This window comes from Pseudomonas sp. Eqa60, assembly GCF_018326405.1.
Taxonomy (GTDB): Bacteria; Pseudomonadota; Gammaproteobacteria; order Pseudomonadales; family Pseudomonadaceae; genus Aquipseudomonas; species Aquipseudomonas protegens.
Genome location: NZ_AP024342.1, coordinates 3,525,836 through 3,582,588, shown reverse-complemented (window position 1 = coordinate 3,582,588; position 56,753 = coordinate 3,525,836). Strand labels below are relative to the sequence as shown.

51 protein-coding genes and 3 pseudogenes (2 of these 54 running past the window's edge) are annotated in these 56,753 nt (G+C 65.1%); 21 read left to right on the top strand and 33 right to left on the bottom strand.

Translation table 11 applies throughout. From position 1 onward, the window contains the following. Positions 1–545 carry the start of an ABC-F family ATPase gene (locus tag KI242_RS16310; RefSeq protein ID WP_011061394.1) on the bottom strand. It extends 1,042 nt beyond the left edge of the window, so the window shows 545 of its 1,587 coding nt (coding positions 1–545); the start codon lies at positions 543–545; the stop codon falls past the left edge of the window. A gap of 249 nt (positions 546–794) precedes the next feature. Next, positions 795–1,529 (bottom strand): alpha/beta hydrolase, encoded by a 735-nt coding sequence (locus tag KI242_RS16305; RefSeq protein ID WP_183000218.1) that lies wholly within the window; start codon positions 1,527–1,529, stop codon positions 795–797. A 359-nt stretch (positions 1,530–1,888) separates the two neighbouring features. Between KI242_RS16305 and lpxO the strand changes: the two genes are divergently transcribed. From lpxO to KI242_RS16290, 3 genes are all read left to right on the top strand, one after another. After that, the gene (gene lpxO / locus KI242_RS16300; RefSeq protein ID WP_077934160.1) at positions 1,889–2,788 is read left to right on the top strand and encodes a lipid A hydroxylase LpxO; all 900 of its coding nucleotides are present in this window, start codon (positions 1,889–1,891) and stop codon (positions 2,786–2,788) included. A 222-nt stretch (positions 2,789–3,010) separates the two neighbouring features. After that, entirely contained in the window at positions 3,011–3,379 is a 369-nt protein-coding gene (locus tag KI242_RS16295; RefSeq protein WP_077934159.1) for a hypothetical protein, read from the top strand. A 77-nt stretch (positions 3,380–3,456) separates the two neighbouring features. Next, positions 3,457–4,608 (top strand): PQQ-dependent sugar dehydrogenase, encoded by a 1,152-nt coding sequence (locus tag KI242_RS16290; protein WP_065364102.1) that lies wholly within the window; start codon positions 3,457–3,459, stop codon positions 4,606–4,608. 72 nt (positions 4,609–4,680) lie between these two features. Here KI242_RS16290 and KI242_RS16285 read toward each other — a convergent pair whose 3' ends face one another. After that, positions 4,681–5,787: a GNAT family N-acetyltransferase/peptidase C39 family protein gene (locus KI242_RS16285; RefSeq protein ID WP_015635683.1), complete on the bottom strand. Its 1,107-nt coding sequence runs from the start codon at positions 5,785–5,787 to the stop codon at positions 4,681–4,683. Positions 5,788–5,880: 93 nt separating this feature from the next. On the opposite strand from KI242_RS16285, the gene KI242_RS16280 reads away from it, so the two are divergent. Further along, positions 5,881–7,467 (top strand): RimK family alpha-L-glutamate ligase, encoded by a 1,587-nt coding sequence (locus tag KI242_RS16280; RefSeq protein ID WP_015635682.1) that lies wholly within the window; start codon positions 5,881–5,883, stop codon positions 7,465–7,467. Positions 7,468–7,473: 6 nt separating this feature from the next. Here the strand turns inward: KI242_RS16280 and map are convergent, their stop codons facing one another. Together map and KI242_RS16270 are read right to left on the bottom strand one after the other, a co-directional pair. Next, positions 7,474–8,238, bottom strand: coding sequence for a type I methionyl aminopeptidase (gene map, locus KI242_RS16275; RefSeq protein ID WP_011061387.1), 765 nt, complete (start codon positions 8,236–8,238; stop codon positions 7,474–7,476). After that, positions 8,235–8,435 carry a ParD-like family protein gene (locus KI242_RS16270; protein WP_011061386.1) on the bottom strand — a complete coding sequence of 67 codons (201 nt, stop codon included), beginning with the start codon at positions 8,433–8,435 and terminating at the stop codon, positions 8,235–8,237. The genes map and KI242_RS16270 overlap by 4 nt, the downstream gene beginning before the upstream one ends. A 294-nt stretch (positions 8,436–8,729) precedes the next feature. Between KI242_RS16270 and ilvA the strand changes: the two genes are divergently transcribed. Beyond that, a complete protein-coding gene (ilvA, locus tag KI242_RS16265; protein WP_212805342.1) occupies positions 8,730–9,767 on the top strand; it encodes a threonine ammonia-lyase, biosynthetic in 1,038 nt (345 codons plus the stop codon). A 62-nt stretch (positions 9,768–9,829) separates the two neighbouring features. Here the strand turns inward: ilvA and KI242_RS16260 are convergent, their stop codons facing one another. Then, positions 9,830–10,135 carry an NIPSNAP family protein gene (locus tag KI242_RS16260; protein ID WP_053151739.1) on the bottom strand — a complete coding sequence of 102 codons (306 nt, stop codon included), beginning with the start codon at positions 10,133–10,135 and terminating at the stop codon, positions 9,830–9,832. 27 nt (positions 10,136–10,162) lie between these two features. Then, on the bottom strand, positions 10,163–10,639 hold the full coding sequence (eco, locus tag KI242_RS16255; RefSeq protein ID WP_212805341.1) for a serine protease inhibitor ecotin: 477 nt from the start codon (positions 10,637–10,639) through the stop codon (positions 10,163–10,165). Between the two features lie 517 nt (positions 10,640–11,156). Between eco and KI242_RS16250 the strand changes: the two genes are divergently transcribed. After that, positions 11,157–11,420 carry a DUF1652 domain-containing protein gene (locus tag KI242_RS16250; protein ID WP_011061382.1) on the top strand — a complete coding sequence of 88 codons (264 nt, stop codon included), beginning with the start codon at positions 11,157–11,159 and terminating at the stop codon, positions 11,418–11,420. A 124-nt stretch (positions 11,421–11,544) separates the two neighbouring features. Here the strand turns inward: KI242_RS16250 and KI242_RS16245 are convergent, their stop codons facing one another. The 17 genes from KI242_RS16245 to KI242_RS16165 form a co-directional block, all read right to left on the bottom strand. Next, positions 11,545–11,802 carry a DUF2790 domain-containing protein gene (locus KI242_RS16245; RefSeq protein WP_011061381.1) on the bottom strand — a complete coding sequence of 86 codons (258 nt, stop codon included), beginning with the start codon at positions 11,800–11,802 and terminating at the stop codon, positions 11,545–11,547. Positions 11,803–11,957: 155 nt separating this feature from the next. After that, positions 11,958–12,737: a ChbG/HpnK family deacetylase gene (locus tag KI242_RS16240; protein WP_015635679.1), complete on the bottom strand. Its 780-nt coding sequence runs from the start codon at positions 12,735–12,737 to the stop codon at positions 11,958–11,960. Next, on the bottom strand, positions 12,734–13,858 hold the full coding sequence (locus KI242_RS31990) for a GNAT family N-acetyltransferase (protein ID WP_212805340.1): 1,125 nt from the start codon (positions 13,856–13,858) through the stop codon (positions 12,734–12,736). The genes KI242_RS16240 and KI242_RS31990 overlap by 4 nt, the downstream gene beginning before the upstream one ends. Next, entirely contained in the window at positions 13,855–14,559 is a 705-nt protein-coding gene (locus KI242_RS16230) for a GNAT family N-acetyltransferase (RefSeq protein WP_011061378.1), read from the bottom strand. Before KI242_RS16230 ends, KI242_RS31990 begins: the two co-directional genes overlap by 4 nt. Next, positions 14,556–16,484: a hypothetical protein gene (locus tag KI242_RS16225; RefSeq protein ID WP_212805339.1), complete on the bottom strand. Its 1,929-nt coding sequence runs from the start codon at positions 16,482–16,484 to the stop codon at positions 14,556–14,558. The genes KI242_RS16230 and KI242_RS16225 overlap by 4 nt, the downstream gene beginning before the upstream one ends. Then, positions 16,481–17,791, bottom strand: a complete 1,311-nt coding sequence (locus tag KI242_RS16220) for an oligosaccharide flippase family protein (protein ID WP_015635676.1) — start codon at positions 17,789–17,791, stop codon at positions 16,481–16,483. The genes KI242_RS16225 and KI242_RS16220 overlap by 4 nt, the downstream gene beginning before the upstream one ends. Next, positions 17,788–18,786: a polysaccharide deacetylase family protein gene (locus tag KI242_RS16215; RefSeq protein ID WP_125063364.1), complete on the bottom strand. Its 999-nt coding sequence runs from the start codon at positions 18,784–18,786 to the stop codon at positions 17,788–17,790. The genes KI242_RS16220 and KI242_RS16215 overlap by 4 nt, the downstream gene beginning before the upstream one ends. Position 18,787: 1 nt before the next feature. Continuing rightward, entirely contained in the window at positions 18,788–19,924 is a 1,137-nt protein-coding gene (locus tag KI242_RS16210) for a glycosyltransferase (RefSeq protein ID WP_212805338.1), read from the bottom strand. After that, positions 19,917–20,882 (bottom strand): glycosyltransferase family A protein, encoded by a 966-nt coding sequence (locus tag KI242_RS16205; RefSeq protein ID WP_065364096.1) that lies wholly within the window; start codon positions 20,880–20,882, stop codon positions 19,917–19,919. The genes KI242_RS16210 and KI242_RS16205 overlap by 8 nt, the downstream gene beginning before the upstream one ends. A gap of 144 nt (positions 20,883–21,026) precedes the next feature. Then, a complete protein-coding gene (locus tag KI242_RS16200) occupies positions 21,027–22,397 on the bottom strand; it encodes an O-antigen ligase family protein (protein ID WP_015635672.1) in 1,371 nt (456 codons plus the stop codon). After that, positions 22,394–23,494: a glycosyltransferase family 4 protein gene (locus KI242_RS16195; protein ID WP_015635671.1), complete on the bottom strand. Its 1,101-nt coding sequence runs from the start codon at positions 23,492–23,494 to the stop codon at positions 22,394–22,396. Before KI242_RS16195 ends, KI242_RS16200 begins: the two co-directional genes overlap by 4 nt. 11 nt (positions 23,495–23,505) lie before the next feature. Then, entirely contained in the window at positions 23,506–25,098 is a 1,593-nt protein-coding gene (locus KI242_RS16190) for an LPS biosynthesis protein (protein ID WP_041118261.1), read from the bottom strand. 11 nt (positions 25,099–25,109) lie between these two features. Continuing rightward, a complete protein-coding gene (locus KI242_RS16185; RefSeq protein WP_011061369.1) occupies positions 25,110–26,129 on the bottom strand; it encodes a polysaccharide biosynthesis/export family protein in 1,020 nt (339 codons plus the stop codon). Positions 26,130–26,151: 22 nt separating this feature from the next. Beyond that, positions 26,152–26,796 (bottom strand): CpsD/CapB family tyrosine-protein kinase, encoded by a 645-nt coding sequence (locus tag KI242_RS16180; protein WP_011061368.1) that lies wholly within the window; start codon positions 26,794–26,796, stop codon positions 26,152–26,154. 1 nt (position 26,797) lies between these two features. Further along, entirely contained in the window at positions 26,798–27,550 is a 753-nt protein-coding gene (locus KI242_RS16175) for a sugar transferase (protein ID WP_019093969.1), read from the bottom strand. Between the two features lie 57 nt (positions 27,551–27,607). Then, a complete protein-coding gene (locus KI242_RS16170) occupies positions 27,608–28,627 on the bottom strand; it encodes an NAD-dependent epimerase (protein ID WP_011061366.1) in 1,020 nt (339 codons plus the stop codon). Continuing rightward, on the bottom strand, positions 28,624–29,976 hold the full coding sequence (locus KI242_RS16165; RefSeq protein ID WP_026020068.1) for a UDP-glucose/GDP-mannose dehydrogenase family protein: 1,353 nt from the start codon (positions 29,974–29,976) through the stop codon (positions 28,624–28,626). Before KI242_RS16165 ends, KI242_RS16170 begins: the two co-directional genes overlap by 4 nt. Positions 29,977–30,619: 643 nt before the next feature. Here KI242_RS16165 and KI242_RS16160 point away from each other — a divergent pair. Continuing rightward, positions 30,620–31,921, top strand: a complete 1,302-nt coding sequence (locus KI242_RS16160; RefSeq protein ID WP_015635666.1) for an OprD family porin — start codon at positions 30,620–30,622, stop codon at positions 31,919–31,921. A gap of 90 nt (positions 31,922–32,011) precedes the next feature. Here KI242_RS16160 and KI242_RS16155 read toward each other — a convergent pair. The 7 genes and pseudogenes from KI242_RS16155 to KI242_RS16125 form a co-directional block, all read right to left on the bottom strand. Then, positions 32,012–32,949: pseudogene (locus KI242_RS16155) on the bottom strand (carbohydrate kinase). Between the two features lie 13 nt (positions 32,950–32,962). After that, positions 32,963–34,459, bottom strand: coding sequence for a xylulokinase (xylB, locus tag KI242_RS16150; RefSeq protein ID WP_015635664.1), 1,497 nt, complete (start codon positions 34,457–34,459; stop codon positions 32,963–32,965). Between the two features lie 62 nt (positions 34,460–34,521). Beyond that, positions 34,522–36,003 (bottom strand): mannitol dehydrogenase family protein, encoded by a 1,482-nt coding sequence (locus KI242_RS16145; protein WP_011061361.1) that lies wholly within the window; start codon positions 36,001–36,003, stop codon positions 34,522–34,524. Between the two features lie 16 nt (positions 36,004–36,019). Further along, positions 36,020–37,122 (bottom strand): annotated as a pseudogene (gene ugpC / locus KI242_RS16140) (sn-glycerol-3-phosphate ABC transporter ATP-binding protein UgpC). Positions 37,123–37,145: 23 nt separating this feature from the next. Then, the gene (locus KI242_RS16135) at positions 37,146–37,976 is read right to left on the bottom strand and encodes a carbohydrate ABC transporter permease (protein WP_011061359.1); all 831 of its coding nucleotides are present in this window, start codon (positions 37,974–37,976) and stop codon (positions 37,146–37,148) included. Positions 37,977–37,986: 10 nt separating this feature from the next. Then, positions 37,987–38,912, bottom strand: a pseudogene (locus tag KI242_RS16130) (sugar ABC transporter permease). Positions 38,913–39,069: 157 nt separating this feature from the next. Beyond that, the gene (locus KI242_RS16125; RefSeq protein ID WP_230493608.1) at positions 39,070–40,341 is read right to left on the bottom strand and encodes a sugar ABC transporter substrate-binding protein; all 1,272 of its coding nucleotides are present in this window, start codon (positions 40,339–40,341) and stop codon (positions 39,070–39,072) included. A gap of 385 nt (positions 40,342–40,726) precedes the next feature. Here KI242_RS16125 and KI242_RS16120 point away from each other — a divergent pair, with 385 nt between their 5' ends. The 6 genes from KI242_RS16120 (at position 40,727) to KI242_RS16095 (ending at position 47,779) form a co-directional block, all read left to right on the top strand. Continuing rightward, positions 40,727–41,749 carry an AraC family transcriptional regulator gene (locus KI242_RS16120; protein ID WP_041120647.1) on the top strand — a complete coding sequence of 341 codons (1,023 nt, stop codon included), beginning with the start codon at positions 40,727–40,729 and terminating at the stop codon, positions 41,747–41,749. Between the two features lie 452 nt (positions 41,750–42,201). After that, positions 42,202–43,866, top strand: a complete 1,665-nt coding sequence (locus tag KI242_RS16115; RefSeq protein WP_015635658.1) for an AMP-binding protein — start codon at positions 42,202–42,204, stop codon at positions 43,864–43,866. Between the two features lie 14 nt (positions 43,867–43,880). Next, a complete protein-coding gene (locus KI242_RS16110; protein ID WP_011061354.1) occupies positions 43,881–44,642 on the top strand; it encodes an SDR family NAD(P)-dependent oxidoreductase in 762 nt (253 codons plus the stop codon). A 12-nt stretch (positions 44,643–44,654) separates the two neighbouring features. Next, complete coding sequence (locus KI242_RS16105; protein ID WP_011061353.1) at positions 44,655–45,845, top strand: acetyl-CoA C-acyltransferase; 1,191 nt, start codon at positions 44,655–44,657, stop codon at positions 45,843–45,845. Positions 45,846–45,857: 12 nt separating this feature from the next. After that, complete coding sequence (locus KI242_RS16100; RefSeq protein WP_011061352.1) at positions 45,858–46,985, top strand: acyl-CoA dehydrogenase; 1,128 nt, start codon at positions 45,858–45,860, stop codon at positions 46,983–46,985. Positions 46,986–47,005: 20 nt separating this feature from the next. Then, entirely contained in the window at positions 47,006–47,779 is a 774-nt protein-coding gene (locus KI242_RS16095; RefSeq protein ID WP_053158597.1) for an enoyl-CoA hydratase, read from the top strand. 161 nt (positions 47,780–47,940) lie between these two features. Here the strand turns inward: KI242_RS16095 and KI242_RS16090 are convergent, their stop codons facing one another. Both KI242_RS16090 and KI242_RS16085 read right to left on the bottom strand, forming a co-directional pair. Then, on the bottom strand, positions 47,941–49,092 hold the full coding sequence (locus tag KI242_RS16090; protein WP_011061350.1) for an acyl-CoA dehydrogenase family protein: 1,152 nt from the start codon (positions 49,090–49,092) through the stop codon (positions 47,941–47,943). A 4-nt stretch (positions 49,093–49,096) separates the two neighbouring features. Then, a complete protein-coding gene (locus KI242_RS16085) occupies positions 49,097–50,203 on the bottom strand; it encodes an enoyl-CoA hydratase/isomerase family protein (protein ID WP_053158594.1) in 1,107 nt (368 codons plus the stop codon). 460 nt (positions 50,204–50,663) lie between these two features. On the opposite strand from KI242_RS16085, the gene KI242_RS16080 reads away from it, so the two are divergent. From KI242_RS16080 to KI242_RS16045, 8 genes are all read left to right on the top strand, one after another. Then, positions 50,664–51,443 carry a transporter substrate-binding domain-containing protein gene (locus tag KI242_RS16080; protein WP_053158591.1) on the top strand — a complete coding sequence of 260 codons (780 nt, stop codon included), beginning with the start codon at positions 50,664–50,666 and terminating at the stop codon, positions 51,441–51,443. A gap of 72 nt (positions 51,444–51,515) precedes the next feature. Beyond that, the gene (locus KI242_RS16075; RefSeq protein ID WP_011061347.1) at positions 51,516–52,241 is read left to right on the top strand and encodes an ABC transporter permease subunit; all 726 of its coding nucleotides are present in this window, start codon (positions 51,516–51,518) and stop codon (positions 52,239–52,241) included. Beyond that, entirely contained in the window at positions 52,238–52,948 is a 711-nt protein-coding gene (locus tag KI242_RS16070) for an ABC transporter permease (RefSeq protein WP_011061346.1), read from the top strand. Before KI242_RS16075 ends, KI242_RS16070 begins: the two co-directional genes overlap by 4 nt. Before the next feature lie 64 nt (positions 52,949–53,012). Continuing rightward, positions 53,013–53,774 (top strand): ATP-binding cassette domain-containing protein, encoded by a 762-nt coding sequence (locus tag KI242_RS16065; protein ID WP_053151704.1) that lies wholly within the window; start codon positions 53,013–53,015, stop codon positions 53,772–53,774. Between the two features lie 12 nt (positions 53,775–53,786). Then, positions 53,787–54,266 carry an Lrp/AsnC family transcriptional regulator gene (locus KI242_RS16060; protein WP_011061344.1) on the top strand — a complete coding sequence of 160 codons (480 nt, stop codon included), beginning with the start codon at positions 53,787–53,789 and terminating at the stop codon, positions 54,264–54,266. A gap of 257 nt (positions 54,267–54,523) precedes the next feature. Then, positions 54,524–55,462 carry an arginine deiminase-related protein gene (locus KI242_RS16055; RefSeq protein ID WP_011061343.1) on the top strand — a complete coding sequence of 313 codons (939 nt, stop codon included), beginning with the start codon at positions 54,524–54,526 and terminating at the stop codon, positions 55,460–55,462. Beyond that, positions 55,459–56,493: an arginine N-succinyltransferase gene (astA, locus tag KI242_RS16050; protein ID WP_015635649.1), complete on the top strand. Its 1,035-nt coding sequence runs from the start codon at positions 55,459–55,461 to the stop codon at positions 56,491–56,493. The genes KI242_RS16055 and astA overlap by 4 nt, the downstream gene beginning before the upstream one ends. Positions 56,494–56,552: 59 nt before the next feature. Continuing rightward, a protein-coding gene (locus tag KI242_RS16045) for a LysR family transcriptional regulator (RefSeq protein ID WP_011061341.1) crosses the window boundary here: on the top strand, positions 56,553–56,753 show its 5' end (the start). It continues 663 nt past the right edge of the window; the window shows 201 of its 864 coding nt (coding positions 1–201); the start codon lies at positions 56,553–56,555; its stop codon lies beyond the right edge, outside the window.

Below are 56,753 nucleotides of genomic sequence, written 5' to 3'. Positions count from 1 at the left end.
GGTTCATCCAGCAGCAGCACTTCCGGATCGGAGAACAGCGCCTGGGCCAGCAGAACTCGCAGTTTCCAGCCTGGCGCGACTTCGGTCATCGGGCCGAAATGCTGTTCCAGGGGAATGCCCAGGCCCAGCAGCAGCTCACCGGCGCGGGACTCGGCGGTGTAGCCGTCCATCTCGGCGAATTCGGTTTCCAGCTCGGCCACGGCCATGCCGTCTTCTTCGGTCATTTCCGGCAGCGAGTAGATGCGATCGCGCTCGGCCTTGACCTTCCACAGCTCCTCGTGGCCCATGATCACGGTGTCGATCACGGTGAATTCTTCGTAGGCGAACTGGTCCTGGCGCAGCTTGCCCAGGCGCACGTTCGGTTCCAGCATGACCTGGCCGCCGGACGGCTCGAGGTCGCCACCGAGGATTTTCATGAAGGTCGACTTGCCGCAACCGTTGGCGCCGATCAGACCGTAGCGGTTGCCGCCGTTGAACTTGACCGAAACGTTCTCGAACAGCGGCTTGGCGCCGAACTGCATGGTGATGTTAGCTGTGGAGATCAATTACTTACCTACCAATGTTTTAGCGCCGACCTTAAATCCACAGGGCGCGATCTGGAGCCTTCCAGGTCGGACCGGTATGGGTGTGGAACTGAGCCAGCGGGCGTACGTCGAGCGCAACATTCCGGCCAAGAGGCCAGGTTGCTGAGCGAAGAGTGCGGGGTGCATGTTGAAATTTGCGCGCATTGTCGCATATGTAAACGAGCAGTTGTATGACACAGGGGCAGGGATTTTAGCGCGGGCAGCCGATGCTCAACCCCTGCCGGGCATGGCAGCCGCTTCCAGCAGGTCGTTCAGGAAGTGCTGCAATTGCGCCGCTGCCGCGGCCGGCGCGGCCTGGAGCAGGCAGTGGGGCGCCTCGATCTCCACCAGCCGGGCGTCGCTGCGCAGTTGCCGGACCAGGGCCGAAGCCGATGGGGGCACCAAGCGATCCTGGCGGGCCCGCAGGTACAGCAGCGGCACCCGGCTGGCAGCCAGGGCCTGGCGTACATCCACGGCGATCACCGCCTGCAACCGGGCCTGCAGTACCTGCGGCGCCACTTGGGCGATCGCCGCCGCCAGTGCCTGACGCAGTGCCGGGGTGGAAAAGCCGCCCAGCAGCAGGGCATCCATGGGCCAGAACGGCAGGCGCTGCACCGGCAGTACCTTGAGCAGGGGCTGCAAAGGCGCAAGGCGCGGGCGCGGATTGCGCACAAAGCTGCTGCACAGCACCAAGCCCATCAGCCCTTCGGGATTGCGGGCGGCCACGCTCACCGCCACCGGGCCGGAAAAGGACTCGCCCAGCAGGATGAATCGCCGGTTCGTTGGGAGTTGCGCCATCACCCGCTCCACCAGGGCCGGGTAGCCCAGGGGCTGATCGCCGGGATAATGCAAGACCTGTACCGGCCAATGCTGGCCAAAGGCCTGGAGCAGCGGCTCGAACAGGGTGCCGGTGCCATCCATGCCCGGCAGCAGCACCAGGGTTGGCGGGAGATTGGGGTCGATCAAGTCGGGAATCCTTGCCGAAGAGGAGAGGGCAGCGGCGCGCAGGATACCTCGGCAAGGCCCGGCAACACAGTCGCTTGCGGGTCGCTACCGGCACCGAGCGGCTTTTGTTGAGCTGAATCAACAGCCGGCGCAATACCCGCATCTTTCAACGAAAGGAGCGCAGCTTTTAACAAATATGAGTTAACCATTGGTTACAAACTGTGGCTAAAATGCCAGCCGACGGCCAGATGCCGAGGGTCGAACCTGCGACGAAGAGTGTCGCCGGTTACGCTTTTTTCAACTCAGACGCTGCAATTTGCCTTTGGCCTTCCGGGCTTTCAGAGGCGCAGCATGTTCTCTTCTGACGTGTGACGATTTCCGTGAAACTCATCATTGCCGCTGTATACGTTTTATCCATTGCGTACGTACACCTGCGGGGGCGCGTGCGCCATAAACTGGGCCGCCAGCTCAGTGATCACTCGACCTTCCTGGCGCCCATCAACTGCTTCCTCTATCTGTTCTCCAAGTACCCCAACCGGCCGTACCTGGACCCGGCCGACTTCCCGGAGATGAACAAGCTGCAGGAACACTGGGAAGAGATCCGTGCCGAAGGCCAGAGCCTGCTGCAGGCCGGCGAGATCAAGCGCTCGGACCAGTACAACGATGTGGGTTTCAACTCCTTCTTCAAGACCGGCTGGAAACGCTTCTACCTGAAGTGGTACGGCGACAGCCATCCTTCGGCGATGAAGCTGTGCCCACGCACCACCGAGCTGGTGCAGAGTATCGGTTCGATCAAGGCTGCGATGTTCGCCGAGCTGCCGCCTGGTTCGCGCCTGGTTCGTCACCGCGACCCTTATGCCGGTTCCTATCGCTACCACCTGGGTCTTTCCACGCCGAACAACGAAGGCTGCTTCATCGAGGTCGACGGTGAGCGTTATCACTGGCGCGACGGCGAAGCGGTGATGTTCGACGAGACCTACATTCACTACGCGGAAAACACCACCGAGCAGAACCGCATCATTCTGTTCTGCGATGTCGAGCGGCCGATGAAGTACCGCTGGGCCGCTGCGTTCAATGGCTGGTTCAGCCGTACCGTGATGTCCGCCGCCGGCGCGCCCAACGATGCCGGCGACAAGACCGGTGGCCTGAACCGTGCCTTCAACAAGCTGTACAAGATCCGCTTGCGGGGCAAAGAACTGAAAAAGCGCAACCGCGCGCGCTACTACCTGGAAAAGTGGGCGATCTTCGCTGCACTGCTGTTGCTGTTCATCTACATCTGACGTTGCTCCCCCGCGGTGTAGGAGTGGGCTTGCCGGCGAACGCATCCTTGAGCCAGAGGCATGGCCAAAGGGCCCGTTCGCAGGCCAGCCAGCGCTTGCAGATGAAGGCACCGTGGATACCGGGTGTTACATGTTCTGAAGGATTATTTAGTTAACAAAGCCGAACCCTGGGCGTAGCGTGGAATCGAATTCGATACCTTGTCGCTCCTCAGGAGGCTTTTCATGAACGGTCTGGCTCGCGGGCTTGCCGCACTCATCGCGCTGGTCTGGACCAGCGGCGCGGCCTGGGCTGGCGCCCCTAAAGCACCTCCCACCCATCAACACCCTCTGCAATTGGCGCAGAACCTGCCCAGCAGCGGCAACAACGACCCCTACAGCAACCCCATCCGTCGCGCCAACCCCAACAGCATGCAGGGCACCCAGCCCAGCAGCCCGCCCGTGCGCGGCCCCAGCACCGCTCCGACCGGTCGCCCGCCAACCCTTGAGAACGGTGGCATCGGCAATGGCTACCCGCGTGGCGGGGTGCAGCGACCCAACCCTGATCCCCGGGTGCAAAGCCCCCGCGACAGCGATCCCGGCAACCGGCGCTGAAGCACTGTCCTGCCACCCTGGCGGCAGGTGCGAAACCTGCTACCGAGGATTTTCTCGATCGACAAAAGGAAGCGAGCATGTTGCGTAAAACCCTTATCGCCACCTTGTGCTCCAGCGTCTTGCTGGGCAGTGCCGTGCCCGCCATGGCCGCCACACCCCAGGCTTTTCCCAGTGAACAGGGCACGCTGAACCTGACTCCGGTGGCTGCCGGCCTTGACCATCCCTGGGCCCTGGCATTCCTGCCGGACCGCCAGGGCATTCTGGTGACCGAGCGCCCGGGCAACCTGCGGCTGGTCGGCGCGGACGGCAAGCTTTCGGCGCCCCTGAGCGGGGTGCCCAAGGTCTGGGCCAAGGGCCAGGGCGGCTTGCTGGATGTGGCGCTGTCGCCGGACTTCAAGCAGGACCGCATGGTGTATCTGTCCTATGCCGAAGGTGGCGGCGCGGGCGGGACTGCCGGCACCGCCGTGGGCCGTGGCCGTTTGAGCGATGACCTGAGCGGGCTCAAGGATTTCCAGGTGATCTTCCGGCAGGAACCCAAGCTGTCCACGGGCAATCACTTCGGTTCGCGGCTGGTGTTCGACCGCGACGGCTACCTGTTCGTGACCCTGGGAGAAAACAACGACCGGCCCACCGCCCAGGACCTGGACAAGCTCCAGGGCAAGATCGTGCGCCTGTACCCGGATGGTCGGGTGCCGGATGACAACCCTTTCGTCGGCCAGGCCGGGGTGCGCCCGGAGATCTGGAGCTACGGCCACCGCAACCCCCAGGGGGCGGCGCTCAACCCCTGGAGCGGCACCCTCTGGGAGAACGAACACGGGCCCAAGGGTGGCGACGAGATCAATATCATCGAGCGCGGCAAGAACTACGGCTGGCCTCTGGCGACCCACGGCATCAACTATTCCGGCCAGCCGATCCCCGAGGCCGTGGGCCAGACCGCGCCCGGCACCGTGGCGCCGCACCATGTGTGGGAGAAGTCCCCCGGCATCAGCGGCATGGCCTTCTATGACAGCGACCGCTTCAAGCCCTGGCAGCACAACGTGTTCATTGGCGCCCTGGCCAGCCAGGAGCTGATCAGGCTGCAGTTCAACGGTGATCGGGTCGAGCACGAGGAACGCCTGCTGGGCGGGCTCAAGGCGCGTATTCGTGATGTGCGCCAGGGCCCGGACGGCTACCTCTACATCCTCACCGACGAGGACCAGGGCACGCTGTACAAAGTCGGCCTGCAATAGCCCCGGGCTCCCTTGCAGGCGCCGACAGGGGCCGCGCAAGGCTTGCGGGCCTCTTCGCCGGCAAGCCGGCTCCTACGGGTGGGCGCGCGCGGGGAAGAGGATCACCGCGGCGCGCAGTTTGCTGCTGCCGAAGCTGCACATCTTGGCGAACTCGCCGTGACTCACCGGCAGGTGCTGGCAGTCCAGGGGCTGGCGGTGCTGGCTGTGGTCGACATCCGGGTCGTGGAGGTAGACGAAGTCCTGGTCGCAGTCGGTGACTATCACCCAGTGCGGCGCCTTGGAGCGGGTCAGGCGATAGCTGCTGATCAGCACCAGGGGCTGGCCGCCTTCACGCAACAGGCCGGGCAGGTCCAGCGGCCCGCCGAGCACCTGCTGCACTTCGCTGGCATCCAGTTCCTTGCAGAACTCATCGTGGACCAGGCGCATGACGTCCTTTTTATGTTCGTCGCGCACGCCGTTGAGAAACAGCGGCCCGCTGCTGTTGACCTGCAAGCGCACGGCAAAACCGCGGCGCCAAGCCGCCAGGGCCAGGCCCTGGGGGCTGCAGCCACCATGGCCCGAGGTCATGAAGACGGTGGTGGCTTCACGCCAGATCTGCAGTTCCTCCCGACGCTCCAGGGGCCGTGAAGGTTGCAGGGCGCCCATGGCCATCAGCAGGCAGGCGGGGCCGCAGGTGAAGTCGGTGGTCTGTTGGTAATAGGGCACGCGGATGCTGCGGGTCTCGCGGTGCTGGAGAATGCGTTTTTCCAGGCGCAGGGCGTCGGCGTGGTCCTGGTAATAGTCGGGGACCAGGGCGAAGCGCCGGTAGCCGTTGCGCTCGTACAAGGCGATGGCCGCAGGGTTGTCGGTGCGTACCTCCAGGCGCAGGTAGGCGCAGTCATGGGCCAGGGCACAGGCCTCCATGCGTTGCAGCAGGCGCTTGCCCAGCCCCAGGCCCCGGGCGCTTTCGGCGATGGCCAGGGAATACAGGCGCGCCAGGGAGGTGCCGCGATGAAACAGCACCAGGGCATACCCCAGCACCTGCGCCTGCTGTTCGGCCACCAGCAGCTGCCCATGGGCGCGGCTGATCATCCACTGGAAGCTGCGCGGGGTCAGCCGGTCGCTGGTGAAACATTGCTCTTCCAGCGCCACCAGCGCCGGCAAGTCCTCGAGGGTTGCAGTGCGAAAGACAAGATCCATATGACCGCCGTAAAAGTTGCGTAATGAAACGAGACTTCAAAAAAAGTTCGTGCTTAATAGAAAGGGTCAGGTTCTTCAGCGAGAGCGAACTTTATGTCAGCGGTACAAGGTCATTGGCGAGAAGTATCCGGGCAAAGTTTGCCTGCGACAATCACTTCCTCAACTAATATTGCCCGGCTGGACAAAACCTCAAGCCAGGTAATCATTATTGTCGAACGCAAGGAAGACTGGGCCTCGTACTTTCCCAGCGACGACATCCTCACGGCCCAGGAGTACCTCGAACACAGCCGCGAAAGCGCGCCCGGCAAGCGCGTCCAGGTGATCAACCTGTGCCGCAGCTACAAGTACCTGGGGCATGGCTACTATTGCTCGCTATTGGCTGAAGCCCGCGGCCACCGGGTGATTCCCTCGGTGCGCACCATCAGCGAACTGACCCGCAAGGCGCTTTACGGGTTGGCCCTGGACGATCTCGACAAGAGCCTGGAAAAGGCCCTGAGCAATCATCTTTACCGCGATACCGAAGGCTTTACGCTGACCCTCTACTTCGGTCGAACTCATATAGAGCCCTTGCAGGAATTGGCTCGGCAATTGTTTGAACTCTTCCCTTGTCCGATCCTGTTAGTTGATTTCAAGCGAACTAACAGTTGGCACATCGAAGGCGTCAAGTCGGGGGCGCTGCATAAGTTGCGCGAAGATCAGGAAGATCAGTTCGCCAACTCCCTGGACAGTTTCAGCCGCAAGGTCTGGCGGGTTCCGCGCTCCCGGCAAGTGGCCCGTTATGACTTGGCCATTCTCCATGATCCCCAGGAACTGCTGCCGCCTTCCAACCCTCGGGCGCTGGAGAGTTTCATTCGCGTGGGCAAGGGCCTGGGCATCGATGTGGAACTGATCGAGAAGAAGGACTATTCGCGGCTGGCCGAATATGACGCGCTGCTGATCCGCGAGACCACCAGCGTCGACAACCACACCTACCGTTTTGCCAAGAAGGCCGAGAGCGAAGGGCTGGTGGTGATGGACGACCCGGCGTCGATTCTGCGCTGCACCAACAAGGTCTACCTCAGCGACCTGCTCAAGGGCCATCAGCTGGGCATGCCCGCCACCGAGATTCTCTACAAGGAGCGACCGCAGGATTTCGAGCGGGTCGGCGAGCGCCTGGGTTTTCCCCTGGTGCTGAAGATCCCCGACGGCTGTTTTTCCCGCGGAGTGATCAAGGTCGAGAGCCAGCAGGCCTTGATGGAAGCCACCGCCGAGCTGTTCGAGCACTCGGTACTGCTGCTGGCCCAGGAGTTCTTCTACACCGAGTACGACTGGCGCATCGGCGTGCTCAACCGCAAACCGATCTTTGCCTGCCAGTACTTCATGTCCAAGGGCCATTGGCAGATCTACAACCACAAGGCCAAGGGCCAGGACATCAACGGCGAGTGCCGCACCCTGGCGATCCACGAAGCGCCCCGGGCGGTGGTGGATCTGGCGGTGAAGACCGCCAACCTGATCGGCGACGGCCTGTACGGCGTCGATCTCAAGCAGTCCGGCGACAAGGTGGTGGTGATCGAGGTCAACGACAACCCCAACCTCGACGCCGGCATCGAGGATGCCTACCTGCAGGACGATCTCTATGCCCTGGTGCTGGAGGAGTTTGTCCGCCGCCTGGAACTCAAGCGGCGCGGCCAGGCCTGGTAGGGGCCTTCATTGCGGTTGCAGGGTCAGCACCTCGAAGCCGTCCCGGGTCACCGCCACCGTGTGTTCCCACTGGGCCGAGAGGCCGTTGTCGCGGGTGACCACGGTCCAGCCATCCTTGAGCCCGCGGACCCGGGCGCTGCCCTGGTTGAGCATCGGCTCGATGGTGAAGACCATGCCCTCGCGCAGCTCCAGGCCGGTACCGGGACGACCGAAGTGGAGGATTTGCGGCTCTTCGTGCATCTGCCGGCCGATGCCATGGCCGCAGTATTCACGGACCACGCTGTAGCCCTTGGCTTCGGCATGGGCCTGGATGGCATGGCCGATATCGCCCAGCCGGGCGCCGGGGCGCACCACCTTGATCGCCGCCCACATGGCCTCGAACGTGGTGTCCACCAGGCGCCGGGCCTTGGGCCCGACAGTGCCGATCAGGTACATCTTGCTGGAGTCGGCGATGTAGCCGTTCTTCTCCAGGGTGATGTCGATATTGATGATGTCACCGTCCTTGAGCACGGCCTTGGGGTGGGGCATGCCGTGGCACACCACCTCGTTGATCGAGGTGTTGATGCAGTAGGGGTAGTTGTACTGGCCCTTGCTGGCCGGGCGCGCCTTGAGTTCATGGCGGATCAGGTGTTCCACCGCGGCGTCCAGCTCCAGGGTGGACAGGCCGGGGGCGACAAAACCGTCGAGATAGGTGAACACCTGGGCCAGCAGCCGCCCGGCTTCGCGCATCAGCGCCAGTTGTTCCGGGGTCTTGATCAGGGCCTGGGTCATGCGCGCCCCCTGAGCAGGTCGGGTTTGTTCAGCAACAGCTTGTTGATCAGGTCGTTGTAGGCCAGGTGAGGGTTGAGTTCGGCCAGCAGGCCGATCTTCATCCAGAACTCGGCCTGGGCATTGATCGAGCGGTCCATGGCGGCGCTGGCCACGCGGATCTGCTCGTGCAGTTCATCGGAGATCTTGACGATGCCCATGGGGGCCTCCCTTGAGGAAATATACGAATCATATATGTTTCGTATATTGAGCTTCAAGCCACGGTGCCCAATGACAGACGTCGCCGTTCAAGGAGGCCGGGAAAAAAGCGTTGACCGGACCCTGCTGGCGCGAGTAATTTCCAGCCCATGACTTTCCCTGCATATCGTTTCCAGCCAAGCATTATTACCGCCATTCCTTATTGGCGGGCTTGCTGACGACTGCACCCAACCCGCCCTGGAGGCGGGTTTTTTCTCTCTGTCTCCCGGGCTTCGTACACAGCCAGGAGATCCACCATGAGTCGCCCCAGCCGTTCTGCCAACCCCCAGCCCAGTGCCGACATGGCGTTGCTGGAGCGCTACGTGAAGATGATTCTTGCGGCGCCGGTCTACGACCTGGCGATCCGTACGCCGTTGCAGGCGGCGCCGGCGCTGTCCGAGCGGCTGGGCAATCAGATCCTGCTCAAGCGCGAAGACCTGCAACCGACCTTTTCCTTCAAGATCCGTGGCGCCTACAACCGCCTGGCGCACCTCACCCCGGAGCAGAAGCTGCGCGGAGTGGTCACCGCGTCCGCCGGCAATCATGCCCAGGGCGTGGCGCTGGCGGCGCGGGAACTGGGGATCAAGGCAAGCATCGTGATGCCCGCCAGCACCCCGGAACTCAAGGTACTGGGGGTGCGCAGCCGCGGCGCCGAGGCGATCCTGCATGGCCAGAGCTTTCCCTTCGCCCTGGAGCATGCCCTGGATCTGGCCCAACGCACCGGCAGTACCTTTGTTTCACCCTTTGATGATCCCCATGTGATTGCCGGGCAAGGCACCGTGGCCATGGAGATCCTGCGCCAGCAGCAGGGCGAACTGGACGCGATCTTCGTTCCGGTCGGCGGTGGCGGGCTGATCGCCGGGATCGCCGCCTATGTCAAATACCTACGGCCACAGATCCGCATCGTTGGTGTCGAGTCCGAACATTCCAACTGTCTGCAACAGGCTCTGGCGGCAGGGCAGCGGGTGGTGCTGCCTGAAGTGGGAACCTTTGCCGACGGCGTTGCGGTGGCGCAGATCGGTGAGCATGGTTTCCAGATCTGCCGGCATCACGTGGATCAAGTGATCAGCGTCAGCAACGACCAGCTGTGTGCGGCGATCAAGGACATCTACGACGATACCCGCTCCATCACCGAGCCCTCGGGCGCCCTGGCGGTGGCGGGCATCAAGGAATACGTGGCGCAAAGCGGCGTCCGCGGCCAGACCCTGGTGGCGATCGACTCGGGGGCCAACATCAACTTTGACAGCTTGCGCCACGTCGCCGAACGCGCCGCCCTGAGCAACGCCGCCTTGTAGGAACAGACCTGCCAGCGAAGGCGCCCTGCGCAGCGATGCAAGCTTCACCGGCAAGCCGGCTCCTACGACAGCAGAGGGCGCATGAAGCTGCGTTCGTAGCTGAGGATGAAGCGCTTTTGCACCACCGCCGCTACCAGGGCCACGCTTTCCGGGTCACTGAGGGCGCTCTGGCGGTAGGCTTCGTAGTCCGCCAGGGAAGGAAAGCTGAACAGGCAGTAGGCGATGTTGCTGGCACCTTCGCAGGGCAGGAAATAGCCGTGGTGGGTGCCGCCCAGCCGCCTCACCACCGCGATCCAGGCCTTGGAGTAGGCTTCGAACTCGGCCAGTTGGTAGGGGTCGATCACGTATTTGACATGGCAGGTAATCAAGGGCGGCACTCCGGCTGGGGGGATGGCTTATTCCTGGCGGGCGTTTTCTGTCTTGTCCGCGGCGCTCCACAGGCGGTAGCGCACTTCCACGTCCTTGGGCGCGTAGATCACGATCGGCAGCTTGCTGTTGTAGCGCAAGACGAAGCCGTCACCGGTCACCGGGACGGAATCCTCGCGGGTCTTGCCGTCGGGGCAGGCCATCCGCGTACTTATCGGGCCGCTGACCTGGTCCAGGCGGTAGTAGGGATAACCCCAGCCTTCGAGGTTCTTCTCTAGCAGTTTGCCGCCCAGGCGCTGCAGGTTGCAGTCCACGGTGAGGGTCTTGCCGGCGAGGATCTCGACCTTGTAGCGGTCTTCGTGCTGTTGCTTGGGCAGGTGGATGACCTGGCGGGTGAAGCCGTCTTCGGCCTTGGGGTAGGGTGCGGTGTCTTCGAGCTTGGCGGCAAAGGCCTGGGCGCAGAGAGCCGAAAGCAGGGTGACGCTGGCAAGGGGGAGCAGACGCATGAAGCCTCCTGGCTGATTGAAAGCGCGATACACCCGTTTGAGTGGGCGCCTTGGGGAAAGTCCGGCCCGGGCATTCTGACCGGCGCCCGAGGCGCAATGCAAACGTCCTGGGTAGCAGGGCATTTTGCAAGGCCAACTGCCTGCTTTCTTGCACTTTGCACGGCTGCTCGTACGCCGCGTGCCGATTTCGCAGGGCCCTGTGGCGCTGCCGGCCAGGCACGTTTCCTGCTGCTTTATCAATCAGGCCCGCGATTGAGCAAAACCTTGAAACAAGACCAGTTGCACGCAAATGGAGGGATAGGCCGGCGGCCAGTATGGGCTGGCAGCCAACCCAGCGAAAAACCCCGGTGCTCAGAGCGAAATCGAATTTAGCAGCCTCGGGAAAGCGGCTTAGTCTGTAGCTTGGCTCCGTCTGCAAGGATCAAGACCGGGCCCGGATCACTACCGAACACGGACGTCATTGTTGTCAGGTTGTTTGCCTATTGATTGGCCGTCTCGAACAAAGGAGAGAGTCGCCATGTTTCTATCTGCCCTTGAACTGCGAAATATCATTGAAAGCAGCTTTCTGCCCAAACGCTGCCAATGCACCCTAAGCCCCGACCTGTCGATGACCGTGAAGGTCTTCGGCGACCATCAAACCGACCGGGTCGATCTGGTGGTTACCGGCATCGATGCCTCGCAGCTCAACGGCTGTCGGGAAATCAACGAGCTGATTGCCGAATTGCGCTACGACCTGGCGCACAACCCTCGCCAGGTTGCCCCTCTGCGGCGTGCATTCTAGGCGCCTTCGGGAGTAGGGAATTCAACAGGGGGGCCGCCAGGCCGCCGCGAAACCCGGCTTGCCGATCGGCACCGGGCGTGATGAGGGGCCGCAGCGCGGCCCCGTGTGAGCGTGTTGCACAGCCTCAATTATCGGTGGTGCACGCATCCGACATCTTTCTGTAGGTGATTTCCTCGGGCTTGCCCTGGTTGTCGATGAACTTCATGTCGGCGGTGATCACTTTGCACTCCTGGGTCGCAGGTTCGGTCATCGAGATCACTTTGCCCACATGCAGCGGCATTCCATAGTGGTAGGGCACGGCGGTGGTGCTGTCTGCCTGGGCCAGGCCACTGAGGGCACTCAACAGCAGGGCGGTGGCAGTCAAACCGATACGCAGGTTCATGGCAATTCTCCGATTCAGGCTACGTCAGTTCCGCGCCAATCAGGCGTTAGAACTTGCCGCGCAGCGCTTCAGATTGTTCTGAACTAGCGCGGTCAATGACACTTTTAGCCTGACGGATTAATTGCCGATTAAATTGCATAGGGAGCTAATGTTTTTTACAGCTCGCTGTAGGCAATGCGTTGATACCCGGGCAATGCCTGTTGCAGCAGTTGCTCCAGAGACTGCTGCGCCGGCAGGTAATCGTCACCGAAATCACCCTCGGCCAGCTGGGTCGGGTGGGCCACCACTTCAATCACGCCGGTCGGGCGAAAACCTTCCAGCAGGTCCCTGGGCGTGCACACGCTCTGGGCCCCGGCCCCGCACAACCAGCGGATACGCAGGTTGAGCGCGCTCTTGAACAACCGCTTGATTGGCCCGATGTTGCCCCCCACATTGCGCGCCAGGCGCACCGGCACCCCTTGCTGCGCGGCGAAGCGAGCGACGATGGCTGCCACCGGCCACAGGTTGTGCACGTGCTGGTGGGAGTCGATATGGCTGGGCCGCACGCCCTGATCGACACAGCGCTGCCACTGGGCCTGCAACTCCTCGCGCACTGCCTCGGCCGCCGCGGCCGGCAGGCGCAGGGCCGAGCGCCGCAGGTTCAGGTCGAACTGCCCCTGAGGGTCACAGAACAACGGCTGGTGGCGCATCGCCGGGCTCAGTGGCGCGCCGTAGGTGAGGTTGAAATGCAGGCCGATGCGTCCCAGCAAACCGTGCTGCTGGGTCAGTTCACAGGCGTCGTTGAACGCCGGCATGTTGGCCATCAGGGTCGCCGAGCTGATCACCTCTCGCTTGAAGGCGCGCAGGGTCAGCTGGTTGTAGTCCAGGTCGAGACCGAAGTCGTCGGCATTGACGATGACCCGGTGGGCCCGGGCGGCAGTCAGGGGGCGGTTCATGGGCGGGATCCTTGTACGGTGTTGGCCTGGCGCCGTTCGCGCCAGGCCTTGAGGCGCGGCTTGAGCCACTGCCAGATGCGTTCGGCGGTACCGGCCAGCAGCGCTCGCGGGCGCCAGGAATAGAAGCTCCAGCGCTGGTGTTCCACCAGGCCGCTCATGCGTTCATGCAACTGATGGCTGGAGCGGCTGAGGCTCACCCGCGAGGCATCGACCCACTGCCAGCCTTCGTCCAGCCCCCAGCGGATCCACTCATCCAGCAGCAGCCGGCCGCTACCCAGGTTCTTGTATTGCGCCAGGAAGGCGATGTTGTAGTCGTACAGGCGGCCGCGCTCCAGCAGGCCGAGGCGATAGCTGATGCAACGGCCCTGGTGTTCCAGCATCACCACCCGCACACAACCTTCGGCGGCCAGGCCGCGCAGGGCGCTGGCCATCCATTGCCAGCGCAGCTCCCCGGAGAAGATCCCCAGCCCGTCTGCGCCTTTCCAACTGGCCTGTTCCACCTCGCGGAGCATTTCCAGCACCCTGTCCATGCCGTCGGCCTGGGGCGCCATGCGGATCACCCGAGCGTCGATTTCCGCGCAGCGTTTCTTCGCCCGGCGCAGCTCGTAGCGCAAGGTGCCGGTGGCTTCCTCGCGGTCGCTGTCGACAATCAGGTGTTCCGGCGCCCGGCAGCTCAGGGCCTGTTCGCTGTACCAGCTGGCCCGGCGCCAGGGCGCCAGCAGGCGCTCGGCGTCCACCAGTTCATGAAGTTGCAGCAGGTCATGGGGCAGTTGCCGGCGGATCTGCTCCAGCACCTCGGGCATGGCGCCTTGCGCCGGGTCCGCGACCAGCAGCGCCAGGCGGTCGCTCAGCGGATGCCCCAGGTGGCGTACCACCTGCAGGCGCAGGCCGGCCCGGGTTTCGCGGCCCAGGGTCAGCGGCAGGCAGAGCACCAGGCGCTGGCCGTGCCAGCCCAGGAGGATCTGCAAGTGCCGGTGATCCAGGGCCCGTTCCGCCCCCTGCAGCCAGCTCAAGCGATTGAACGGCGTGGCCTGTGGCACTTGCTGGTGCAGTTGCTCATAGGCCGCCACGGGAAAGTCCTGGGTGCAGAGGCTGGCGCACCATTGCCAACGCAGGCTCACGAACGTTCCTTGTCGATAGGGCTGGAACCGCTGGGCTGCTGTGCCAGGCGCCCGCGGCGCAGGTGGTGCAGGCGTGTCTGGTGGTAGGGCCGGCGGCGGTGGAAGTGCAGGCAGCGCAACAGGCAGTAGACATGCAGGGATTCACCCACTTCCTGGAACCCCAGGCGCATGTGCATCTTCAGCGCCGGCTCGTTGCGCACGTTGACCAGGGCCCGGGTGGCCTTGAAGCCGCGCTCGCGGTATTCGTCCCAAAGCAGCTTCTGCGCCAGGATCACCACCCCCGAGCCGCGATACGGCACCGCGCACTCTCCGGCGAACTGATACAGGCAGCCCGGCGGGATGCGCATCCAGCAGCGGTACAACTGATCGTCGTAGTAATCGCGCTCACTGATCCACACCATCATCATCACGTTGCCGTCTTCATCCAGGTGTGCGCTGCCGCGGCTGCCTTTGTCCAGCAGGCCGCGAATGGCCGGCAGTTGCGCCTTGAAGTACTTGTCGAAGGCCGGCAGCAGCTCGCGGGTGATGGGCACCTGGGGCCAGCGGCCGGGGTTGATGGGGCAGGGCACCGGCAAGGCCAGGGAGCGTTCCAGGGTCAGCAATTCCCAGTGGTAATAGAAGAAGCGTTCACGCAGCACCCGCAGGCTGCCACGCAGGCCCTTGCGGCGGATTCTGGCCAACAGGCCGGTCAAGCGACTCATAGGGTTTTCCAGGTCAAGGCAAACAGGGTTTCACCGGGCACCTGCAACTGGGCCCGGCCATTGCTGCACTGCACGGCGGCGGAGCGGCTGTGCCCGTCGGCGCCGAGCAGTTCCAGGCTCGGGCCGGCCTGGCAGATCTGCTCGGCGCCGTCCAGGTCGATGGTTTGTGCGCGCGGGGTCTTGGTCACGCCCAGCAGGCTGTGGCGCGGACCATCGCGCAGTGCCAGGGCATCCACCTCGAAGGCCGGGTTGTCCAGCGCCTGGACCTGCCCCAGCCAGTGCTGCTGGATGAATTGCTGGGCCACGGCCACCGGCTTCAGGCTGAAGCGCTGGGCGTCGTGCTGGGCCAGCATGCCCTTGGGGTACTCGGGCTCATCGGCGGCCTGGAACCAGTTGAGCATGTCCAGCAGGCCGTCCTGGGAGGCATTGGCCACCACCGACATCCACCACAGGGCGGCGTAGTGAGTGTCCTGCTGATAGGGGCTCAGGTCCGGGCCGCTGGAGATATTGGTCTGGCTCAGCAACAGCGCCTTGCGCGGCCGGCCCAGGTCATCCAGGCCCACCAGGTCGGCGGCGGCGCGCACGCTGGCGCGGTAGTGGCGGGTGGCCAGCAGGTCGCGGACCATCCACTCGTGCCAGGCCATGGCGTCGATATCGGCGCCGTGGGCCTCCAGCAACTGGCGCGCCCAGTCGATGCCGCGGCGCTGCCCGGCACCGATGCGAAACGGCCCGTCCAGCAGCCGCGAACTGACCGGCATGGCAATGCGCACACCTGCGGCCCGGGCGTCGGGGTTGGCCTTGACGTGCTCCAGCATGCGCCCGAAGTAGCTGGCGAACACGGCGTAGCTGGGGTAGTTGAGGTTGGGTTCGTCGGCGAACGCCAGGTAGTGCAGGCCCTGGTTGCCCAGGCGCACGCTGTCCGCCAGCCAGGCGTCGAGGCCGGCGAAGCTCTGGCTGTCGGCTGCCAGCACCGCACGGCGCCCGGTGCCCGCCAGCAGGGTGATGTCGCGGTCGATCTTGAACGTTTCGCGGTACAGCCGGCGAAAGCCCAGCTCGCGCTGGGGTTCCTGCTGGATCACATCGACGAAGCTGTAGAAGTTGGCCGCCCGCGGCCCCAGGGCCCGCAGCAGTTCAAAGGTCGACTGCGGCGGCTGGGCATAGGGCAGGGCGATCCCCAGGTGCGGGCTCGGGCCGCGCATCTGCGGCTTGAGGCTCAGCTCGACCCGGCCCGGTGTCCATTGCAGCGGGTGCAACTGGCGCAGGTCCTGGGCGAACAGGTTGGCGGTGCCGTCGAGCCAGAACGCCACCTTGCCCGAGCCGCCCAGGGACAGGCGCCAGACCTCGTCCTGCTGGGCCACCGGCAGCGGGATCTGGTCGAACTGACCGTACTGCGGGTGCTCCACCAGCTTCAGGCGCAGCAACTGGTGGTCACTCAGGCGCGTGGCCTGGAGCACGCTGACCCCACCGTAATACTTGCCCGCCAGTACCGCCTGCTCTCCGGCGGCCACGCGAAAATACAGCTCCACGCCACTGGGCACGTCGGCGCTGAAATGCACCTTGGCCGGTTCGAACTGGGCCCGGGTGGCGCTGTCGTGGCTGACCTTGAAGTTGCGAAAGCTGTAGCCCGGTACCTGCAGCCGGTAGTCGCCCTGGGCCGCGGGCAGTTGGACTTCCCGCTGGCCGTAGGGTTGGTCGGCGCGAATCTCCAGCTGTTGCAGCAACTGGCCGTCCGGGTGCAGCAGGTACAGCTGCTCCTGGTTGGCGTCGCTCTGCCAGGCCGGGCTCCAGCGCAGGTGCAGGGTGTCGCCGGCCTCGGCTTGCAGGTACAGGCTGCCGTCGCGGATATCGCCCCATTGCAGGGGCGCGGCGTGCAGGGCAGTGGCCGCCGAGATCAGCATCAGGGCGAGCAGGGAACAGGGTTTCATTGAAGCCTTTCCTTAGGGCGCAATAACTGGCGCACGTAGACGATGTCTCCAGGTAACAGGATCAGGGTGCGGTACCAGGCCACACCGCTGAGGTGGCAATACAGGCCGAGCATGGCCAGGCTCACCGCGAGGTAGGCGATGGACGAGGCCAGGCCGGCGCCGGCGATGCCCAGCGACGGGATCAGCAGCGCATTGAGCGCCAGGTTCAGCAGGGCGCCACCGGCCAGCAGCAGCGACAGCGTGCCGGGGCGCTGCTTGCCCAAGAGGTCCAGGCGCAGGATGCTCGCGTAGCACAGGCCGAACAGCCCGGGCAGCAAGGCCAGCAGGGCATCGTAGGCCGGGGCGTAGTCGGCGCCGAACAGGGTGACAATCAGCCACTGGCCGATCAGCGCCATGCACAGGCAGGCGCCGAGCATCACCGTGGCGGTCAGGCGCAGGGCCAGGGCGGTCAGTTGCTCGATGCCCGACCCCTGTTGCAGCAGGCGCTTCATCAGTGGCGTGGTCACCGCCTCGGGAATGATCAGCAGCAGCTCGGCGGCGGCGCTGGCCATGGCGTACCAGCCCAGGGCCGCGGGGTCGAGCAGGGCACCGATGAACAGGTAGTCCGAACGCAGCATCAATTGTTGCGACAGCACCCCGGGGTGGCTCTGGGCGCTGTAGCGCAGCAGCTTGCCCTGTTCCCCGGCCTGCCAGCGCAGGCCCAGGTCGTGGAAGCGTCGCAACCAGCACCAGCCAACCACCACCACCAGCAAGGTGCCCCCCAGCCAGCTGACCAGGGCCGCCGACAGCGGCTGGTCGCGCCAGATCCACCACAGGCCGACGAACAGCAGCAGCGGCACCAGGGATTCCAGCAGGCGCAGGGCATTGAAGGCTTCGACCCGGCCATCGGCGTTGTGCAGGGTCAGCAGGCCGCTCTTGAGCACGGTGATAGGCACCGCCAGCAACAACAGCCAGGCCAGGTCCCCCAGTTGCAGGCTCAGTTCCCACTGGCTGCCCAGGGTGTTCATCAGCGCCAGCCCGGCCAGGGTCAGCAGGCTGGCCAGCAGGCAGCCGTAGACCAGCACCTGGGTCAGTAGCAGGCCCATGGGCCGCTGGCGCGCGGCTTCATAGCCGACCGCGGTGTTCAGCCCGCCGCTGGTCAGGGCGGCAATCAGGTCCGGCAGGGTGCTGAGCAGGGCGAACAGGCCGCGATCCGCCGGGCCCAGCAATCGAGCCAGCAGCACGTTGCGCAGCAGCCGCAGGCCGATCATCGCCAGGCGCGTGCCCATGCTCAGGGCCAGGTGCCAGAGGTAGCCGCCGCGCTTCATGCCCGGGCTCCCTGCAGCAGGCGCCAGGCCAGCAAGCCGGGGCGGGCGGCGCTGGCGTGGCTGACGTCGATGCGTGGCAAGGCCAGGAGCGGGTTGCCACTGGCCTCGATCAGCCCGGGGCGGGTGCCCAGGGCGTAGCGATAACCCAGCCCGGCGACGGCGGCGCGCACCTGGGCATTGTGGTCGCCATTGGGGTAGCAATAGACCCCCAGCGGCGCCTGGCAATGGTTCTGCAACGCCTGATGGGAGCGTTGCAGATCCGCTTTCAGCGCGGCCTCGTCAAGGCCGGTGAGAATGGCATGGCTGGCGCCGTGGGGCCCAAAGCGCACCAGTGCCGAACGCTCCAGGCGCTGCACCTGGGCCCAGTCCAGGCTGTGGGGGCCGTGCTCGTTGGGGCAACTATCGGCCAGGGCCTGGAGGGTGGGCCCGGGCAGGGGCTTCAAGCGTTGCAGGTAGCGCCCCAGGAGCCGGCTGCGGGCGTCGCTGTCACCCGGCTGCAACAGTTCGGCCGCAGGTGCCAGTTGCAGCGCCTGCAACTGTTCCAGCAGCGGCCGGGCCGCGGCGCTTGCGGGCCGCAGCCAGAGCGTTTCGCCGATGGACTCCCACCAGAAGCCCTGGGCGCTGCCGATGAAGTCGGTGGAGAGGAAGATGCTCGCCGGCACCTCGTAGCGCTCCAGCAGCGGGTAGGCCACCTCGGCGTTGTCGCGCCAGCCGTCATCGAAGGTCAGGGCCAGGCGCGGCCGGTCACCGCCGGGGTATTGCAGCAGGTGATTGAGCGGCACACAGTCGAAATGCCGCCGCAGCCAGCGCAGCAGGTGCTCGAACTGGCGCTGGCCGACGCACAGTGGCGCCCGGTGTGGCCGGCGGGCGGCCTGCTCGTCGGCCAGCACCCGGTGCAGCATCAGCACCACCCCGGCTTCGCTGAGGCGGGCGCGGCCGACGCTGTGCAAGTAGGCGCTGCCCAGCAGGCGCTTGAGGTTGAGTTTGAGGTTCATGTCAGCGGTTCTGTTGTGGGTTCCACAGGGCATAGCGCTGCCCGCGGAGAAATTGCCAGAGGCCCATGCTCATGCCGGCCATTGTCACAAGCACGAAACCGGCCAGGCGAAACACCTTGGGCAGGCGCCCGCGGCGGTCCAGCAGGCCCATGATCCCGGCGCCGTAACCCAGCACCTGGGCCAGCAGGGCCAGGCTGTAGAAGGCGCCGGCATTCCACAGCAGCAGGCTGCTGACCAGCAGTGGCAGCAACAGCACCGGGGCCAGGCGGCGGATCAGCTTGTGGCTGATCAGGGCGATGGCGTAGGCACCGTGGCGCAGTGGGTTCATCAGCTCGCGGCGCTGGGCCAGGCTCTGCAGGCCGCCGACGGTGACCCGCAGGCGCCGCCGGTACTGCTTGCCGGCTTCGTCCACGCCCTGGTCCAGCACCTGGGCCTCCTCGACATAGACGATCCGCTTGCCGGCCACCGGGGCGCAGGTGCTGATGAAGAAGTCATCGTTGACCTCGGCCGGAACCCGCTGGAACAGTTCGCGGCGCAGGGCCAGCAGCGCGCCGTCGGCGGAGACCATGCAGCCGGTGCGGTTTTCCGCCTGGCGCAACCAGGCCTCGTAGTGCCGGTACAGGCTGTCTCCCAGGCTCAGGTTGTGCCCGGGGTCGGGGATGATCATGTGCCCGCCACAGGCCCCCACCTGCGGGTCGGCCAAGGGCGCCAGCAGCTTGCCCAGGGTGTCGTGGGACCACTGGTTGTCGGCGTCGGTGAACACCAGGATGTCGTTGCGCGCCAGTTCCACCGCGGCGTTCAGTGCCCCGGCCTTGCCCACCCGGGGCAGGTCCAGGACCACGATCCGTGAGTCGCGCACGCCCAGGGCCGTGGCCACGGTGTCGTCGCTGGAACCGTCGCTGGCGAGGATGATCTGCAAGTCGGTGGCCGGGTAGTCCTGCTGCAACAGGGTGCGCAGCTTGTGCTCGATGTGCGGGCCTTCGTTGTGCGCGGCGATGATCACGCTGACCGACAGCGGCGCGCCTTCCTGCACCGGCCGCGGCCTGACGAACAGGCTGAGCAGGGCCAGCAGCAGGGGGTAGCCGGCCCAGGCATAGAAAGGCAGTAGCAGGCACAGCCAGAAAAGTGTTTTAGCCACGGTCAGGTCTCTCGGCAGAACGGTTGAACAGGGCCTGCACCAGGGCCAGGGCGCCCAGGTGCAGGCGCACCCAGTGCAGCAGCCAGAGTTGCAGGACGAACAGCGGGTCGCGTTGGCGCAGGCCCTGGCGCACGGCCAGGGCCAGGGGCGCCAGCGCCCCCAGCAGCAGGCACAGGCCCGCGGCGCCGGGCAGGCCCGCGAGCAGGCACAGCAACGCCACGAGGCTGAGCAGGGCGCAGGCCAGGCACAACAGGGGAAAGCGCAACAGGCGCAGGCTGAGGCCACTGCCCTTGAGCAATTGCACGTGGCTGCCCTGGCGCCAGCGTTCCTTGCCGGCCCATTCGGCCCAGCTGGCCTCGTAGCCCCAATGCAGCACCTGGGGCTGGGGCAGGCTCAACTGGCGGGCGCCGGCAGCGTGCAGGCGCAGGCCGAAATCCTTGTCCTCGCCGGTGCGCAACTGCTCGTTGAAGCCGCCGACCCGTTCGAACCAGGCCCGCTGCAGGCACAGGTTGGGGGTGGGCATCCACGGCAGTAGCCGGGGTTGCGGATCGCCGGCCAGGCTGCGGCGCTGCCAGGCCCGGGCGAACCAGGGGGCGCTGGCGGGTGCCGCGCAGTCCAGGGCGAAGACCTCGGCACGCCGCTCGGCCTGGGCCTGCTGCCAGAGCTGCAGCCAATTGCCGGGCACTTCGATGTCGGCGTCGAGGAACGCCAGGCTATCGCCGGTGGCCACCGCCGCACCGCGGTTACGCAGGGCGCCGATGCCGATGCCCGGGCACAGCAGCACCCGCGCGCCCAGCTCCCGGGCCCGTTGCGGCCCCTGATCGGTGGAGCCGTTGTCCACCACTATCAGTTCGCAGTCCAGGGTCGCCGCCCGGGCGGCGCGCAGCACGCTGTCCAGGGTGCGGGTGATGTGACGCGCCTCGTTGTACATGGGCACGATCACGCTGATCCTTTGCATCTTTGCCTCCCTTGGCCAGATTGCGTTGTTGTCGTGGGCGCCGGGTGAGGGCGCGGTGTTGCTGTTCTGTCGGTACTGCTCCTGGGGGCCAGAAGGCCCTTCGGGCCTTGTCGCAGCCTGGGGCAGTGGCTACACGCGGCGTTGTCAGGCCGGGGCCGGGCGCGGCACGGGAGCGTCTTCTGCCTGCAGGCGCAGGACGCTGGACAGGGCCAGGAAGATCCACAGGTACTTGTGGTTCGGCGCGCTGAGAAACAGCAGGAACACCGCCATGGCCAACAGGCTCAGGCCCAGGTGGGTGGCGATATCGGCCTGTTCGCGCTGGCCCCGGGCAAGAAAGCCCTGGCGCGCCCGTTCGAAGTTGCGCAGGCCCATCAGCATCAGCGCCACGAAGCTCAGGCCGCCGGGAATGCCCAGCTCGCTGAACAGCTCCAGGTAGGTGTTGTGGGCCCGGCGGAACAGGTCCGGCTCGTTCATGTTTTCCGAGAAGCTGCTGGCAAAGCCGGTCTGCGCGTAGTGGATCGGGAAGGTCCCCAGGCCCGAGCCCAGCAGCGGGTTCTGGCGGATCATCTGGCCGCCCACCACCAGGTAGGAGGTGCGCCGGCCCAGGGAGGTGTCCGCCGAGTGCGCGCCGGACTTGAGCATGCTCAGGGACTGGATCCGCGCCACGTACTCCGCCGGCAGCACGGCAATGCCCAGGGGAATGACGATGGCCACGGCGAACATGGCGAAGCCCAGGTGCTTGGGCCGCAGGCCCTTGAGCCGGTCGCGGTAGTGCCAGACGCCGATGGCAATGGTGAACAGCACCACCAGCAGGCCCGAGCGCGAGTCGGTCTTGGTCATCCCGGCCATCAGGGTCAGGCTGATGCCGACCCAGAACAGCCGCACCGGCCAATGGGGCGAACGCAGGGCGAGGAAGATCGCCGGCGGCACCGCCATGGCGATCAGCAGGGCGAAGTAGTTGGCATCCTGCAACAGGCCGATGGCCCGGCCGCCCACCTGGTACTTGGCCGATACCAGGGCGATCACACAGGTGATGGCCACGCTCACCGCCAGCAGGCGGCAGAGCATCAGCAGGTTGACTTCCCGGGCAATCAGCAGGGTGACGAAGAACAGCACCAGGCCCACTGCCAGCTCCCGTAGGCTGTCCAGGGACACCAGCAGGTTCTCGCTGTACAGCATGCTCAGCAGCAGGCACAGCAGGAATGGCCCCAGGGCCCGCCACAGGTTGCTGCGCAGGCGGGTGTCGGGGATCTGCCGCAGCAACAGCTTGAACAGCATGATCAGGATCAGCGAGGCGCCCAGCAGCTTGGCCCCGGAGAACGCGCTGTCCTTGAACAGGCCTTCGAAGGGCACCAGGGCGCAGATCCCCAGCAGGCCCCAGCCCGGGCGCCGGTACAGCAGCGCCAGGCCGAACAGCCCAACCACCACCAGCGGCGCAAGAAACGGCCAGGGGCTGGCCAGCAGCAACAGTGCGGCCAGGCCCAGCAGCAAACCCAGGAACGGAGCGGCGATCATACTCGGGAGCTCTCTCTGGCGACGCGGTACAGCTCATCCCAGCGGCGAGCCAGGGTGGGCAAGTGATAGTGCTTGCGCTGGGTGACCTGGGCGGCCTTGGCCAGCTCCCCGGCCAGTACCGGGTCGTCCAGCAACTGGCCGATGCAGCGCCCCAGCCCGGCACTGTCCAGGGGCTTGGCCAGCAGGCCGTTGTGCCGGTGCTGCAGCACATCGGGAATCCCGCCCACGGCAAAGGCCACCACCGGGGTGCCGGCCTGCATGGCTTCGAGCAGGATCATCGGTGTGCCTTCGGTGCGTGAACTCAGTACCAGCACATTCAGGCGCTTGAGCCAGGGCTGCATGTCGTTCTGATAGCCCGGCAGCAGGATGCGCGTGGCCAACCCGGCTTCGTTGATGCGCTCGCGCAGGGCCTGGTTCTGTTCACCATCGCCCAGCAGCACGGCCTTGAGCGCAGGGCGCTGCTGGCACAGGTCGATCAGCGCATCGAGAAACAGGTCCGGGCCTTTTTCCGCGCTCAGGCGCCCGACGAAACCCACCAAGGGTTCCATTTCGTCGCGGCGTACTTCGGGCTCGCGCAGCGGCGGCCCGTCCAGGCTCGCCGGCAGTTCCAGGGCCGGCTCCGGCAGGCCGTTGGGGATCACCCGCAGCTTGCCCTCGGCGACCCCCGCCTCCAGGTGCAGCAGGGCAATGCTCTGGGCCACGCAGGCGACCCGGCGCACCCGGCGGCTGCGGCACAGGCGCAGGCTGAGCCAGGTGTAGAACTTCTGTTTCAGGCTGCGCGGGGTGAAGCCGTGCTGGGTCATGACCAGGGGCAGGCGCAGGCGCCGGGCGCAGACCCAGGCAAACACCTGGGCCTTGAAGTTGTGCGCGTTGAGCAGCCCCGGCTGTTGTCGCAGGTGCGCCAGCAGTTCCTGCAGGCAGTGGCAGTTGTGGCTCGCCACGCCGGCCTCGGCGAAACGCTGCAGCAGCGCATCGGGGGCATTGATGAACACCACCCGATGCTGCCCCGGGGTGCCCAGGCAATGATCCAGCAGCATGCGCTCGGCACCGTAGAAACCGCCGCTGTGGATCAGGTGCACGATAGGCTGCGCGGCCATGCTCAGGTCGCTCACTGTTTGGCCCAATGCCAGGCCCAGCGCCAGGTCCAGCGCGGGTACGGGTTGACCTGGGGCTGCTCGACCGCGTTGAGCACCATCAGCACCGGCAGGCCGAGGTGATCACTGACCTGGGCCGGGTGCTTGAAGCGATGGTCGAAGAACTCGTAGACATAGCCCAGGGCAATGGCCAGCAGCAGGCCGGTGAGCAGGCCCAGGGGAATGATCAGCATCGGCTTGGGGAACGCCGCTTCGCTGGGTTCGTAAGGCTGGCTCAGGACCCGCGCGTTGGACAGCTCGCCACTGATCAGGCGCTCGCCACGGCTCTCTTCGTAGCGCTGGGTGTAGGTGAAGAAGGCTTTGTGCAAGGCATCGATTTCAGTGTCCAGCTGGCGCAGTTTGCTCAGGACCTCTTGCAGGTCGCGCACCCGCGCCTTGTAGTCGTTGATCCGCGCGGTCTTCTGGGCGATCACCGACTGGGTGATCTGCAAGTCACTGCTGCGCTCGCGCACGCGGTTTTCCACCACCTTGAGGAACTGCGCCCGGGCCCGCACGATCTGCTCGCGCTGCTGCTGCATGGGCACGCTGTCGGCGCGGTAGGTGTCGGCGGTGGTGCCGTACTGGCTCACCAGGTTGGTCAGCTGTTCGCCCAGTTGCTTGATCTCGCGGTCTTCGTAGGCAACGTTGTCCACGGTGTTGGCGAAGGCGAAGGGGAAGGTGTAGTCGGTGAGGCCGGCCTTGCGCGCGGCAGCCAGGTTCTTCTGCAGGTAATCCAGGCGGCGCTGGTTCTCCAGGGCCTGGTCGCGGTAGCCGTTGAGCGATTGCTCTTCGGTGTTGATGGCGTTCAGGCGGAAGGTGATCTCTTCCTTGGGGTCGGAGGCGTGGGCCGCTTCCAGCAGGGCCTGGCGCTTGCCTTCCAGGTCATCCAGGCGCGACTGGTACTGGGCCTTCTTCTGTTCGTAGAAGGCTTCGGGCAGTTCGTTGGATTGCAGGTCCTGGCGGTTCTTCAGGTAGTTGGCCAGCAGGCGCTCGACAAAGCGCGTGCCTTCGGCGGCGTTGGGGCTGGCGTAGACGATGGAGATCACGTTGGAGCCGGGCAGGGTGCCGATCTTCAGGTCCTTGACCGCCTGGTCGGTGAAGGCATCCAGGCTGGTATCGCGCACCGGGTCCACGGCCAGGCCGAAGAAACCGCGTACCGGGTTGATCACATGGTTGCGCAGGGGGTCGATCAGGCCATTGCGGATCGGCTTGACGATCAGCCGGGTCAACAGGCCCTCGCTGCCGCCGAACTGGCCTTCGCGGCGCAACTGGTCGATGGTGTCGCGGATCAGCGTGGGTGAACGCAGGATGTTGCTCTCGGTCTCCATGTCCGCCAGCGACGGCGGGATGAACTTGTCGGAGTCCGGGGCGAGCACGGTGTTGGCGTCGGTCTGCGAGAGTTTCTTGGACTGCACGATGACTTCGGCAGTGATCTCGAAGCTCTGCTTGAGCACCAGGGGCAGCAGCAGGGCGATCACCGCGAAACCCAGGAACACCCGTTTGATCAGGCGCCGATTGACAAAGAACACGAGCAGGAACTCGTGCAGGTAGTTTTCGATCTTGGTCATCAAGAGGGAACTCAGTTGTTGTTCGTTTCTTTGTTGTCGACGCGGTAGCCGAAGCTGAACCCGACACCCTGGAACATGATCACGTCCGCCAGCTGCTTGCTCAGGGCGCCGGCCTTGGCCAGGCGGGTCTTGGGCACATAGAGCATGTCGTCGGGCTGCAGGTAGGCGAATTGCAGGGCCTTGCCGTCCAGCGCCGCGTCGGCGTCGTAGACCCGGGCTTCGACCTGGTTGCCCTTGCGCCGCATGATCACCACCGAATCCAGGCGTGCAGTGGGGCCGGCCCCCTTGGCCAGGGTCAGGGCCTCAAGCACCGAGATCGGCCGGCGGATCGGGTAGGCTCCGGGCTGGCCGACTTCGCCCATGACGAACACCTCGTTGGAGGCGGTGGTCTTGAGCAGCACATCGACGCTCACCGAACCCACCTCCTTGGCATAGCGCTGGTTGACCAGGGTCTGCAGCTCGCTGAGGCTCTTGCCCTGCAACGACAGGCTGCCCAGCAGCGGGAAACTGGCGCGGCCGTCGGAGCCCACGACGATCTCGCGGCTAAGCCCGGTGGCCGGGTTGGTCAGGCTGGTGCGCAGGTTGTCCAGCTGGGCCATGGCGTGGGAGATCGAAAAGTTGATCTGCGGCTTCTTCAGCACCTTGGCGTATTGGGTTTCCAGGACCTGGCGCGCCTGTTCGGCGGAGAGCCCGGCGACCTGGATATTGCCCACGTAGGGCATGTCGATGCTGCCGTCGGGCAGCACCAGTTTGCTGCCGCCCAGTTCCGGAGCGGTGAGGAAGGTCACATCCACCTGGTCGCCAGGCTGCACGAGGTAGCGCTGCTGGCTGGTGGTGCCGATATGGAAGATCACGTCCAGCACGTCCTGGGGCCGCAGCACCTGCTCGATGGGCACCACCTCGGTGAGCTGTGCCTGGTCGGCCGGGGCGCTGAGGATCTGCACCGGCATCTGCTGCGGCTCGCGATTGACGCAGCCGCCCAGGGCCAGCAGCAGTGACAGGCTCAGCAGGGAAAGTCTTGGCTTGTTCATGGTTACACGGTCCTTGTGCCGGTCAGAGACGGTCATAAACCCACTTGGGCATGTAGTACTTGCGGGCGTTGAACACGCTGCCGATCAACTTGGCCTCGGCCTGGATCAGGCGCTGGGCGGCGGCCTGGGCCACTTCCCAGCGGGTTTCCTCGCTGCGCACCACCAGCACCACGCCGTCGACCTGGGTGGCCAGGGTGAGGATGTCGCCGCTGCTGTAGACCGGGTCGCCGTCGATGATCACGAAGCGGTATTCCTCGGCCAGGGCCTGCAGCAGTTCGCGCAGCAGTTCCGGGGTCAGGCGCTCGCTGTACTGCTGGCGGCGGCCCAGGGGCAGGAAGTCGAAATTCACCGCGTCGCTGCTCTCGATGCACGAGGCCAGGGGCGGCGGGGTTTCGGCCAGTGCCAGGTCGAGGAAGCCGGGCCGCTCATCCAGGGCCAGGCGCCGGGTCAGGCTGCTGTCCGAGAGGCTGGTGTCCACCACCAGCACCCGGCCGCGGCTGGTGCGCGCCAGTTCGTTGGCCATGCTCAGGCTGCTGCTGGTGACGCCGCTGTTGCGGTTGGCCGCGGTCAGCAGGATGACCCGCAGTTCCTGGTCGAGTACGGTCACCGCCAGGTTGCTTTCGCTGGGGCTCTGGATCTTCAGACTGGCAAAGGTTGCTGCCGCCATTTCAACTTGCTCCGTGGCCATTGAGGACCTTGAAAGGGGTTTTGATCAGGATCTTCAGGTCGAGCCAGGGGCTCTGCTGGAAGATGTAGGTCATGTCGAGGGTCACGCGGCCGTCGAAATCCACGTCGCTGCGCCCGGATACCTGCCACAGGCCGGTGATCCCCGGGTAGATGCTCAGGCGGCCGAGGTGGTGTTCCTTGTAGGTCTGGGCATGGAACGAGGTGGGGCGCGGGCCGACGATGCGCATCTGGCCGAGCACCACGTTGATCAGGTTGGGCAGCTCGTCGAGGCTGGTACGGCGCAGGAAACCGCCGATTCCAGTGATCCGCGGGTCGCGGTCGATCTTGAAATCCACCGAGTCGGCGCCGTGCTTGTTCAGGTGGCGCACCGAATCCTTCAGGGCCTCGGCGTTGACCACCATGGTGCGGAACTTGTACATGCCGAAGCGCCGGCCGCGAAAACCGGTGCGCAACTGCACGAAGAACACCGGGCCGGGGCTGGTGAGCTTGATCAGCAAGGCCACGACCAGCAGCACCGGCGACAGCAGCACCAGCAGCACCGCGGCCAAAAGCGCCGAGGTCAGGCGCTTGCTGCGCGACAGGGTCCAGGGCCGCCCGCCGTCGCGGCCGGTGATCCAGCCGTGCTGTTGCAGGTCGATGGCGGCCTGGACCTTGCGCCGGAACGGGTCGTTGCGCCGGTCGATGTGCAGCGGGGCGGGCACCTCGGTTGCGGGCGATGAGAGAGGTCTATCCATATCCACCGGGAATACTTCCATTGCAGGGGTTGGGTAAAAACGTTCGGCTGTCGCGGCTCAGGACGCCGCGCCCGGGTAGTAGCTCAGGTACCACTGGACGAACTCGCGCAGGCCTTCCTCCAGGGGCACCTGGGGGCCGAAACCGGTGAGGTTTTCCAGGGCGCTGACATCCGCGCAGGTGTTGAGCACATCGCCGGGCTGCAGCGGCAGGTATTCCACCTGGGCCTTGTGGCCGAGGAGTTTTTCCAGGGTCGCCACGTAGTCCTTGAGCTCCACCGGGCGCTGGCCGCCGATGTTGAACAGGCGCCAGGGCGCCATGCTGGTGGACGGGTCCGGCTGTTCCCGGTCCCACAGCGGATCGCGCACTGGCGGCTTGCCCAGCAGGCGCACCAGGGATTCGACGATGTCGTCGATGTAGGTGAAGTCGCGCTGGTGCATGCCGTAGTTGAACAGTTTCAGCGGCCGGCCCTGGCTGATGGCGTCGGCGAACAGGATCGGCGACATGTCCGGCCGGCCCCAGGGGCCGTACACCGTGAAGAAGCGCAGGCCGGTGGCGGGCACGCCGAACAGGTGGCTGTAGCTGTGGGCCATCAGCTCGTTGGCTTTCTTGCTGGCCGCATACAGCGACAGCGGGTGGTCGACGTTGTCACTGACCTTGTACGGGGTCTGCTGGTTGGCCCCGTACACCGAACTGGACGAGGCGTAGATCAGGTGTTGCACCGGGTAGCGCCGGCACATCTCCAGCAGGTTGAGGAAACCGCTGAGGTTGCTGTCCAGGTAGGCCTTGGGGTTTTCCAGGGAATAGCGCACCCCGGCCTGGGCGGCGAGGTTGATCACCACCTGGGGCCGTACTTCGGCGAACAGCCGTTCCAGGCCCTCGCTGTCGGCCAGGTCCAGGCGCTGCAGGGGAAAGTGCCCTACCTGGCGTTCCACCCAGCGCACCCGGTCGCGCTTGAGCTGGGGGTCGTAGTAGTCGTTGAAATTATCCAGCCCGGTGACCTGGTGCCCATCCTTGAGCAAACGCAGTGCGGTATGGGCGCCGATGAATCCGGCGGCCCCGGTGATCAGGATATTCATGCGCGCAATGCCTCCGGTACACGGTAGGGCAGGCCGATGCTCAGGTAATGCAGGCCGGCATCCGCTGCCTGTTGCGGGTTGTAGAGGTTGCGGCCGTCGACCACCAGGCGATCCCTGAGGGTCTCGCGCAGCAGCGTGAAGTCCACCACGCGAAAGGCCTTCCATTCGGTGCAGATCACCAGCGCGTCGGCGCCTTGCAGGGTGTCGTCACGGGTGGCGCACAGTTGCAGGTCATCGCGGTAGCCGTACAGGCGCCGGCATTCGGTCATGGCTTCCGGGTCGTAGGCCTGGACCTTGGCCCCGACCTCCCACAGTGCCTGCATCAGGTAGCGGCTGGTGGCTTCGCGCATGTCGTCGGTGTTGGGCTTGAAGGCCAGGCCCCAGAGCGCGATGACCTTGCCCTGCAGGTTGTCCCCCAGGTGCGCCTTGAGCTTGCGAAACAGCACATGGCGCTGCTGCTCATTGACGTCGCGCACGGTCTTGAGCATGTGCGGTTCCAGCCCGTGGCTTTCTGCGGTGTGGATCAGCGCCCGCAGGTCCTTGGGGAAGCACGAGCCGCCGAAGCCGGCGCCGGGGTAGATGAAGTGGTAGCCGATGCGCGGGTCGGCACCGATGCCCTTGCGCACGGCATTGATGTCCACCCCCAGGCGTTCTGCCAGGTTGGCCATCTCGTTCATGAAGCTGATGCGGGTGGCGAGCATCGCGTTGGCCGCGTACTTGACCAGCTCGGCGCTGCGGTTGTCCATGAACATCAGGCGGTCATGGTTGTGGTTGAAGGGCGCGTATAGTTCGCTCAACTGCTGGCGGGGCAGGTCGTCGGCGCAACCGACGATGATCCGGTCCGGGCGCATGCAGTCGGCCACGGCCGAGCCTTCCTTGAGGAACTCCGGGTTGGAGACCACGTGCACCCGCAGTTCGGATTTGCCCAGGTCTGCCAGTTGTTCGGCGACGGTCTCGATCACCAGATCGGCGGTGCCCACCGGCACCGTGGATTTGATCACCAGGGTCTTGTCGCTGAACATCAGGCAGGCAATGTTGCGCGCCACCGCCAGGACATGGTCGAGGTCGGCGGAGCCGTCTTCGTTGGAGGGAGTGCCGACCGCGATGAAAATCACCTTGCCGTGGCCCACTGCATCGCTGGCCTGGGTGGTGAAGTGCAATCGGCCGGCCTTTTGATTCTCTTCGATCAGGGTCGCCAGGCCCGGCTCGTGAATCGGCGGAATAGAACGTTGCAGCTGGGCGATCTTGTGGCTGTCGATATCGACACAGACCACGTTATGCCCGACATCGGCCAGGGCAACTGCTTGCACCAGGCCAACATAGCCAGTACCAAAAACGCTGACTTCCAAGGGAACGACCTCGTCCATGATGAGTGTTGGGGTGAGGGTGGTTCTCACCTTCTGAAAAGGCGTATGGCACATTGCCGCTATCACGCTCTTTTTTTGACACTACCATAACGTCGAGACGTTTAATTGACGTTTTGCTGTGTTACATAAATGACAGCTGTGTTTTGTTTATTTTTCGATGCATAAAATAATGTTTAAAAACAATTAGTTAATCGTCTTCATGATGGTCATCATGGAAAGCGTCAAATAGTTGGTTTTTGTTAATAAATGACTGAAAAAACCGACGAACGGTAGTGCGGTAAGACGAAAAGCTGATGCCTTTTTGATATTACCTGCTATGGCAGCCTGGGTTCCGAAGGCGAAGCTGAGCAGTTGGACAGTTTTTTTGACGCTTTCTGCAGCTTTAAAACTGTTGAAATTGATCGGTTTTTTCAAAGATATGGCTGGCAAAGCGGGACGGGTAGCGCCGGTTATGACCAGGCGGGCGTCAGACTAAAGTCGGGTTGGGAGGGTAGGGGCTATCTGCCATCATTGCCGGTCTTCATTGATTCAATCAATTCAGCTGGCGATCACAGATTCGCTGGATGAATTTCACCTGGGTCTTTTTCTTTACCTCGCGTCACTGATTTGCTGCTGGAGCCTGTTCATGCGTCCCCCTTTCCCCTTACTCAATCCGTGCCCATTGCTGGGCCTCGGCGCTGCCGTGCTGTGCGCGGGTTTTGCCCCTCTGGCCAATGCGGCGGGTTTTTTCGAAGACAGCAGCGCCAAGCTGGAATCGCGCACGATCTACTTCAACCGGGACTTTCGCGACGGCCACACCAGCACCGACCAGGGCGCATCCAAGCGTGAAGAATCGGCCCAGGGCTTTATTCTCAACCTGCAATCGGGCTACACCGAGGGCACCGTGGGTTTCGGCCTGGACGCCCTGGGCATGCTGGGGATCAAGCTCGACTCCAGCCCCGACCGCAGCAACAGCGGCCTGCTGCCCTCCAGCGGTCACGACCCGCGGGGCTCGGCGGACCAGTACGCCAAGCTGGGGTTGACCGCCAAGGTCCGGGTCTCGCAGACGGTATTCAAGTACGGCGCCCAGTTGCCGGACCTGCCACTGCTCAAGTACAACGACGGGCGCCTGCTGCCCACCATGTTCAACGGCGCGGTGCTGACTTCCCGGGAGGTCAAGGACCTGACCCTGACCGCGGCCCGCTTGAACCGCTACACCGCGCGGGACTCCAGCGATGCCCAGGACATCCGCGTGCACTGCAAGAACAAGCGCTACGCCTGCAACACCACGGCGGATCACTTCGACACCTATGGGGTGGACTACAAGTTCAACGATCGCCTGACCGGCCAGTACCACTACGCCGAGCTGGAAGACATCTACCGTCAGCATTTTGTCGGCCTGCTGGCCAACCAGCCCCTGGGGCCCGGCGTGCTCAAAGGCGACCTGCGCCTGCTCAAGAGTGCCGACACCGGCGCCGAGCGCGCCGGCGGCATCGACAACCGCGCCCTGAGCACCATGCTCGGCTACAGCGTGGCCGGGCACGTGTTCAGTGCCGGCTGGCAGCGCATGTACGGCGACAACTCCATGCCTTACCTGGATGGCAGCAACCCGTACCTGGTGAACTACGTGCAGGTCAACGACTTCGCTGCGATCCAGGAGCGTTCCTGGCAACTGCGCTATGACTATGACTTCAAGGCCATTGGCCTCAATGGCTTGAGCTTCCTGACCCGCTACGTCAGCGGCGACCACATCAAGGTCCCGGGCAGCCTGCGCGAAGGCCGCGAATGGGAGCGCGACAGCGAGCTCAAGTACGTGGTGCAGAGCGGCGCCTTCAAGGACGTGAGCCTGCGCCTGCGCAACGCCACCTACCGCAGCAACTACCAGAAGATCGCCCGCGACATGGACGAAACCCGCCTGATCGTCAGCTACAACTTCTCGCTGCTTTGACCGACGACTCTGGTAGAAGCTGGCTGGCCAGCGAAGGCGGTAGCCGCAATTGCGCAAGGCTTGCGGGCCTCTTCGCCGGCAAGCCGGCGGCTACGGGAGTTGATGTCGGTAGGGCAGGTCCGGGCCGGTGCGGGTGCAGGTCTGGGCCGCGACGTTGACGGCGAAACGCAGCAGGGCGTCGGTCTGCTCGCGATCGAGCTGTTCAAGGCCCTGGGGGAATCCAGGCCCTGTTCGGTCAGCCAGGTGATCAGCGCAGCCTGGAAGGTATCTCCGGCGCCCACGGTGTCGGCAACCTCCACCCGGGGCGCGTCCACCGACCAGCTGCCATGCCCACGGCTGAACACCGTCGCGCCCTGGCTGCCACGGGTCAGGAACACCAGCCGGGCATTGCCTTGCAGCCAACCCCGGATCAGCATTTCGGGCGCCTGCCCGGGGTACAGCTGGGCCAGGTCTTCGTCGCTGACCTTGATCAGGTCGGCATGGCCGGCCAGTTCGGCGATGCGCTGGCGCCACAGCTGGATATCCGGCTGCGGGTTGAGCCGTACGTTGGGGTCCAGGCTGATCAGCCGCTGCCCCCGCTCACGGCGCACCAGGGCCAGCAAGGTATCGGCAATCGGCTGCACCACCAGGGCAAACGAGCCGATATGCAGCCCGCGCACCTGTGCGTCGAGCTGCGGCAGGTGCTCTTCTTGCAACTGGCGATCGGCACAGCCCTCGCCGCGAAAGCTGTAGTGGGGCGAGCCATCGGCGCCCACGGCCACCATGGCCAGGGTGGTGGGGGCGTCGAATTCCCGCAGGTAGCGGGTATCCACGCCTTCGTTTTCCAGCACCCGCCGCAGGCGCTGGCCCAGGTAGTCCCGGGACAGCCCGGCCAGCAGGGCGACATCGACGCCCAGGCGGCGCAGGCCCACTGCCACGTTGAACGGCGAGCCCCCGGCGATCGCCTGGAACGCCACTTTACTGGCCGGGGCCCCGGCCTCATCCGCGCTGAAAAAGTCGAACAGCGCTTCGCCACACACCAGATACATAGTCATTCGCTCTTCAAAGGCTTGCCAGTTGCTGTCGATAGCGCTGGTACACCGGTTCGTAGGCCGCCACGTGTTCGGCCCGGGGCTGGGTTTCGCTGCCCGGGTCGAGGCGCACGCAGCGCTCGCAGAGTTGTTGCAGGTCCAGGTCCGGATCATCCAGCCGGCCATGGCACCAGGCTGCCTGGATCGCCGCGCCCAATGCGGCGGCTTCGGCCTCGCGGGGGCAGATCACCGGGGCATGCATGATATCGGCGACCATCTGTCGCCACAGCAGACTTTTCGCACCGCCGCCGATCAGCCGGATGCTCTGGCTGTGCAGGCCCGCTGCGCGCAACAGGTCGAGGCCGTAGCGCAAACCGAAGGTGGTGCCTTCCACCACCGCGCGGCACAGGTTGGCCGGGGTCAGGTTGTCCAGGGTCATGCCGTGCAGGCTGCCCTGGGCCTGGGGCAGGGCGGGCACTCGCTCGCCGTTGAAGAACGGCAGCAGGCACAGCCCCTCGGCCCCGATGGGGGCCTGCTCCAGGCGCTGGTTGAAAGCGGCAAGGTCCAGGCCCAGCAGTTCGCGCACCAGGGTGGTGGCGTTGGTCAGGTTCATGGTGCAGATCAGCGGCAGCCAGCCACCGCTGGACGAACAGAAGGTCGCCACCGAAGGCTCGGGGCTGATCAGCGGGCGCTCGGCGTAGGCATACACGGTGCCGGAGGAGCCCAGGCTCATGGTGATGATTCCGGGCTGGATATTGCCGGTGCCGATGGCCCCCAGCATGTTGTCGCCACCGCCGCTGGCTACCCAGGCATCCGCGCTGATCCCCAGTTGCCGGGCGACCGGCGCAAGGATCCGGCCCACAGGCTGGTGCGCTTCGAGCAACGGCGGCAAGGCCCGTTCCAGGCGCCCGCTGGGGTCGATATGGGCCAGCAGGGCGCGGTCCCAGTCGCGCCTGCGCACATCGAAATAGCCGCTGCCCGAGGCATCGCCGTACTCGCTGCAGCAGCGCCCGGTCAGCCAGAAATTGAGGTAGTCGTGGGGCAGCAGGATATGCGCAATGCGCTGGAACAGCTCCGGGTGCTGCTCCCGGGTCCAGAGTAGTTTTGACACCGTGTAGCCCGGGGCAATGGCCAGCCCCAGGCGCTCCAGGGAGCCCTGGGTGCCCCCCAGCCAGTCCAGCAGGCGCTGGTTTTCGGCGCTGCTTTGGGTATCGCACCACAGCTTGGCCGGGCGCAGCACCTGGCCCTGGTCATCCAGCAGCACCAGACCGTGCTGCTGGCCGCAAACCCCGACACCGAGCACCTGCCGGCCATCCACCCCGGCCGCCTGCAAGGCCTGCCGGGTGGCGCTGGTGCAGGCTTGCAGCCACTGCGCGGGATCCTGTTCGCGGCAGCCATTGGCGCCGCTGATCAGGCTGTGGGGCGCAGCGCCCCGGCCCAGGACGGTGCCGCTCCGGCTGTCGAGGATCAGCGCCTTGGTGCCCTGGGTGCCGCAGTCGAGGCCGAGAAAAAGCGCGGGTTGAGTCATCGTCGCTCCTGGTGTGGGTGATTACTGTCGAGCTGTAGCCGCTGCCGAGCCTGAGGCAGCGGCTACACGGGCCTGGCCAACAACCGTTCCAGCGTCTTGCTCACGCCATGTTCGCGCAAGCTGTTGAAGCAGCGCTCGAAAGCATCGACAAACGCGCTGGAATGGGGAATCGCCGAGCCGAAGATTTCTTCCACCGCCAGCAAACGTTGGGTCAGCAAGGTATCGTCGGCCACCAGGGCCTGGCAGAACTCGGCCCGCGGGTCGGGAACCCGGTAGCTCAGGCCATTCTCGTCCACGCCCTTGAGGTACAGGGCCCAGGCCGCCACCACCAGGGCCGCACGCTCGGTATCACGGCCATCGGCGATCAGCCGGTTGATGGTAGGCACGGTGAACTTGGGAAACTTCGACGAACCGTCGCTGCACACCCGCTCTAGCTGGTCGGCGATCGCCTGGTTGGAGAAGCGCTGGACCAGGGTGTCCTTGTAGGCCGCCAGGTCGATGCCCGGTACCGGCGCCAGTTGCGGGGTTACGTCCAGGTCCATGTAGGCGCGCATGTAGGCGACGAACAGCGGGTCGTTCATGGTTTCGTGGACGAAGCGGTAGCCCTTGAGAAAGCCCAGGTAGGTCAGGGCCAGGTGGCTGCCGTTGAGCAGCTTGATCTTCATCTCTTCATAGGGCGTGACGTCGTCGGTGAACTGCACGCCGACCTGTTCCCAGGCCGGCCGGCCATTGCAGAACTTGTCTTCCAGGACCCACTGCACAAAGGGCTCGCAGACGACCGGCCAGGCATCGTCGATGCCGTGCTCATCGTGCAGTTGCAGGCGGTGGGCGGTGCTGGTCATGGGGGTGATGCGGTCGACCATGGCGTTGGGAAAGCTCACGTGGCGCTCGATCCAGTCATGCAGGTCGGCGTCGCGGCGGGCGGCGAAGGCCAGCAGCGCCTTGCGGGTCACCGCGCCGTTGTGGGGCAGGTTGTCACAGGACATCAGGGTAAAGGCCGGGATCCCCGCGGCCCGGCGCAGGGCCAGGGCCGCGCAGAGAAAGCCGAATACCGTGCGCGGCTGTTGCGGATGGGCCAGGTCGTGCTGGATCTGCGGCAGGTGCAGCATGAACTCGCCCGTGCTGTCGTCGATGCAGTAGCCGCCCTCGGTGATGGTCAGGGAGACGATGCGGATCTCCGGGCTGGCCAGCTTGTCGATCAGCGCCTGGGCGTCGTCCTCGGCCAGCAGCATCTGGCTGATGGCGCCGATCACCCGCACCTCGTGGCCGTCGCCATCGCCCAGCTCGTACAGGGTGTAGAGGTAGTCCTGGCCGGCCAGATCGTCCCGCGCGCGGCGGTCTTCGGAGCGCAGGCCGACCCCGCAGATGCTCCAGTCCAGGCCCTGGCCCAGGTTCATCAGGGCATCGGTGTAATAGGCCTGGTGGGCCCGGTGAAAGCCGCCGACGCCAATGTGCGCGATGCCCTGGCGGGTGGCGGTGACGGTGTAGGCGGGTACCCGTACCTGGGGCGGCAGTTGGCTGAGGTTCAAGCGTTTGAGTTTCATGCAGGGCTCTCTGGGATCAGGCGGCGGCGCGCAGGGGGCGGGACACGGCGACCCCCTGGGCATCGAATAGATGGCAGTGCTGGGGGGCAGGTGCAGGTGCAGCTGTTCGCCGTAGCGGCTCGCCAGGTCACCGCGGATACGCAGGGTCAGGGCTTCACCGCAACTGCTGCGGACATGGCAGAAAGTGTCGCTGCCCAGGCGCTCGGCCACGTCGCTGGTGACTGCCAGGCTGCCCGGGCCGGGCTCGCCCAACTCCAGATGCTCGGGGCGGATGCCCAGGGTCACCTCGCTGCCCAGGCTCAGTTGCGCACCGCTCTGTTCCAGGCGCAGGCGTGCCCCGGCATCCAGCTGGACCTCGCAGCCCTGGCCGTCGACGTGGCTGATGCGGCCCTTGAGAAAGCCCATCTTCGGCGTGCCGAGAAAGCCTGCGACAAACAGGTTGGCCGGGCGATGGTAGAGCTCCAGGGGCGAGCCCACCTGTTCCACCCGGCCACCATTGAGCACCACCACCTTGTCTGCCAGGGTCATGGCTTCCACCTGGTCGTGGGTCACGTAGATCATGGTGGCCTGCAGTTCCTTGTGCAGGCGCGCCAGTTCCAGGCGCATCTGTACCCGCAGGGCGGCATCGAGGTTGGACAGCGGTTCGTCGAACAGGAAGATCTTCGGGTTGCGCACAATGGCCCGGCCAATGGCCACGCGCTGGCGCTGGCCGCCAGACAGCTGCTTGGGCTTGCGTTCGAGCATCGGCCCCAGTTCCAGGATGCGCGCCGCCTCGTCGACCTTCTGCTGCACCAGGGCCTTGTCGACCCCCGCCAGGTCCAGGGCGAAGGACATGTTCTTGCGCACGCTCATGTGCGGGTACAGGGCGTAGGTCTGGAACACCATGGCCAGGTCGCGCTTGGCCGGGCTGACTTGGGTGATGTCGCGACCGTCCAGCTCGATGCTGCCGCCGCTGACTTCCTCCAGCCCGGCGATCAGCCGCAGCAGGGTGGACTTGCCGCAGCCCGAGGGGCCGACGAAGACCACGAACTCCTTGTCGTTCACCTCAAGGTCGATGCCCTTGATGATGTCGAAGCCTTCGAAGCCTTTTTGCAGGTTGCTGATTTTCAGGTGAGCCATGGGATGTCTCCGCAATTTCAGAGTTACTTCACCGCGCCAAAGGACAGGCCGCGCACCAACTGCTTCTGGCTGATCCAGCCGAAGATCAGGATCGGCGCGCAGGCCAGGGTCGAGACCGCCGAGAGCTTGGCCCAGAACAGCCCTTCGGGGCTGGAGTAGGAGGCGATCAGCGCGGTCAGCGGGGCGGCGTTGGAAGAGGTCAGGTTCAGCGACCAGAAGGCCTCGTTCCAGCACAGGATCAGCGACAGCAGTGCAGTGGAGGCCAGGCCACCCTTGGCGATGGGCATCAGCACCCGCAGCATTTCCTGGGCCAGTGTGGCGCCGTCCAGGCGGGCGGCTTCGAGGATGTCCCGGGGGATGTCCTTGAAGTAGGTGTAAACCATCCACACCACGATCGGCAGGTTGATCAGGGTGTAGATCACGATCAGCGCGATGCGCGTATCCAGCAGGCCGAAGCTCTTGGCCAGCAGGTAGATGGGCATCAGCACGCCCACCGGCGGCAGCATCTTGGTGGAGAGCATCCACAGCAGGGTGCGCTTGGTGTTGCGGGTTTCAAAGAAGGCCATGGAGTAGGCCGCCGGCACCGCGATCAGCAGGCACAGGGCGGTCGCGCTGAAGGAAATCACCACCGAGTTCCAGGCGAAGGCCAGGTAGTTGCTGCGCTCGTTGATGTGCAGGTAGTTCTCGAGCGTTGGCGTGAAGATGAATTGCGGCGGCGTGGCAAAGGCGTCGATCTCGCTCTTGAAGCTGGTCAGCACCATCCAGAAGATCGGGAAGAAGATCAGGATCGCGATGGCCCAGGCCAGGGTGCCCAGTAGCAGGCTTTGCAGGCGTCGGGATTGTTGCAGGGTCATGGCGGCCACCTCAGCTCTGGTCAGTCAGGTTTTTGCCGATCATCCGCACCAGGATGATCGCGGCGATGTTGGCGATGACCACGGCGATCAGCCCGCCGGCCGAAGCCATGCCGACGTCGAACTGCACCAGGGCCTGGTTGTAGATCAGGTACGCCAGGTTGGTGGAGGCGTAGCCCGGGCCACCGTTGGTGGTGGTGAAGATCTCGGCGAACACCGACAGCAGGAAGATGGTCTCGATCATCACCACCACGGCAATCGGCCGGGCCAGGTGCGGCAGGGTCAGGTGCCAGAAGATGGCGATGGGCCCGGCACCATCGAGGCGCGCGGCTTCCTTTTGTTCCTGGTCCAGGGACTGCATGGCGGTCATCAGGATCAGGATGGCGAACGGCAGCCACTGCCAGGAAACGATGACGATGATCGACAGCAGCGGGTAGTGCGCCAGCCAGTCCACCGGCTGGGCGCCGAACAGTTTCCACAGCGCGGCGAGGATCCCCGACACCGGGTGGAAGATCAGGTTCTTCCAGATCAGCGCGCCCACCGTGGGCATGATGAAGAACGGCGAGATCAGCAGCACCCGGACGATGCCCCGGCCGAGGAACTCGCTGGCCTCCAGCAGGGCGCTGATCAGTACCCCGAACACCACGCTGATCAGCAGTACGCTGCCCACCAGCAACAGGGTGTTGGTGGCCCCGGGCACAAAGCCCGAATCACTGAGGAAGTAGCTGAAGTTCTCCAGGCCGACGAACTGGTTCTCGCCGGGGTACAGCAGGTTGTAGCGGATCACTGAAAAGTACAGGGTCATGCCCAGGGGCACGATCATCCACAGCAGCAACAGCGCCACCGAGGGCTGACCAGGAACCAGCCTGGGTTGGCCAGGCGGCTTTTGCGAGGCGCCGCCTGCGGTTGCACATGCAGCTTGGCAGTCGAGGTATTCATAAGGGTCACAACCAGTTGGGTACAGGGGGGCCCGACACGGCGCTGGCACGGCCGGGCTGCCCGTAGGTGCTGGCTTGCCAGCGAAGGCGCCCTTGAACACTGCGCAAGACTCAAGGGCCTCTTCGCCGGCAAGCCGGCTCCTACAGGGAGAGCCGGGTTATTTCGGGTAGCCGGCGCGTTTCATTTCCCGTTCGGTGCTCTGCTGCGCGGCCGCCAGGGCCTGGTCCACCGTGGTCTGGCCGATCAGGGCGGCGGAAAACAACTTGCCGACCTGGGTGCCAATGGCCTGGAACTCGGGGATGGTCACCAGTTGGATGCCGACGTAGGGCACGGGCTTTAGGGTGGGCTTGCTCGGGTCGGCGACCTTCAGCGATTCCAGGGTGACCCTGGCGAACGGCGCGGCCTGCATGTAGGTCTCGCTATAGGTGGAGGCGCGGGTGCCCGGCGGCACATTGGCGATGCCATCCTTCTCGGCCACCAGGGCCGCGTACTGCTTGGAAGTGGCCCAGGCACTGAAGGTCTTGGCGGCGTCCTTGGCCTTGGAACTGGCGGGGATCGCCAGGGACCATGAGTACAGCCAGGCGCTGCCCTTGTCAGTGACCTGGTGCGGCGCGTAGGTGAAGCCCACATGGTCGGCGACCTTGCTCTGGCTCTTGTCGGTGACGAAAGAGCCGGCCACGCTGGCGTCGACCCAGATCGCGCACTTGCCGCTGTTGAACAGCGCCAGGTTTTCGTTGAAACCGTTGCTCGAAGCCCCCGGTGGTCCGGACTTCTTCATGTTGTCGACATAGAAGCTCAGGGCGTTCTTCCATTCCGGCCCGGTGAACTCGGGCTGCCATTGTTCATCGAACCAGCGTGCGCCATAGCTGTTGGCCAGGGTGGTGATCAGGGCCATGTTTTCGCCCCAGCCGGCCTTGCCCCGCAGGCACAGGCCGTATTGCTCCTGGTCGGGCTTGTTGAGCTTGGCGGCGAATTCGCCGATCTGCTCCCAGGTCGGCCGCTCGGGCATGCTCAGGCCGGCCTCCTTGAACAGGTCGGTGCGGTAGTAGGTCATGGAGCTTTCGGCGTAGAACGGCAGGGCATAGAGAGTGCCCTTGACCGACAGGCCCTCGCGCACCGAAGGGAAGACATCGTCCAGCTCATAGCTGGCCGGCAGGTCCTGCATCGGTTGCAGCCAGCCCTTGGCGCCCCAGAGTGCGGCTTCGTACATGCCGATGGTGAGCACGTCGAATTGCCCGCCCTGGGTGGCGATGTCGGTGGTCAGGCGCTGGCGCAGCACGTTCTCTTCCAGCACCACCCAGTTCAGCTTGATGTCCGGGTGCTCGGCCTCGAAGGTCTTGGACAGGCGTTGCATGCGGATCATGTCGCTGTTGTTGACGGTGGCGATGGTCAGGGTCTGGGCGCCAAGGGTGACGCTGCTGAGGGTCATGCAGGTGGTGAGGAGCAGGGCTTTGCTGCAGGGTTTCATCGTTCACTCCTGTCCTGCGCCGGTGAGGGCTGCAGAAGGACGGTTATTGTTGTTATGTCTTCCTCCGCCGAGGAAGAAGGTGGGCTGATTACAGCCCTCAAACGCGGTGCTGACAAATCATCCCTGACACTTGAATTGATACTTTTTTGCACTGGCCCGCCAAAGGGCCATTGGCTTGGGCAGACGTTCTGCGGGACTCGCTAGCGCTTGGGCCTGTTCGCGGCCTTGCAGATGCGTATTGGTTTTGGCCGGCAGGAGGGGCTACCACTTAGCCCAAAGCCCACTGGCTTTTTCCCGGTCACTGCCTAAGATGGCCATCCCAGGATTGAGTAAACCGTTGGCCGCGATGTCGGAAAAAGACACCATTTCCATGCAACTGGTGCGCGAGGCACTGCTGCAAAGCTGCGCCCCGGGCGCCGCCACCGATGAAGTGCTGCACAAGGTCGGGATCGACCCGGCGGGCCTGCAGCAGGGCACGGCGCGGGTGCCGGCCAGTGCCTATGCACGGCTCTGGCGCCTGCTGGCGCGGCGCCTGGACGATGAGTTCTTCGGCATGGACCCGCGCCGCCTGAAGTCCGGCAGCCTGGCCTTTCTCTGCCGCTCGGCCATGGCCCAGCCGACCCTGGCCAGCGGGCTGGACTCGGTGCTGGGCTTTCTGACGCTGATGTTCGAGCGCATGCCGGCGCAGCTGGTGCACCAGCAGAGCCTGGCGGAAATCGTCCTGCTGGAGGATGAACACGAGCCTAGGCGGGCCTTTACCTACTTCACCTACTGGATGATTGTCCACGGCGTGGCCTGCTGGTTGGCGGGCCGGCGCATTCCGATCCTGGCCATCGAGCTGCGCGGCCCGCAGCCGGATTTCTGCGACGACTACCGGGTGATGTTCTCCGACAACCTGCGTTTCGAGCGGCCGCGCACGCGGATGATCATCGCCGCCGACTGCCTGGACCTGCCGATCAAGCGCAGCGAGGAAGAGCTCAAGCGCTTCCTGGCCCATGCCCCGGCCAACATCCTGGTCAAGTACCGCGACCCCGAGAGCCTGGCCAGCCGCATCAAGCAGCAGTTGCGGCAACTGCCAGGGGAGCAGTGGCCCGAGAGCGAAAGCCTGGCCCAGAGCCTGTGCATGTCCGCCTCGACCCTGCGCCGGCGCCTGGCCGAAGAGGGCCAGAGCTACCAGGCACTCAAGGACAGCGTGCGCAAGGAACTGGCGATTGTCTGGCTGGCCGAGCCGCAGATCAGCTTTGCCGAGATTGCCGGGCGCCTGGGGTTTGCCGATACCAGCTCGTTCTACAAGGCCTTTCGCAAATGGTCCGGTTCCAACCCCGGGCATTACCGCAGCCTGATCCTCAACGACCCGCACCTCTCGTAGGAGCCGGCTTGCCGGCGAAGAGGCCCGCAAGCCTTGTACCGCCCGAGACAACGCCTTCGCTGGCAAGCCAGCTCCTACACAGGCGGTAACCCCATCCCCCCGTAGGAGCCGGCTTGCTGGCGAAGAGGCCCGCAAGCCTTGCACCGCCCGGGCCGACGCCTTCGCTGGCAAGCCAGCGCCTACACAGGCGGTAACCCTCATCCCCCGTAGGAGCCGGCTTGCCGGCGAAAGGGCCCGCAAGCCTTGCACCGCTCGGGCTGACGCCTTCGCTGGCAAGCCAGCGCCTACGGCAATTTCAGGTGCCGCCGCCAACCGTGGCGGGGCGTGCTCTTGGCCAAACCGGTCACGCAACTTGATAGCTTTGACCATTGTTCCGCGAGGGCTCTGGCGCCAGTATTTCCCTGATTTTCATGAGGTTCCCATCCTAATAAGAACAGTGAGGGATTCTGGCAATGCGCAACTACCTGTCTGCTATCAAGGAATTCGATTATCAGCACACCATGGAGTCGGCCCTGGCGGGCTCGCTCTCAGCCCTCAATGCCTGTGTCGAGTGCTGCGACCGGCATGCCTTGCCCGGGCGCATCGCGCTGTTCTGGGAAGGCCGGGACGGCAGCAGCGCCAGCTACACCTTCACTGAACTGCAGGACAAGGCCGGGCGCCTGGCCAACTTCTTCCTGGCCCAGGGGGTCGGCAAGGGCGACAAGGTCGCCGGGCTGCTGCCACGCAATGTCGAACTCTTGATCACGGTGCTGGCCACCTGGCGCATTGGCGCGGTGTACCAGCCGCTGTTCACCGCCTTCGGCCCCAAGGCCATCGAGCACCGTCTCAACAGCTCCAAGGCCAAGCTGGTGGTCAGCGACGCGGTGAACCGGCCCAAGCTGGCGGAAGTCGCCGAGTGCCCGACCATCGTCACGGTCGCAGGCGCCAAGGGCCAGGGCATCGTGCGTGGCGATTTCAGCTTCTGGGCCGAGCTGGAACAGTACCCGGCCCAGTGCGAGCCCGTGCTGCTGACCGGCGAAGACCCATTCCTGCTGATGTTCACCTCGGGCACCACCGGCCCCTCGAAAGCCCTGGAAGTACCGCTCAAAGCGATTGTCGCGTTCCAGGCCTACACCCGCGACGCCGTGGACCTGCGCCCGGAAGACGCCTTCTGGAACGTCGCCGACCCGGGCTGGGCCTACGGCATCTACTTCGGCGTCACCGGCCCCTTGGGCCTGGGCCACCCGATCACCTTCTACGATGGCCCCTTCACCCTGGAAAGCACCTGCCGGGTGATCAACAAGTACGGCATCACCAACCTCACCGGTTCGCCCACTGCCTACCGCCTGCTGATCGCTGGCGGCGACCAGTTCGCCCGTTCGATCAAGGGCCGCCTGCGTATCGTCAGCAGCGCCGGCGAGCCGCTCAACCCCGAAGTCATCCGCTGGTTCGCCGAACAACTGGGCGTGGTGATCCACGACCACTACGGCCAGACCGAGCTGGGCATGGTGCTGTGCAACCACCACGGCCTGGAGCACCCGGTGCATGTCGGCGCCGCCGGTTTCGCCTCGCCGGGCCACCGCATCGTGGTGCTGGATGAGCACTACCAGGAACTGGGCGTCGGCCAGCCGGGGATTCTGGCCATCGACCGCAGCCGGTCACCCATGTGCTGGTTCGCCGGTTACGCCGGGGTGCCGACCAAGGCCTTTGTCGGCAACTACTACTTAAGCGGCGATACCGTGGAGTTGAACCAGGACGGCAGCATCAGCTTCGTGGGCCGCAGTGACGATGTGATCACCACCTCCGGCTACCGGGTCGGCCCGTTCGACGTGGAAAGCGCGCTGATCGAACACCCGGCCGTGGTGGAAGCGGCGGTGGTGGGCAAGCCCGATCCGGAGCGCACCGAACTGGTCAAGGCCTTCGTGGTGCTCAGCGAGCAGTACCGCGCCACCGATGAGCTGGCAGAGGAGTTGCGCCAGCACGTGCGCAAGCGCCTGGCGGCTCATTCCTACCCCCGTGAAATCGAATTTGTCAGCGAATTGCCGAAGACCCCAAGCGGCAAATTGCAGCGCTTTATCTTGCGCAACCAGGAAATCGCCAAGGCTCAAGAGGCCGCGGCGTCAACAGCTACCGCATGAACAGGATTTGAATGATGGACATTGCAAACCAGGTGTTTCTCGTCAGTGGCGGCGCTTCCGGCCTGGGAGCCGCCAGCGCCGAAATGCTGGTCGCCGCCGGCGCCAGGGTGATGCTGGTGGACCTCAATGCCGAGGCCGTGGCGGCCAAGGCCCAGCAGTTGGGCTGCCAGAGCGTGGTGGCCGACATCAGCCAGGAAGCCGCGGCCGAAGCGGCGGTGCAGGCCACGGTCAAGGCCTTTGGCGGGCTCAACGGCCTGGTCAACTGCGCCGGCATCGTGCGTGGCGAGAAAATCCTCGGCAAGAACGGCCCCCACGCCCTGGCCAGCTTCAGCCAGGTGATCAACGTCAACCTGATCGGCAGCTTCAACCTGCTGCGCCTGGCAGCAGCAGCCATTGCCGAAAGCCCGGCCAATGCCGATGGCGAGCGCGGGGTGATCATCAACACGGCGTCCATCGCCGCCTTCGACGGGCAGATCGGCCAGGCGGCCTACGCCGCCTCCAAGGGCGCCATCGCCAGCCTGACCCTGCCGGTGGCCCGGGAGCTGGCACGCTTCGGCATCCGGGTGATGACCATCGCCCCGGGTATTTTCGAAACCCCGATGATGGCCGGCATGAGCGACGAAGTGCGGGCCGGCCTGGCCGCCGGCGTGCCATTCCCGCCACGCCTGGGCAAGCCCGCCGAGTACGCCGCGCTGGTGCGGCACATCATTGAAAACAGCATGCTCAACGGCGAGGTGATCCGTCTCGACGGCGCCTTGCGCATGGCCGCCAAGTAAGGAGGATTCATCATGTCCATTGCCCAAGATCCGATTGTCATCGTCAGCGCCGTCCGTACCCCCATGGGCGGTTTCCAGGGGGACCTCAAAGGCCTCAGCGCGCCGCAACTGGGGAGCGAAGCCATTCGCGCCGCAGTCCAGCGCGCCGGCATTGCACCGCAGGCGGTCGAAGAAGTGCTGTTCGGCTGTGTGCTGTCCGCCGGCCTCGGCCAGGCCCCGGCCCGTCAGGCAGCCCTGGGCGCCGGCCTGGACAAGGGCACCCGCTGCACCACCCTGAACAAGATGTGCGGTTCCGGCATGGAGGCCACCATCCTGGCCCACGACATGCTGCTGGCCGGCAGTGCCGAGGTGGTGATCGCCGGTGGCATGGAAAGCATGTCCAACGCCCCGTACCTGCTGGACCGCGCTCGCAGCGGCTACCGCATGGGCCACGGCAAGGTGCTGGACCACATGTTCCTCGACGGCCTGGAAGACGCCTACGACAAGGGCCGCCTGATGGGCACCTTCGCCGAGGATTGCGCCGAGGCCAACGGCTTCACCCGCCAGGCCCAGGACGATTTCGCCGTGGCCTCCCTGACCCGTGCCCAGCAGGCGATCAAGGATGGCCTGTTCAAGGACGAGATCGTTCCCCTGCAGGTGATGGTCGGCAAGGAGTCGAAGCTGATCAGCGACGACGAGCAGCCGCCCAAGGCCAAGCTGGACAAGATCCCCACCTTGAAACCGGCGTTCCGCGACGGTGGCACCGTGACTGCGGCCAACTCCAGCTCGATCTCCGACGGCGCCGCGGCCCTGGTGCTGATGCGCCGCTCCGAAGCTGACAAGCGCGGCCTCAAGCCCCTGGCAGTGATCCACGGCCACGCGGCCTTCGCCGATACCCCCGGGCTGTTCCCGGTGGCCCCGGTGGGTGCCATCGAGCGGCTGATGAAGAAGACCGGCTGGTCGTTGAACGAGGTCGACCTGTTCGAGATCAACGAAGCCTTCGCCGTGGTCAGCCTGGTCACCATGAGCAAGCTGGAAATCCCCCACGCCAAGGTCAACGTGCACGGCGGCGCTTGCGCCCTGGGCCACCCGATCGGCGCTTCCGGTGCGCGGATCCTGGTGACCCTGCTGTCGGCCCTGCGCCAGAAAGGCCTCAAGCGTGGCGTGGCCGCGATCTGCATCGGCGGTGGTGAAGCCACGGCCATGGCCGTTGAATGCCTGTAACGAGGAATCCCGATGTTGCCCAATGACGAACAACTGCAGATCAGCGACGCGGCCCGGCAATTCGCCCAGGAGCGCCTCAAGCCTTTCGCCGCCGACTGGGACCGCGAGCACCGCTTTCCCAAGGAAGCCATTGCCGAGATGGCCGAGCTGGGTTTCTTCGGCATGCTGGTGCCCGAGCAGTGGGGCGGGTGCGACACCGGCTACCTGGCCTATGTCATGGCCCTGGAGGAAGTCGCCGCCGGTGATGGCGCCTGTTCCACCATCATGAGCGTGCACAACTCGGTGGGCTGCGTGCCGATCCTCAAATTCGGCAACGATGACCAGAAGGAACGCTTCCTCAAGCCCCTGGCCAGTGGCGCCATGCTCGGCGCCTTCGCCCTGACCGAACCCCAGGCCGGCTCCGATGCCAGCAGCCTGAAGACCCGGGCCCGCCGCGACGGCGACCACTATGTGCTCAACGGCTGCAAGCAGTTCATCACCTCCGGGCAGAACGCCGGGGTGGTGATCGTGTTCGCGGTCACCGACCCGGCGGCCGGCAAGCGCGGCATCAGCGCCTTTATCGTGCCCACCGACTCGCCGGGCTATAAGGTCGCGCGCATCGAGGACAAGCTCGGCCAGCACGCCTCCGACACCTGCCAGATCCTCTTCGAGGATGTGAAGGTGCCGCTGGCCAACCGCCTGGGCGAGGAGGGCGAGGGCTACAAGATCGCCCTGGCCAACCTTGAAGGCGGGCGCGTGGGCATTGCCTCGCAATCGGTGGGCATGGCCCGGGCCGCATTCGAAGCGGCACGGGATTACGCCCGTGAGCGCGAAACCTTCGGCAAGCCGATCATCGAGCACCAGGCCGTGGCCTTCCGCCTGGCGGACATGGCCACCCAGATCGCCGTGGCGCGGCAGATGGTGCACTACGCCGCGGCCCTGCGCGACAGCGGCAAGCCGGCGCTGGTGGAGGCCTCGATGGCCAAGCTGTTCGCCTCGGAAATGGCCGAGAAGGTCTGTTCCGCGGCCTTGCAAACCCTGGGCGGCTATGGCTATTTGAGCGACTTCCCGGTGGAGCGGATCTACCGCGATGTGCGCATCTGCCAGATCTACGAAGGCACCAGCGACATTCAGCGCATGGTCATTTCGCGCAATCTCTGACTTTTAGCAGGAGCTGATTCATGAGCTACGAAACCATTCTGTTGGACATCAAGGGCCGGGTCGGCCTGATCACTCTCAACCGCCCCCAGGCGCTGAACGCCCTCAATGCACAGATCGTCGGCGAGGTGAACCAGGCCCTGGATCGCCTGGAAGCCGACCCGCAGATCGGCTGCATCGTCATCACCGGTTCCAAGAAAGCCTTCGCCGCCGGTGCCGACATCAAGGAAATGGCCGAGCTGCGCTACCCGCAGATCTACCTCGACGACCTGTTCAGCGACAGCGACCGCGTGGCCAACCGGCGCAAGCCGATCATCGCCGCGGTCAACGGCTTCGCCCTGGGCGGCGGTTGCGAACTGGCGCTGATGTGCGACTTCATCCTGGCTGGCGACAACGCCAAGTTCGGCCAACCGGAAATCAACCTCGGCGTGCTGCCGGGCATGGGCGGCACCCAGCGCCTGACCCGCGCGGTCGGCAAGGCCAAGGCCATGGAAATGTGCCTGACCGGGCGTTTTATCGACGCCGTGGAAGCTGAGCGTTGCGGCATCGTCGCACGCATCGTGCCGGCCGATGAACTGGTGGAAGAAGCCCTGAAAGTGGCAGCGGTGATTGCCGGCAAATCGATCCCGGTGAGCATGATGATCAAGGAAAGCGTGAACCGCGCCTTTGAAGTCAGCCTGTCCGAGGGCGTGCGCTTCGAGCGCCGGGTATTCCACGCCGCCTTCGCCACCCAGGACCAGAAAGAAGGCATGGCCGCCTTCATCGCCAAGCGTGACCCGCAGTTCAAGGATCAGTAACCGCAGCGTCCTAGCCACGTAGGAGCTGGCTTGCCAGCGAAGGCGTCCCCGAGGGCAGCGCATGACTCAGGGGCCTGCTCGCCGGCAAGCCGGCTCCCACGAGGGAACAGCCAAAAAAAATCGCAGCCGGGGCTGCGATTTTTTGTTTTCGGCGTCAATGCCTACAGCTGGTAATGCTTCAACTCGCGAGCGATCAGCAGGCGCTGGATCTCGCTGGAGCCTTCGTAGATCTGGGTAATTCGCGCATCGCGGTAGTAGCGTTCCACCGGATAGTCTTCCAGGTAGCCGTAGCCGCCATGGATCTGCATGGCCGAGGAGCAGACCTTCTCGGCCATTTCCGAGGCGAACAGCTTGGCCTGGGAAGCCTCCGACAGGCACGGCTGGCCCGCGCTGCGCAGGCGCGCGGCGTGGAGGATCAGCAGGCGGGCGGCATTCAGGCGGGTGTGCATGTCGGCCAGCAGGTTGGCGATGCTCTGGTGTTCGATGATCGGCTTGTCGAACTGCACCCGCTCCCGGGCGTAGGCCAGGGCGGCTTCAAAGGCGGCGCGGGCGATGCCCAGGGCCTGGGCGGCGATGCCGATGCGCCCGCCTTCGAGGTTGGACAGGGCGATGGCCAGGCCCTTGCCCCGTTCACCCAGCAGGTTGGCCTCGGGGATGGTGCATTGGTTGAGGGTCACGGCGCAGGTGTCGGAGGCGCGGATGCCCATCTTGTGTTCGGTGCGGTCGACGATGAAGCCCGGGGTGTCGGTGGGCACCAGGAACGCCGACAGGCCTTTCTTGCCCAGTTCCGGGTCGGTCACTGCAAAAACGATGGCTAGCTGGGCGCGCTTGCCGTTGCTGACGAACTGCTTGGCGCCGTTGATTACCCACTGGCCGTCCCGCAGTTCGGCGCGGGTGCGCAGGTTGTGGGCTTCGGAGCCGGCCTGGGGTTCGGTCAGGCAGAAGCAGCCGATGGCTTCGCCAGCGGCCAGGCGCGGCAGCCATTGCTGCTTTTGTTCCTGGCTGCCGTAGTTGAGGATCGGCCCGCAGCCCACCGAGTTGTGGATGCTCATCAGGGCACCGGTGGCGCCGTCGCCGGCGGCGATTTCTTCCACTGCCAGGGCATAGGCCACGTAGTCCAGGTAGCTGCCGCCCCATTCCTCGGGAACCACCATGCCCAGCAGGCCCAGTTCGCCCATCTTGCGCACCAGGCCATCGTCGATCCAGCCGGCCTTTTCCCAGGCCTGGGCATGGGGGGCGATTTCGCCTCGGGCGAAGTCCCGGGCCATGTCGCGGATCATCACTTGCTCTTCGGTCAGTTCAATGTCGTGCATGAGTTCAGCTCCCGCTGCCGTCAAAACCGCTGAAGAAGCTCGCCACCCGATCGGCGTCGAGGGCCGCCAGGGTGGGCGGATTCCAGTGCGGAGTCTTGTCTTTGTCGATGATCAGGGCGCGTACGCCTTCCATCAGGTCGCCACGCTCGAACCACTGCCGGTCCAGGTGCAGTTCCAGGGCGAAGCATTGTTCCAGGCTCAACTGGCGGCCGTGGCGCAGCATTTCCAGGGTCACGGCCATGGCCAGGGGAGAGCGGGTTTCCAGCAGGTCGGCGGTGCTGCGCGCCCATTCATGGCTGTCGGCAATGGTGACGGTACGCAGTTGCTCGACGATGCTGGGTACGTCCGCCTGGGCGAAGAAGTGATCGATGACCGGGCGCAAGGCTTGCAGGGGCGCATCGGGCAGGGTCTGCACCGCGAGCCTGGCCAGCAGGCCTTGCAGGTCCTTGAGGGGCGAGTCGCTCCAGTGCAGGCGGTCCAGGCGCTGGTTCAGCAGGTCCAGCTTGCTGCTGTCCAGGTGCCAATCGGCCAGGCCGCAGTACAGGGCATCGGCGGCGCGGATCTGCACGCCGCTGACTCCGAGATAGATCCCCAGCTCCCCGGGTATGCGCGACAGGAAGTAACTGCCGCCAACATCCGGGAAGTAACCGATGGCCACCTCCGGCATCGCCAGGCGGCTGCGCTCGGTGACTACCCGCAGGTCGGCGCCTTGCACCAGGCCCATGCCGCCACCCAGGACAAAACCGTCCATCAGCGCCAGCACCGGCTTGCGGTAATGGTGGATGGTCAGGTCAAGGGCATATTCCTCGACGAAGAAGTCTTGGTGCAGGCTGTCGCCGCTGTGGTAGCTGTCGTACAGCGAGCGGATATCGCCGCCGGCGCAGAAAGCCTTGTCCCCCGCGCCACGCAGGACGACGGCGTGGATCAACGGATCCTGGGCCCAGTGGTCCAGGTGCTGCTGCAAGGTGCGGACCATCGACAGGGTGATGGCGTTGAGGCCGGCGGGGCGGTTTAGGGTCAGGTAGCCGATGTGGTTGCGCACCTCGACCAACACTTCGTCCGGGGTGGCGTCGGGGGCCCGGCTCGCCTGGGATGAAACCTGAGCAGTCATCACTAACTCCCTGCTTTTATTGTTTTTTATATGAGGCTCGCGCGCGAGCATCGGCGGATCGTAGCAGTGCAAATTTGCCAATTACAACCCGGAAAGCTGCAGGTCGACTGTGCATTTTTGCATGACAAAAAAACACCCCCTGGCCTTGCGCAACCGCTCTGGACCAAGGTGTAGAGCCTTGACGACAGAATCGGCTGTGAAATAGCCGTGATCAGCCGATCCCGGCTGTTTCAGGCGCCCCTTACGACACCTGGGCCACTTCGGCAGTTGGCATTCTGGCGCTCCGTTGCAGCGTAGACCGCGGCGACCAGGAACGGGTTCGGCTCTGCGCGCCAAACCCGGCCAATAACAACAAGAACCCGACTGCGGCGACCCCGCATCCACTCTCTGCCCCTGTCACAAGTGGGGCCTGGCATTGCTGCCGGGCCGCTATAAATCCAAATAATCCGGGACTCTGAAGATGACTAAACACTGGCTGGCTGTGCCGTTACTGGCAATTGCGTGCGTTTCCATGGGCGTCAGCGCCAAGGAATGGAAAGAACTGCGCTTTGGCGTCAACCCGAGCTATCCGCCCTTTGAATCCACCACAGCAGGCGGCGGCGTGCAGGGCTTCGGTGTCGACCTGGGCAACGCCATCTGCGCCGAGCTCAAGCTCAAGTGCGTGTGGGTCAGCAACGACTTCGACGGCCTGATCCCGGCACTCAAGGCCGGCAAGTTCGACGCCATCGAGTCCTCCATGACCGTTACCGATGCGCGGCGCAAGCAGATCGACTTCAGCGACCGGCTGTACGCCGGCCCCACGGCCATCGTCACGCGCAAGGGCTCGGGCCTCGAACCCACCGGTGAATCGCTGAAGGGCAAGACCCTGGGCTACATGCAGGGCACCGTCCAGGAAACCTACGCCAGGGCCAAGCTGGGCCCGGCGGGAGTCAAGCTGCGGGCCTACCAGAACCAGGACCAGGTCTATGCCGACCTGGTCTACGGCCGGCTGGACGCCTCGATCCAGGACAAGCTGCAAGCGCAGATGAGTTTCCTCGCATCGCCCCAGGGCGCCGACTTCGAGAACAGCGTCGGCATCAGCGACCCTCTGGTGCCGTCGGAGATCGCCATTGGCCTGCGCAAGGACCAGGACGAGCTCAAGGCCATGCTCAATGGCGCCATCCAGGCGCTGCATGAGAAGGGCATCTACGCCCAGATCCAGCGCAAGTACTTCGGCGACCTCGACCTCTACAACAACTGATCGCCCACGGCGGGCCCCGGGACTGTTACCCAGTATCCCGGGCCCGGCCGTGGCCCGAGCAAGGTGATTGGCGTGAATACCTTTCTGACTCTGTTGGGCCTGGACCTCGAGGTCCTGCAAGGCTATGGGCCGCTGTTGCTGCACGGCGCCTGGATGACCCTGAAACTCTCCGCCCTGGCGCTGCTGGTGAGCATGCTCCTGGGGCTGCTGGGGGCGGCGGCCAAGCTTTCGCCGCTGCGCCTGCTGCAGATCCCGGCGACCTGCTACACCACCTTGATCCGCGGCGTACCGGACCTGGTGCTGATGCTGCTGATCTTCTACAGCCTGCAGGGCTGGCTCACGGCCCTGACCGAACTGCTGGACTGGCCCTATATGGAGATCGACCCCTTCGTGGCGGGGATCGTGACCCTGGGCTTCATCTACGGCGCCTATTTCACCGAGACCTTTCGCGGGGCAATCCTCAGCGTGCCCCGGGGCCAGCAGGAAGCCGCGGCGGCCTTCGGCCTGAGCCGCATGCAGCGCTTTCGCCACGTGGTGTTCCCGCAGATGATGCGCTTCGCCTTGCCGAGCCTGGGCAATAACTGGCTGGTGCTGCTCAAGGCTACGGCGCTGGTGTCGATCATCGGCCTCACCGACCTGGTCAAGGTGGCCCAGGAAGCCGGCAAGAGCACCTTCAACATGCTGGATTTCCTGCTCCTGGCGGCGGCCCTGTACCTGCTGATCACCAGCGCTTCGAACCAGCTGCTGCGGCGCCTGGAACGGCACTACAACCAGGGCGTGCGAGGGCTGTCGCGATGATCGAACTGATCCAGGAATACTGGCGGCCGTTTCTGTTCACTGACGGCGAGAGCCTTACCGGGCTGGCCATGACCCTGTGGCTGCTGGTGGCCAGCCTGGCCATGGGGTTTGTCCTGTCGCTGCCCCTGGCCATTCTGCGCACCTCGCACTGGGCGCTGCTGCGCTGGCCGGTGCAGCTGTTCACCTATGTGTTTCGCGGCACGCCTTTGTACATCCAGCTGCTGATCTGCTACAGCGGCCTGTACGGCATCGCCGCGATACGCCAGCAGCCGTTGCTCGAAGCCTTCTTCCGCGATGCCATGAACTGCACCTTGCTGGCCTTCACCCTGAACACCTGCGCCTACACCGTGGAGATCTTCGCCGGGGCCATCCGCAGCATTCCCTATGGCGAGATCGAGGCAGCCCACGCCTATGGTCTGAGCGGCTGGCGCCTGTACTGGCGGCTGATCCTGCCTTCGGCCTTGCGCCGGGCGCTGCCGTACTACAGCAACGAGGTGATCCTCATGCTGCACGCCACCTCGGTGGCCTTCACCGCCACCATCCCGGACATCCTCAAGGTGGCCCGGGACGCCAATGCCGCCACCTTCATGACCTTCCAGGCCTTCGGCATCGCCGGCCTGTTGTACCTGGGGCTGTCCTTCGGCCTGGTGGCGGCCTTCCGCCTGGCGGAGCGGCGCTGGCTGAGCTTCCTCGGCCCGGCTCACTGACGCTCCTTTCCTCTTTTTCCTATCCAGAACCTTGCTGCCAGCGGCGGGGTTCCAGGAGTCTGCGATGTACAAATTGACCGTTGAAAATCTCTACAAGCGTTTTGGTGACAACGAGGTGCTCAAGGGCGTCTCGTTGAAGGCCCGGGCCGGAGACGTGGTGAGCATGATCGGCGCCAGTGGCTCGGGCAAGAGCACCATGCTGCGCTGCATCAACTTCCTGGAGCGGGCCGATGCCGGGGCCATTGCCCTGGACGGCGAGGCGATTGTCACCCGCGAGGCCCCTGGCGGCATGCAGGTGGCCAGCCCGGCCCAGTTGCAGCGCCTGCGCACGCGCCTGGCCATGGTGTTCCAGCACTTCAACCTGTGGAGCCACCTCAGCGTGCTGGAGAACATCATGCTGGCGCCGTGCCGGGTGCTGGGCATTGGCCGCAAGGAGGCCGAAGCCAGTGCCCGGGCCTACCTGGACAAGGTGGGCTTGGCGCAACGGGTGGCCGAGCAGTACCCGGCGTTCCTGTCCGGTGGCCAGCAACAGCGGGTGGCGATCGCCCGGGCCCTGGCGGTGGAGCCGCAGATCCTGCTGTTCGACGAGCCGACCTCGGCGCTGGACCCGGAACTGGTGGGGGAGGTGCTGAAGGTGATCCAGGCCCTGGCCGAAGAGGGGCGGACCATGCTCATGGTCACCCATGAAATGAGCTTTGCCCGACAAGTGTCGAGCCAGGTGTTGTTCTTGCATCAAGGGCGGGTCGAGGAGCAGGGTAGCCCGGCGATTCTCGACCAGCCGCAGAGTGAACGTTTGCAGCAGTTTCTATCCGGCCGTTTGAAGTGAGGGAAGACATCCATGGCGGACATCCGCGACCTGTCGATCGTGCTTGACCGAATCGACCAGGCGATCATCGAGGTTCTGCGCCACGAAGGGCGCATCACCTACCAGAAACTCTCCGAGCGCGTGCACCTGACCCCCAGGCCGTGCCTGGAGCGGGTGCGCAAGCTGGAGCAGCTCGGGGTCATCCGTGGCTACGGGGCCATCCTCGACGAAAAGAAACTCACCCCGGGGCTGTCGCTGCTGGTGCTGGTGGCCTTGTCCAACCAGAGCGGGCGGGCGGCGCAGAAAGCCTTCGAGGCCAAGGTCCGGGCCTGCCCCCAGGTGCTGGAATGCCGGCTGATCAGCGGCGCCTTCGACTACAGCCTGCGCATGCGCTGCCGGGACATGGAGCACTACCGGGTGCTGACCGAAGTCTGGTTCGACGACCCGGATCTGCACATCGACAAACTGGTCAGCCACCCTGAACTGGCGATGGTCAAGACCGGCATGGAATAACCCCCTGTACGCCCCCCGCCGCAGGAGCCGGCTTGCCGGCGAACAGGCCCGCAAGCCTTGCACCGCTCGCAAGATCGCCTTCGCTGGCAAGCCTGCTCCTGCAGGTCGCATATCGATGTTTTCAGGAGGTGCGAAATCGGCTGGGGCAACCCGTGCTTTCAGCCATTTCCTGCCGTGCAGGCCCGCCGTTCAGCCGGGTTTTGTCCCGACAAAAAAACACAATGGGCCCCTCTGAAACCTCATTGATTGCGTGCCCCATGCAGACTACCCATAGCGTTTTGATGATTCGCCCCACGCGTTTTTCGTTCAACCAGGACACTGCCGGCAACAACCATTTCCAGCGCCCCCCCGGTGCCGCCGAAGACGTGCAGGCCAAGGCCCTGCAGGAGTTCGACGGCTACGTCGCGACGCTGCGCGAGCATGGGGTCCGGGTGCTGGTCCACGAAGACGGCGCCGCACCCCATACCCCGGATTCGATCTTTCCCAACAACTGCTGGAGCAGCCACCCCGACGGCACCCTGGTGCTGTACCCGATGCAGGGCCGCAACCGCCGCCTGGAGCGCTACAAGGGGGTACTGGCGCACCTGCACGAGCAGTACCAGGTGAACCGCACCCTGGATCTCACCTCCCTGGAGCAGGAGGAACTGTTCCTCGAAGGCACCGGCAGCATGGTCCTGGATCGCCAGCAGCGCATCTGCTACGCCGGCTACTCGACCCGCACCCATGCCCGGGCCCTGGACCAGCTGGTGGCGCACCTGGGTTACGAGCTGTGTGCCTTTCATGCCCGGGACCGCCAGGGTGAGCCGATCTATCACACCAACGTGATGATGAGCGTCGGCAGCCAGCTGGCGGTGGCCTGCCTGCTGGCCCTGGACGATGCACAGGAGCGGGCGGCCCTGCGCCAGCGCCTGGAAAGCAGCGGCAAACAGCTGCTGCCCTTGACCTGGGCCCAGCTGGAATCCTTCGCCGGCAATATGCTGGAAGTCCACAACAGTGCCGGCGAGCCGCTGCTGGTGATGTCCCGCAGTGCCTGGCGCTCCCTGGATGCCGAGCAGCGCCGGCTGATCGAGCGCCATGTGCAGCCGGTGCCGGTGAACATCGACACCATTGAACGCATCGGCGGCGGCAGCGCCCGCTGCATGCTGGCGGAAATCTACCTGCCCGAACGTCAACCTCAGCTGGAGCTCTCGCGATGATCGTCCGTCCCGCCACCCTGGCCGATTTGCCGGCGCTGCTGGCCCTGGCCCACAGTGCCGGTGCCGGCCTGACCACCTTGCCCGCCGACGCCGGGCGCCTGCGGTCACGCCTGCAATGGGCCGAGCAAACCTTCGCCGGCCAGGCCTCGCGGGCCGATGCCGACTACCTGTTCGTGCTGCAAAGCGCGCAGGGCGAAGTGGTCGGCATCTGCGCCCTGGCCGGCGCTGTGGGCCTGCGCGAGCCCTGGTACAACTACCGGGTCGGGCTGTTTGTCGCGGCCTCGAAAAACCTGGGGATCAACCAGCAACTGCCGACCCTGTTCCTGGGCAACGACATGACCGGCCATTCGGAACTGTGCTCGCTGTTCCTGCATGCCGACCACCGCCAGGGGCTCAACGGGCGCCTGCTGTCCAAGGCGCGCTTCCTGTTCCTGGCCGAGTTCCGCGAGCTTTTCGGCGACAAGGTGATCGCCGAGATGCGTGGCTATTCCGACGAGCAGGGTGTGTCGCCGTTCTGGGAAGGCCTGGGCCGGCACTTTTTCAAGATGGATTTCGCCGACGCCGACTACCTCACCGGCCTTGGCAACAAGACCTTCATCGCCGAGCTGATGCCCAAGTTTCCCTTGCCCACCTGCCTGCTGCCGGAGCCGGCACGGGCAGTGATCGGCCGGGTGCACCCCAATACCGAACCGGCCCTGGGCATGCTCAAGGCCGAAGGTTTTGCCTTCAAGGACTACATCGACATCTTCGACGGCGGGCCCCTGATCGAATGCGCCACCGGCGACATCCGCGCAGTGCGCGACAGCCAGGTGCTGCAACTGAGCATCGGCACCCCGGGGGAGCAGGCCCAGCCCTACCTGGTCCACAACCGCCAGTTCGCCGACTGCCGGATCAGCGTGGCGGCGGCGCGGGTCGCCGCCGGCACCCTGATTGTCAGCCGTGACAGCGCCCGGGCCCTGGGGTTGCCGGCCGGGGCCTCGGTGCGGGCGGTGAGCCTGGCGGTGCCGGCGCGGCAAATGTCCGCAGCCTAGAAGCGTCGTGGCGCGAGCGCCGCTACAATGGCGCTCGAATTTTCTGCCGGCGAGGCACCATGGACATCGATCTGGCCCGCACCTTCCTGGAAATCGTCCGCAGCGGCAGCCTGATCGCTGCTGCCGAGCGCCTGCACCTGACCCAGACCGCCATCAGCGCCAGGGTGCAGAACCTGGAAGGCCAGCTCAATTGCAAGCTGCTGGTGCGCAACCGCGCCGGCGCCCGGCCCACCGCCGACGGCGAGGCCTTCATCAGCTAC

Bases quoted from the DNA above. Each gene is read 5' to 3' on its own strand.
- KI242_RS16295 (WP_077934159.1), top strand. From the start codon at position 3,011: ATGAACGGTCTGGCTCGCGGGCTTGCCGCACTCATCGCGCTGGTCTGG.
- KI242_RS16290 (WP_065364102.1), top strand. From the start codon at position 3,457: ATGTTGCGTAAAACCCTTATCGCCACCTTGTGCTCCAGCGTCTTGCTG.
- KI242_RS16285 (WP_015635683.1), bottom strand. From the start codon at position 5,787: ATGGATCTTGTCTTTCGCACTGCAACCCTCGAGGACTTGCCGGCGCTG.
- KI242_RS16280 (WP_015635682.1), top strand. From the start codon at position 5,881: ATGTCAGCGGTACAAGGTCATTGGCGAGAAGTATCCGGGCAAAGTTTG.
- map (WP_011061387.1), bottom strand. From the start codon at position 8,238: ATGACCCAGGCCCTGATCAAGACCCCGGAACAACTGGCGCTGATGCGC.
- KI242_RS16270 (WP_011061386.1), bottom strand. From the start codon at position 8,435: ATGGGCATCGTCAAGATCTCCGATGAACTGCACGAGCAGATCCGCGTG.
- ilvA (WP_212805342.1), top strand. From the start codon at position 8,730: ATGAGTCGCCCCAGCCGTTCTGCCAACCCCCAGCCCAGTGCCGACATG.
- eco (WP_212805341.1), bottom strand. From the start codon at position 10,639: ATGCGTCTGCTCCCCCTTGCCAGCGTCACCCTGCTTTCGGCTCTCTGC.
- KI242_RS16250 (WP_011061382.1), top strand. From the start codon at position 11,157: ATGTTTCTATCTGCCCTTGAACTGCGAAATATCATTGAAAGCAGCTTT.
- KI242_RS16245 (WP_011061381.1), bottom strand. From the start codon at position 11,802: ATGAACCTGCGTATCGGTTTGACTGCCACCGCCCTGCTGTTGAGTGCC.
- KI242_RS16240 (WP_015635679.1), bottom strand. From the start codon at position 12,737: ATGAACCGCCCCCTGACTGCCGCCCGGGCCCACCGGGTCATCGTCAAT.
- KI242_RS16230 (WP_011061378.1), bottom strand. From the start codon at position 14,559: ATGAGTCGCTTGACCGGCCTGTTGGCCAGAATCCGCCGCAAGGGCCTG.
- KI242_RS16225 (WP_212805339.1), bottom strand. From the start codon at position 16,484: ATGAAACCCTGTTCCCTGCTCGCCCTGATGCTGATCTCGGCGGCCACT.
- KI242_RS16220 (WP_015635676.1), bottom strand. From the start codon at position 17,791: ATGAAGCGCGGCGGCTACCTCTGGCACCTGGCCCTGAGCATGGGCACG.
- KI242_RS16215 (WP_125063364.1), bottom strand. From the start codon at position 18,786: ATGAACCTCAAACTCAACCTCAAGCGCCTGCTGGGCAGCGCCTACTTG.
- KI242_RS16205 (WP_065364096.1), bottom strand. From the start codon at position 20,882: ATGCAAAGGATCAGCGTGATCGTGCCCATGTACAACGAGGCGCGTCAC.
- KI242_RS16200 (WP_015635672.1), bottom strand. From the start codon at position 22,397: ATGATCGCCGCTCCGTTCCTGGGTTTGCTGCTGGGCCTGGCCGCACTG.
- KI242_RS16195 (WP_015635671.1), bottom strand. From the start codon at position 23,494: ATGGCCGCGCAGCCTATCGTGCACCTGATCCACAGCGGCGGTTTCTAC.
- KI242_RS16190 (WP_041118261.1), bottom strand. From the start codon at position 25,098: ATGACCAAGATCGAAAACTACCTGCACGAGTTCCTGCTCGTGTTCTTT.
- KI242_RS16185 (WP_011061369.1), bottom strand. From the start codon at position 26,129: ATGAACAAGCCAAGACTTTCCCTGCTGAGCCTGTCACTGCTGCTGGCC.
- KI242_RS16180 (WP_011061368.1), bottom strand. From the start codon at position 26,796: ATGGCGGCAGCAACCTTTGCCAGTCTGAAGATCCAGAGCCCCAGCGAA.
- KI242_RS16175 (WP_019093969.1), bottom strand. From the start codon at position 27,550: ATGGATAGACCTCTCTCATCGCCCGCAACCGAGGTGCCCGCCCCGCTG.
- KI242_RS16170 (WP_011061366.1), bottom strand. From the start codon at position 28,627: ATGAATATCCTGATCACCGGGGCCGCCGGATTCATCGGCGCCCATACC.
- KI242_RS16160 (WP_015635666.1), top strand. From the start codon at position 30,620: ATGCGTCCCCCTTTCCCCTTACTCAATCCGTGCCCATTGCTGGGCCTC.
- xylB (WP_015635664.1), bottom strand. From the start codon at position 34,459: ATGACTCAACCCGCGCTTTTTCTCGGCCTCGACTGCGGCACCCAGGGC.
- KI242_RS16145 (WP_011061361.1), bottom strand. From the start codon at position 36,003: ATGAAACTCAAACGCTTGAACCTCAGCCAACTGCCGCCCCAGGTACGG.
- KI242_RS16135 (WP_011061359.1), bottom strand. From the start codon at position 37,976: ATGACCCTGCAACAATCCCGACGCCTGCAAAGCCTGCTACTGGGCACC.
- KI242_RS16125 (WP_230493608.1), bottom strand. From the start codon at position 40,341: ATGACCCTCAGCAGCGTCACCCTTGGCGCCCAGACCCTGACCATCGCC.
- KI242_RS16120 (WP_041120647.1), top strand. From the start codon at position 40,727: ATGTCGGAAAAAGACACCATTTCCATGCAACTGGTGCGCGAGGCACTG.
- KI242_RS16115 (WP_015635658.1), top strand. From the start codon at position 42,202: ATGCGCAACTACCTGTCTGCTATCAAGGAATTCGATTATCAGCACACC.
- KI242_RS16110 (WP_011061354.1), top strand. From the start codon at position 43,881: ATGGACATTGCAAACCAGGTGTTTCTCGTCAGTGGCGGCGCTTCCGGC.
- KI242_RS16105 (WP_011061353.1), top strand. From the start codon at position 44,655: ATGTCCATTGCCCAAGATCCGATTGTCATCGTCAGCGCCGTCCGTACC.
- KI242_RS16100 (WP_011061352.1), top strand. From the start codon at position 45,858: ATGTTGCCCAATGACGAACAACTGCAGATCAGCGACGCGGCCCGGCAA.
- KI242_RS16095 (WP_053158597.1), top strand. From the start codon at position 47,006: ATGAGCTACGAAACCATTCTGTTGGACATCAAGGGCCGGGTCGGCCTG.
- KI242_RS16090 (WP_011061350.1), bottom strand. From the start codon at position 49,092: ATGCACGACATTGAACTGACCGAAGAGCAAGTGATGATCCGCGACATG.
- KI242_RS16085 (WP_053158594.1), bottom strand. From the start codon at position 50,203: ATGACTGCTCAGGTTTCATCCCAGGCGAGCCGGGCCCCCGACGCCACC.
- KI242_RS16080 (WP_053158591.1), top strand. From the start codon at position 50,664: ATGACTAAACACTGGCTGGCTGTGCCGTTACTGGCAATTGCGTGCGTT.
- KI242_RS16070 (WP_011061346.1), top strand. From the start codon at position 52,238: ATGATCGAACTGATCCAGGAATACTGGCGGCCGTTTCTGTTCACTGAC.
- KI242_RS16065 (WP_053151704.1), top strand. From the start codon at position 53,013: ATGTACAAATTGACCGTTGAAAATCTCTACAAGCGTTTTGGTGACAAC.
- KI242_RS16060 (WP_011061344.1), top strand. From the start codon at position 53,787: ATGGCGGACATCCGCGACCTGTCGATCGTGCTTGACCGAATCGACCAG.
- KI242_RS16055 (WP_011061343.1), top strand. From the start codon at position 54,524: ATGCAGACTACCCATAGCGTTTTGATGATTCGCCCCACGCGTTTTTCG.
- astA (WP_015635649.1), top strand. From the start codon at position 55,459: ATGATCGTCCGTCCCGCCACCCTGGCCGATTTGCCGGCGCTGCTGGCC.